The 57,671-nt window shown below is 33.5% G+C and carries 57 protein-coding genes and 4 tRNA genes; 39 read left to right on the top strand and 22 right to left on the bottom strand.

Features of this window, described 5'->3' with window-relative positions:
* Positions 1 to 69 precede the first annotated feature (69 nt).
* The gene (locus tag FI695_01940; GenBank protein MQG50725.1) at positions 70 to 1,590 is read left to right on the top strand and encodes an amidohydrolase family protein; all 1,521 of its coding nucleotides are present in this window, start codon (positions 70 to 72) and stop codon (positions 1,588 to 1,590) included.
* Between the two features lie 4 nt (positions 1,591 to 1,594).
* On the opposite strand, the gene FI695_01935 is transcribed toward FI695_01940, so the two are convergent.
* From FI695_01935 to rsmI, 3 genes are all read right to left on the bottom strand, one after another.
* Positions 1,595 to 2,578, bottom strand: coding sequence for a polyprenyl synthetase family protein (locus tag FI695_01935; protein ID MQG50724.1), 984 nt, complete (start codon positions 2,576 to 2,578; stop codon positions 1,595 to 1,597).
* Positions 2,571 to 4,226 carry a methionine--tRNA ligase gene (metG, locus tag FI695_01930; GenBank protein MQG50723.1) on the bottom strand — a complete coding sequence of 552 codons (1,656 nt, stop codon included), beginning with the start codon at positions 4,224 to 4,226 and terminating at the stop codon, positions 2,571 to 2,573. The genes FI695_01935 and metG overlap by 8 nt, the downstream gene beginning before the upstream one ends.
* Before the next feature lie 82 nt (positions 4,227 to 4,308).
* Positions 4,309 to 5,142 carry a 16S rRNA (cytidine(1402)-2'-O)-methyltransferase gene (gene rsmI, locus FI695_01925; GenBank protein ID MQG50722.1) on the bottom strand — a complete coding sequence of 278 codons (834 nt, stop codon included), beginning with the start codon at positions 5,140 to 5,142 and terminating at the stop codon, positions 4,309 to 4,311.
* A gap of 70 nt (positions 5,143 to 5,212) precedes the next feature.
* Between rsmI and FI695_01920 the strand changes: the two genes are divergently transcribed.
* Genes FI695_01920 through FI695_01910 form a run of 3 tightly spaced genes read left to right on the top strand, consistent with a single transcriptional unit; the run spans position 5,213 to position 7,766 of the window.
* Entirely contained in the window at positions 5,213 to 6,085 is an 873-nt protein-coding gene (locus FI695_01920) for a hypothetical protein (GenBank protein MQG50721.1), read from the top strand.
* A 3-nt stretch (positions 6,086 to 6,088) separates the two neighbouring features.
* A complete protein-coding gene (locus FI695_01915; GenBank protein MQG50720.1) occupies positions 6,089 to 6,961 on the top strand; it encodes a haloalkane dehalogenase in 873 nt (290 codons plus the stop codon).
* Positions 6,962 to 6,974: 13 nt separating this feature from the next.
* Positions 6,975 to 7,766 (top strand): enoyl-CoA hydratase, encoded by a 792-nt coding sequence (locus FI695_01910; protein MQG50719.1) that lies wholly within the window; start codon positions 6,975 to 6,977, stop codon positions 7,764 to 7,766.
* A 2-nt stretch (positions 7,767 to 7,768) separates the two neighbouring features.
* Here the strand turns inward: FI695_01910 and FI695_01905 are convergent, their stop codons facing one another.
* From FI695_01905 to FI695_01895, 3 genes are read right to left on the bottom strand one after another with little or no spacing between them, the layout of a single operon-like run.
* On the bottom strand, positions 7,769 to 9,400 hold the full coding sequence (locus tag FI695_01905) for a thiamine pyrophosphate-requiring protein (GenBank protein MQG50718.1): 1,632 nt from the start codon (positions 9,398 to 9,400) through the stop codon (positions 7,769 to 7,771).
* Between the two features lie 18 nt (positions 9,401 to 9,418).
* A complete protein-coding gene (locus FI695_01900) occupies positions 9,419 to 10,138 on the bottom strand; it encodes a hypothetical protein (GenBank protein ID MQG50717.1) in 720 nt (239 codons plus the stop codon).
* Positions 10,135 to 11,991, bottom strand: coding sequence for a protoheme IX farnesyltransferase (locus FI695_01895; GenBank protein ID MQG50716.1), 1,857 nt, complete (start codon positions 11,989 to 11,991; stop codon positions 10,135 to 10,137). Before FI695_01895 ends, FI695_01900 begins: the two co-directional genes overlap by 4 nt.
* Before the next feature lie 188 nt (positions 11,992 to 12,179).
* On the opposite strand from FI695_01895, the gene coxB reads away from it, so the two are divergent.
* From coxB to FI695_01810, 17 genes are all read left to right on the top strand, one after another.
* Complete coding sequence (coxB, locus tag FI695_01890) at positions 12,180 to 13,265, top strand: cytochrome c oxidase subunit II (GenBank protein MQG50715.1); 1,086 nt, start codon at positions 12,180 to 12,182, stop codon at positions 13,263 to 13,265.
* A 39-nt stretch (positions 13,266 to 13,304) separates the two neighbouring features.
* The gene (gene ctaD, locus FI695_01885; protein ID MQG50714.1) at positions 13,305 to 15,203 is read left to right on the top strand and encodes a cytochrome c oxidase subunit I; all 1,899 of its coding nucleotides are present in this window, start codon (positions 13,305 to 13,307) and stop codon (positions 15,201 to 15,203) included.
* A gap of 83 nt (positions 15,204 to 15,286) precedes the next feature.
* The gene (locus tag FI695_01880) at positions 15,287 to 15,829 is read left to right on the top strand and encodes a cytochrome oxidase subunit III (GenBank protein ID MQG50713.1); all 543 of its coding nucleotides are present in this window, start codon (positions 15,287 to 15,289) and stop codon (positions 15,827 to 15,829) included.
* Between the two features lie 19 nt (positions 15,830 to 15,848).
* Positions 15,849 to 16,142, top strand: a complete 294-nt coding sequence (locus FI695_01875; protein MQG50712.1) for a cytochrome C oxidase subunit IV — start codon at positions 15,849 to 15,851, stop codon at positions 16,140 to 16,142.
* Positions 16,143 to 16,172: 30 nt separating this feature from the next.
* Complete coding sequence (locus FI695_01870) at positions 16,173 to 16,598, top strand: hypothetical protein (GenBank protein MQG50711.1); 426 nt, start codon at positions 16,173 to 16,175, stop codon at positions 16,596 to 16,598.
* A 33-nt stretch (positions 16,599 to 16,631) separates the two neighbouring features.
* Positions 16,632 to 17,471: a cytochrome c oxidase assembly protein gene (locus tag FI695_01865; GenBank protein ID MQG50710.1), complete on the top strand. Its 840-nt coding sequence runs from the start codon at positions 16,632 to 16,634 to the stop codon at positions 17,469 to 17,471.
* A gap of 66 nt (positions 17,472 to 17,537) precedes the next feature.
* Positions 17,538 to 17,613 (top strand) — tRNA-Trp (locus tag FI695_01860).
* A gap of 17 nt (positions 17,614 to 17,630) precedes the next feature.
* Positions 17,631 to 17,714, top strand: a tRNA-Leu gene (locus FI695_01855).
* An 18-nt stretch (positions 17,715 to 17,732) separates the two neighbouring features.
* Positions 17,733 to 17,809: transfer RNA gene (locus FI695_01850), tRNA-Cys, on the top strand.
* 34 nt (positions 17,810 to 17,843) lie between these two features.
* On the top strand, positions 17,844 to 18,539 hold the full coding sequence (locus FI695_01845) for a DUF1028 domain-containing protein (protein ID MQG50709.1): 696 nt from the start codon (positions 17,844 to 17,846) through the stop codon (positions 18,537 to 18,539).
* Between the two features lie 11 nt (positions 18,540 to 18,550).
* Positions 18,551 to 19,936 carry an amidohydrolase family protein gene (locus FI695_01840; protein ID MQG50708.1) on the top strand — a complete coding sequence of 462 codons (1,386 nt, stop codon included), beginning with the start codon at positions 18,551 to 18,553 and terminating at the stop codon, positions 19,934 to 19,936.
* Between the two features lie 43 nt (positions 19,937 to 19,979).
* A complete protein-coding gene (locus tag FI695_01835; protein MQG50707.1) occupies positions 19,980 to 20,471 on the top strand; it encodes a methylated-DNA--[protein]-cysteine S-methyltransferase in 492 nt (163 codons plus the stop codon).
* A gap of 156 nt (positions 20,472 to 20,627) precedes the next feature.
* Positions 20,628 to 21,830 carry a hypothetical protein gene (locus tag FI695_01830; GenBank protein MQG50706.1) on the top strand — a complete coding sequence of 401 codons (1,203 nt, stop codon included), beginning with the start codon at positions 20,628 to 20,630 and terminating at the stop codon, positions 21,828 to 21,830.
* Between the two features lie 55 nt (positions 21,831 to 21,885).
* A complete protein-coding gene (locus FI695_01825) occupies positions 21,886 to 23,046 on the top strand; it encodes an acyl-CoA dehydrogenase (protein MQG50705.1) in 1,161 nt (386 codons plus the stop codon).
* Positions 23,047 to 23,119: 73 nt separating this feature from the next.
* Positions 23,120 to 24,454 (top strand): MmgE/PrpD family protein, encoded by a 1,335-nt coding sequence (locus tag FI695_01820; GenBank protein ID MQG50704.1) that lies wholly within the window; start codon positions 23,120 to 23,122, stop codon positions 24,452 to 24,454.
* A 30-nt stretch (positions 24,455 to 24,484) separates the two neighbouring features.
* Positions 24,485 to 24,567: transfer RNA gene (locus tag FI695_01815), tRNA-Leu, on the top strand.
* A 29-nt stretch (positions 24,568 to 24,596) separates the two neighbouring features.
* Complete coding sequence (locus FI695_01810) at positions 24,597 to 26,066, top strand: SDR family oxidoreductase (protein MQG50703.1); 1,470 nt, start codon at positions 24,597 to 24,599, stop codon at positions 26,064 to 26,066.
* A gap of 2 nt (positions 26,067 to 26,068) precedes the next feature.
* Here the strand turns inward: FI695_01810 and FI695_01805 are convergent, their stop codons facing one another.
* The 4 genes from FI695_01805 to FI695_01790 form a co-directional block, all read right to left on the bottom strand.
* The gene (locus tag FI695_01805; GenBank protein ID MQG50702.1) at positions 26,069 to 27,196 is read right to left on the bottom strand and encodes a glycerate kinase; all 1,128 of its coding nucleotides are present in this window, start codon (positions 27,194 to 27,196) and stop codon (positions 26,069 to 26,071) included.
* A gap of 12 nt (positions 27,197 to 27,208) precedes the next feature.
* The gene (locus FI695_01800) at positions 27,209 to 27,883 is read right to left on the bottom strand and encodes a hypothetical protein (protein MQG50701.1); all 675 of its coding nucleotides are present in this window, start codon (positions 27,881 to 27,883) and stop codon (positions 27,209 to 27,211) included.
* 263 nt (positions 27,884 to 28,146) lie between these two features.
* Positions 28,147 to 28,764 carry an NIPSNAP family protein gene (locus FI695_01795; protein ID MQG50700.1) on the bottom strand — a complete coding sequence of 206 codons (618 nt, stop codon included), beginning with the start codon at positions 28,762 to 28,764 and terminating at the stop codon, positions 28,147 to 28,149.
* Positions 28,765 to 28,780: 16 nt separating this feature from the next.
* Positions 28,781 to 29,572 (bottom strand): SDR family oxidoreductase, encoded by a 792-nt coding sequence (locus FI695_01790; GenBank protein MQG50699.1) that lies wholly within the window; start codon positions 29,570 to 29,572, stop codon positions 28,781 to 28,783.
* A gap of 157 nt (positions 29,573 to 29,729) precedes the next feature.
* Between FI695_01790 and FI695_01785 the strand changes: the two genes are divergently transcribed.
* The 5 genes from FI695_01785 to FI695_01765 all read left to right on the top strand — a co-directional run bounded on the left by FI695_01785 (position 29,730) and on the right by FI695_01765 (position 32,333).
* Positions 29,730 to 30,038, top strand: coding sequence for a hypothetical protein (locus tag FI695_01785; GenBank protein ID MQG50698.1), 309 nt, complete (start codon positions 29,730 to 29,732; stop codon positions 30,036 to 30,038).
* Between the two features lie 117 nt (positions 30,039 to 30,155).
* Positions 30,156 to 31,154, top strand: coding sequence for a hypothetical protein (locus tag FI695_01780; protein ID MQG50697.1), 999 nt, complete (start codon positions 30,156 to 30,158; stop codon positions 31,152 to 31,154).
* A 48-nt stretch (positions 31,155 to 31,202) separates the two neighbouring features.
* On the top strand, positions 31,203 to 31,493 hold the full coding sequence (locus tag FI695_01775; GenBank protein MQG50696.1) for a DUF1330 domain-containing protein: 291 nt from the start codon (positions 31,203 to 31,205) through the stop codon (positions 31,491 to 31,493).
* On the top strand, positions 31,486 to 31,959 hold the full coding sequence (locus FI695_01770) for a GNAT family N-acetyltransferase (GenBank protein ID MQG50695.1): 474 nt from the start codon (positions 31,486 to 31,488) through the stop codon (positions 31,957 to 31,959). The genes FI695_01775 and FI695_01770 overlap by 8 nt, the downstream gene beginning before the upstream one ends.
* A gap of 8 nt (positions 31,960 to 31,967) precedes the next feature.
* Positions 31,968 to 32,333, top strand: coding sequence for a hypothetical protein (locus tag FI695_01765; protein MQG50694.1), 366 nt, complete (start codon positions 31,968 to 31,970; stop codon positions 32,331 to 32,333).
* Between the two features lie 28 nt (positions 32,334 to 32,361).
* Here FI695_01765 and FI695_01760 read toward each other — a convergent pair whose 3' ends face one another.
* Together FI695_01760 and FI695_01755 are read right to left on the bottom strand one after the other, a co-directional pair.
* Entirely contained in the window at positions 32,362 to 32,619 is a 258-nt protein-coding gene (locus FI695_01760) for a hypothetical protein (GenBank protein ID MQG50693.1), read from the bottom strand.
* 10 nt (positions 32,620 to 32,629) lie between these two features.
* The gene (locus FI695_01755; GenBank protein MQG50692.1) at positions 32,630 to 33,130 is read right to left on the bottom strand and encodes a tRNA (cytidine(34)-2'-O)-methyltransferase; all 501 of its coding nucleotides are present in this window, start codon (positions 33,128 to 33,130) and stop codon (positions 32,630 to 32,632) included.
* A gap of 109 nt (positions 33,131 to 33,239) precedes the next feature.
* Here FI695_01755 and FI695_01750 point away from each other — a divergent pair, with 109 nt between their 5' ends.
* Together FI695_01750 and FI695_01745 are read left to right on the top strand one after the other, a co-directional pair.
* A complete protein-coding gene (locus tag FI695_01750) occupies positions 33,240 to 34,076 on the top strand; it encodes an isocitrate lyase/PEP mutase family protein (protein ID MQG50691.1) in 837 nt (278 codons plus the stop codon).
* 37 nt (positions 34,077 to 34,113) lie between these two features.
* Positions 34,114 to 35,076: a zinc-binding dehydrogenase gene (locus tag FI695_01745; GenBank protein ID MQG50690.1), complete on the top strand. Its 963-nt coding sequence runs from the start codon at positions 34,114 to 34,116 to the stop codon at positions 35,074 to 35,076.
* On the opposite strand, the gene prmC is transcribed toward FI695_01745, so the two are convergent.
* Both prmC and prfA read right to left on the bottom strand, forming a co-directional pair.
* On the bottom strand, positions 35,071 to 35,943 hold the full coding sequence (gene prmC, locus FI695_01740) for a peptide chain release factor N(5)-glutamine methyltransferase (protein ID MQG50689.1): 873 nt from the start codon (positions 35,941 to 35,943) through the stop codon (positions 35,071 to 35,073). The two genes, FI695_01745 and prmC, sit on opposite strands and share 6 nt — an antisense overlap.
* Positions 35,922 to 36,992: a peptide chain release factor 1 gene (gene prfA, locus FI695_01735; protein ID MQG50688.1), complete on the bottom strand. Its 1,071-nt coding sequence runs from the start codon at positions 36,990 to 36,992 to the stop codon at positions 35,922 to 35,924. Before prfA ends, prmC begins: the two co-directional genes overlap by 22 nt.
* A gap of 130 nt (positions 36,993 to 37,122) precedes the next feature.
* On the opposite strand from prfA, the gene FI695_01730 reads away from it, so the two are divergent.
* Positions 37,123 to 38,553 (top strand): hypothetical protein, encoded by a 1,431-nt coding sequence (locus tag FI695_01730; protein ID MQG50687.1) that lies wholly within the window; start codon positions 37,123 to 37,125, stop codon positions 38,551 to 38,553.
* Here the strand turns inward: FI695_01730 and FI695_01725 are convergent.
* Positions 38,542 to 39,798 (bottom strand): histidine--tRNA ligase, encoded by a 1,257-nt coding sequence (locus FI695_01725; GenBank protein MQG50686.1) that lies wholly within the window; start codon positions 39,796 to 39,798, stop codon positions 38,542 to 38,544. The two genes, FI695_01730 and FI695_01725, sit on opposite strands and share 12 nt — an antisense overlap.
* A gap of 137 nt (positions 39,799 to 39,935) precedes the next feature.
* On the opposite strand from FI695_01725, the gene FI695_01720 reads away from it, so the two are divergent.
* Together FI695_01720 and FI695_01715 are read left to right on the top strand one after the other, a co-directional pair.
* Positions 39,936 to 42,077, top strand: coding sequence for a bifunctional (p)ppGpp synthetase/guanosine-3',5'-bis(diphosphate) 3'-pyrophosphohydrolase (locus FI695_01720; GenBank protein MQG50685.1), 2,142 nt, complete (start codon positions 39,936 to 39,938; stop codon positions 42,075 to 42,077).
* Positions 42,078 to 42,120: 43 nt separating this feature from the next.
* Positions 42,121 to 42,375, top strand: coding sequence for a 30S ribosomal protein S20 (locus FI695_01715; GenBank protein ID MQG50684.1), 255 nt, complete (start codon positions 42,121 to 42,123; stop codon positions 42,373 to 42,375).
* Here FI695_01715 and FI695_01710 read toward each other — a convergent pair whose 3' ends face one another.
* Positions 42,376 to 42,669, bottom strand: a complete 294-nt coding sequence (locus FI695_01710; GenBank protein ID MQG50683.1) for a hypothetical protein — start codon at positions 42,667 to 42,669, stop codon at positions 42,376 to 42,378.
* 135 nt (positions 42,670 to 42,804) lie between these two features.
* Between FI695_01710 and queG the strand changes: the two genes are divergently transcribed.
* From queG to FI695_01695, 3 genes are all read left to right on the top strand, one after another.
* A complete protein-coding gene (gene queG / locus FI695_01705) occupies positions 42,805 to 43,932 on the top strand; it encodes a tRNA epoxyqueuosine(34) reductase QueG (protein MQG50682.1) in 1,128 nt (375 codons plus the stop codon).
* Between the two features lie 79 nt (positions 43,933 to 44,011).
* A complete protein-coding gene (locus FI695_01700) occupies positions 44,012 to 44,491 on the top strand; it encodes an EVE domain-containing protein (protein ID MQG50681.1) in 480 nt (159 codons plus the stop codon).
* A gap of 8 nt (positions 44,492 to 44,499) precedes the next feature.
* On the top strand, positions 44,500 to 45,021 hold the full coding sequence (locus FI695_01695; protein ID MQG50680.1) for a hypothetical protein: 522 nt from the start codon (positions 44,500 to 44,502) through the stop codon (positions 45,019 to 45,021).
* On the opposite strand, the gene FI695_01690 is transcribed toward FI695_01695, so the two are convergent.
* Positions 45,018 to 45,818 carry a TatD family deoxyribonuclease gene (locus FI695_01690; protein ID MQG50679.1) on the bottom strand — a complete coding sequence of 267 codons (801 nt, stop codon included), beginning with the start codon at positions 45,816 to 45,818 and terminating at the stop codon, positions 45,018 to 45,020. The genes FI695_01695 and FI695_01690 overlap by 4 nt on opposite strands.
* A 93-nt stretch (positions 45,819 to 45,911) precedes the next feature.
* On the opposite strand from FI695_01690, the gene FI695_01685 reads away from it, so the two are divergent.
* The gene (locus FI695_01685; GenBank protein MQG50678.1) at positions 45,912 to 47,642 is read left to right on the top strand and encodes a hypothetical protein; all 1,731 of its coding nucleotides are present in this window, start codon (positions 45,912 to 45,914) and stop codon (positions 47,640 to 47,642) included.
* Here the strand turns inward: FI695_01685 and FI695_01680 are convergent.
* Together FI695_01680 and FI695_01675 are read right to left on the bottom strand one after the other, a co-directional pair.
* Positions 47,639 to 48,820: a DUF418 domain-containing protein gene (locus FI695_01680; GenBank protein MQG50677.1), complete on the bottom strand. Its 1,182-nt coding sequence runs from the start codon at positions 48,818 to 48,820 to the stop codon at positions 47,639 to 47,641. The two genes, FI695_01685 and FI695_01680, sit on opposite strands and share 4 nt — an antisense overlap.
* Positions 48,820 to 50,664, bottom strand: a complete 1,845-nt coding sequence (locus tag FI695_01675) for a dihydroxy-acid dehydratase (GenBank protein MQG50676.1) — start codon at positions 50,662 to 50,664, stop codon at positions 48,820 to 48,822. The genes FI695_01680 and FI695_01675 overlap by 1 nt, the downstream gene beginning before the upstream one ends.
* Before the next feature lie 189 nt (positions 50,665 to 50,853).
* Here FI695_01675 and aspS point away from each other — a divergent pair, with 189 nt between their 5' ends.
* From aspS to clpX, 4 genes are all read left to right on the top strand, one after another.
* Positions 50,854 to 52,656: an aspartate--tRNA ligase gene (gene aspS, locus FI695_01670; GenBank protein MQG50675.1), complete on the top strand. Its 1,803-nt coding sequence runs from the start codon at positions 50,854 to 50,856 to the stop codon at positions 52,654 to 52,656.
* 75 nt (positions 52,657 to 52,731) lie between these two features.
* A complete protein-coding gene (gene tig / locus FI695_01665; GenBank protein ID MQG50674.1) occupies positions 52,732 to 54,132 on the top strand; it encodes a trigger factor in 1,401 nt (466 codons plus the stop codon).
* Positions 54,133 to 54,142: 10 nt separating this feature from the next.
* Positions 54,143 to 54,778: an ATP-dependent Clp endopeptidase proteolytic subunit ClpP gene (gene clpP / locus FI695_01660; GenBank protein ID MQG50673.1), complete on the top strand. Its 636-nt coding sequence runs from the start codon at positions 54,143 to 54,145 to the stop codon at positions 54,776 to 54,778.
* Between the two features lie 14 nt (positions 54,779 to 54,792).
* Positions 54,793 to 56,049: an ATP-dependent Clp protease ATP-binding subunit ClpX gene (gene clpX / locus FI695_01655; GenBank protein ID MQG50672.1), complete on the top strand. Its 1,257-nt coding sequence runs from the start codon at positions 54,793 to 54,795 to the stop codon at positions 56,047 to 56,049.
* Here clpX and FI695_01650 read toward each other — a convergent pair.
* From FI695_01650 to FI695_01640, 3 genes are all read right to left on the bottom strand, one after another.
* Positions 56,046 to 56,807, bottom strand: coding sequence for a hypothetical protein (locus FI695_01650; GenBank protein ID MQG50671.1), 762 nt, complete (start codon positions 56,805 to 56,807; stop codon positions 56,046 to 56,048). The genes clpX and FI695_01650 overlap by 4 nt on opposite strands.
* A 5-nt stretch (positions 56,808 to 56,812) precedes the next feature.
* Positions 56,813 to 57,379, bottom strand: a complete 567-nt coding sequence (gene efp, locus FI695_01645) for an elongation factor P (GenBank protein ID MQG50670.1) — start codon at positions 57,377 to 57,379, stop codon at positions 56,813 to 56,815.
* 2 nt (positions 57,380 to 57,381) lie between these two features.
* Positions 57,382 to 57,671, bottom strand: a 290-nt coding sequence (locus FI695_01640) for a M24 family metallopeptidase (protein MQG50669.1), incomplete at its 5' end; no start/stop codon positions are given.

Here is a 57,671-nt window from a genome sequence, read left to right as displayed (position 1 = left end):
CCATACCGTATTTAAATACCTAGTTTAAATAAAGCATAATTTTTACTTCTTTTAGGTTTATTGGAGAAAATGGACGATTTATTTTTATTTAATGCAACTATTTTAAAAAATAGATTTGATCTTTCACAAACAAATATTCATATTAAAAATGGAATAATACATTCTGTAGACTTCGATAATATTGACGTGATTAATGCACAAAATACACAGATTGTAGATTGTGAAGGTAAAACACTTCTTACTGGTTTTGCTGATGCTCATTTACATTTATTTTCGTATTCTTCAAGTTTAAATCAATTAGATGTTTCATATCCAAAAGTAAAAAACATTAATCAAATTCTAAAGGTCATTTCAAATAGTATAGAAAATTCTCCTGAAGGTACTTGGATATTATGTGATGGTTTTGATGAGATGGATTTAGATAACCAATTATCATTAGATATCTTAGATAATATTTTCAAAAATAATCCAATAAAAATTAATCACAGATCTGGGCATGCGTGTTTTATGAATAGTTTGGCAATGAAAAGATTAAGTATTAGTACTTCTTCAGAAGATTATAAAAGGGGATTAATTGACCGCGACGATAATGGGAATCTTACAGGATGGTTTTTTGATATGAATGAACAAATTTCATTTTTGTTGAGAGAGAAGAATCAAGCAAAACGGACAGAAATTAATATTTCAAATACCTTAGAACAACTTATCCATATGGGAATATTTTATATTCATGATGCTTCTATAAATAATGATCTAGAAAAATGGAATATTTGTCTCGAACATAGTAGCAGTCTGCAATTTTCTCCTTCTATTACTTTATTACCTGGTATCGATCATTTAGATGAATTTATTAATAGAGGTTTATATTTTGGTTATAAGGAAAAAGATATGATGTTAGGACATACAAAGATAATTGTTAGTTCCATTTCTGGGAGTATATATCCAAACTTAAATCAACTTTCAAATCAAATTAGCGAATCACACAAATATGGATTTCCTGTAGCTATTCATGCAGTTACCCAAGACGAAATTAACAATACATTGGATGCTTTAGAAATAGTTTATTCAAATAGCAATCACCCAAATAAAGATAGAATAGAACATTTTACTGAAGCAACTCCAGAGATTATCACAAAAGCAAAAAAACTGGGTGTTAACTTAGTAGTTAATCCTTCATTTATTTATCAAAACGGGTTTAGGTATTCTCAAAGAATACCTAAAATGCTTCAACCTTATACTTTCAACTATCGAACCTTATTAGATAGTGGATTTAATTTAGCTATAGGTTCTGATGCTCCCTATGGAAATTTGGATCCTCTGATAAATATCCAATCTATGGTTAATAGAAAAGATCAATTAGGTAACATATACAACGGTAATCAGGCGATTAGCATTACGGAATCGATGTGGTTGATCAGTCAAGGAGTAAATCAAGTTAGTGCTAACGATATCATATCCAAAAAACCTTCTGTAGGAGATAAAGCAAATATTGTTATATTAAACCAGAATTTACAAAATATTGATCACACAAATGTTCATAAATTAGCAGTCGATGTAGTTATTAAAGATGGCTTTAGAATACTTAGTTAGGCTATTATTGTCTTCTTTCGATTACATAATCAAGTAATAAACTAAGCGATGCTTTTTCCTCAGAATTTGGCAACTTTTCTAACATCTCTTTACTAGTATTACAGTAATTTTGAGCTTTGATATAACATTCTTCGATAATTTCAGAATTCATAATCTTTTCAACCACTTGGAATTTATATTTTTGAGAATCACCGTCTGAAAATAATGCAGGAATACTTGTTTCATCAGGGAATTTTTCTAAATAAAGTAGTGATGGTAACGTAAGTAACCCTTGTTCTAAATCTTGACCTACAGGTTTACCAAATTCATTTGGGTCACCTTCAAAGTCTAAAATATCATCGATGATTTGAAACGCCATTCCCAAATTATACCCATACGATTTTAACAGAGCAGTTTTTTCTTCTGATGCGCCAGAAATTATTCCACCTGTTTCAGCTGAAGTTTCAAAAACTGAAGCGGTCTTTTTATATATTCTTTCTAAGTATCCTTCAATATTTTGTTGAGTATTAAACTTTTGTGAAGTTTCTAAAATTTGCCCTGTAGAAACTTCCATAGTTGTTTCAGAAAATCTTTGTATAGCGAGGATATTCCCTGTATCACAGACAGTCGAGGCAGAATTTGCGAATACCAGGTCACCTATTAATATTGCCATATCTGTACCATAAAGATTACTTATTGTTTCTTCTCCTCTTCGTACAGCTGATTTATCAATTGCATCGTCATGAATTAAAGAAGCTAGGTGAAATAATTCTATAGCTACAGCCATAGATATAGATTCAATTGTTACCGGTTTCTCTGTTTGAGCCGTAAGTAATGTAATTGCAGCCCTCATTCTCTTGCCACTTGAATTTGAAATATGTTGTAAAGGCTTTGCAAGAGTAGGGTGTTGGTTTACTGGTAAGTTAAGCAGATTTTCATCTACGGTATTTAACGATTTTTGTATTGGTTTATAAATATTTATAAGATCGATTTTTTCTATATTATTCATCTGCTAATGGGTTTTCTATATCAATTTCGAGTTTTTTAAATAAAGGAAAAGGTGTTTCGAGAGTAGTCCCTGATTTAGGTTTTTCGACTTCCCAAGTAGGTTGATTTACATCAGTACTGATTCCTAGATAGCTTCCTAATTGAAGAGATGCATTTGGCATAAATGGGTATAGAAATGTTTTTATAGCACTAATTGCATATAATGAAACCCACATGGTTGTTCCAGCTCGTTCTTTATCTGTTTTAATAGAATGCCATGGAGCTTCTGAATCTAAATATCTATTGGTATTTTGAGCAAGATTCATTATATTTCTCATCGATTCTCTAAATTTGCAAATATCCAAATTGGATTCAACTTTTTCTTTAGTGATAAAAATCTCTGACATCAATTTTTCATCACTAGTTTCTATTTTTTTTGGTTCAGGAATTTTACTGTCAAAATTTCTAAAAGTGAAGGTAAGTATTCTGTGGATTAGATTTCCTAAAGTAGCTACCAACTCATCATTGTTTCTTCTCAAAAACTCTTCCCATGTAAAATCAGAATCACTATTTTCAGGCATATTAGAAACGATGTAATATCGTAGGGCATCAGCAGAGAATTTTTCTAAAAATTCATGTGTCCATACCGCTCGATTTTCACTTTTTGAAAATTTACCTCCAGAGAGATTCATATATTCATTAGCAGGTACATCATACGGTAAGTTATGGTTTTCATATCCAAGTAATATTCCAGGCCAAATTATAGTATGAAATGGTATATTATCTTTTCCTAAAAAGTAATAACTTCGTGCATTTTTATCAAACCAAAACTTTTGCCATTCATCAGGTTTGTTTTGAATTTGTGCCCACTCTTTTGAGGCAGATAGATATCCAATTACAGCTTCAAACCATACATAAATCCTTTTAGTTTCATATCCTTCTAATGGAATTGGTATACCCCATTCAATATCACGTGTTATTGCTCTATCTTTTAATCCTTCTGTGAGATATTTTAAACTGAAATTTTTCACATTTGGTTTCCAATAATCGTTCTTTTTTATCCAATCTAACAAAGGTTGTTCTAGAGCGCTCAATTTTAAGAAGAAATGTTCAGATTCTTTAGGTATTGGAGTATCACCACTTAATTTACTAATAGGATTGATTAGTTCAAGGGCGTCCATTGGTTTCCCACATTGATCACATTGATCTCCCCGAGCTCTTTCAAAATTACAATCTGGGCAAGTTCCTTCTACATACCGGTCAGCGAGAAATCTATTATCAATCTCAGAATATAATAAAGTCATATTTTTCTTGTAAATTAATCCTTTATTATATAGTTTTGTAAATATGTCCTGAACCGTAGCAATGTGGTTATCAGTTCCAGTAGTAGTGAATAGGTCATAGGATATCCCAAGCCTTTCCCAAACTTCCAAATGGTTTTTTCTATACTTATTAACAATATCTATTGGTTGAACACCTTCTGATTCAGCTGCAATTGTTACTGGAGTACCATGTTGGTCACTTCCAGACACCATTATCACTTTGTTTCCGCGAGCCCTTTGATAACGAGCGAAAATATCTGCAGGCAAATAACAACCTGCTATATGGCCTAAATGGAGATAATTATTTGTATATGGCCAGGCAGTTGCGACCAAGATATTTTCTGACAAATGTATCCTCTTTAATGCTTGTGGATTAGATAACTATTTTAAACTAATTTTTTGATACAAATCAAATATTTTTTTGTAATTATCAAATTGTAATCCAAATATCATAAATTTCTTTTTTACTAATATGGGGATAATGCTTCATAATCCACTGAATACCTTCTTTGGGACCCGACCCAGCTTTTTTTAGTATTTTAAGATCTTCATAAATTTCACTAAATATTTTTTCCTCTGATAATTTATTTTCTGAAAAATCGGATTTTCCTTCAATTACGATTGTAAATTCCCCTTTTGGATTTAGGAATTTTGATTTTACTTCTGAAATTGTAGTTTTTACAATTTCCTCATATATTTTTGTGAGTTCTCTACAGACAACAATTTTCCTCTGCGGATTTAATAATTGTTGAAGTAAATCTAAAGTAGACTTTAATCTATGAGGGGTTTCAAAAAAAACTGAAGTGTTTTCAATGGAAGATATCATAGAAATTATTTTTTCTCGTTTTCTTTTTTGATGAGGTAAAAAACCCCAAAATGTAAAATGTTCAGAATCCAATCCTGAAACTGAAAGAGCAGTTGTTATTGAAGATGGACCTGGTATAGGCACAATACTATGATCAGTTTCTAAGATTTCGTTTGCAAGGAGAGTTCCAGGATCATGTATACTAGGTGTTCCGGCATCTGAAACAAGAGCTATATCTCCAGTATCCAATGCTTCTAATATTTCAGAGAGACGTTTTGTTTTATTATGTTCATGATAGCTTAATAGCTTTGTGTTAATTTCATATTTATTCAATAATTTTTTAGTTGTTCTGGTATCTTCTGCTAATATCAAGTCTACGTTAGTTAAAACTTCGATTGCTCGTAGGGTAATGTCACTCAAATTACCTATAGGTGTGCCAACAAAATATATTGTACTCATTTTTATTATCCAGTTATTATAATTACAAAAAATAATTTAAACGATTAAATTTTTTTATTGGTCATATGATATGGGATTTATTCAAGAAATAGAAGAAACAGAAACAAAATTTGGTAATGTATTTATAACAGATATTTCCCCCCCAAAAGGTGTAAATAACGTAGGGTATGAATCAATTATAAATATCAATTCAGATTTTTTGTTAATTATAGATAGTCCTGGGGGCTCTGTTAGATCAGCACCTATACCTTTTGCATATAAGTTAAGCTATCAAGAAAACCAAAATGTGATTTTTACTCTGAACTGTCGTGATATGAATAAACTAGCTATCCAAAGTAATTTACTGGGTGCACAAATGCTAAATTTAAATAATGTGTTTGTTGTTAATGGAGATAAGTCTACCAAACAAAAAAAATCAGCAAAAACTGTTAATGATTATACAACTACAACTTTAATTTCTGATATTGTTAATTTGAACCATGGAATGGATTTCCAACAGAGTAAATTAGATTCTATAGCAACTTTTACCGTTGGTAGTGCTATAGATTTTTCAAAAGTACCACAAATTAATGAAATAAAATTAGTTAGAAAAAAAATTACTAACGGTACAGATTTTTTCATCTCGCAACCTTGTTATGACACAAGTTTAATTTTAGATTTTCATAAAGCATATTATTCACAATATGGTTATAGAATAGATAAGCCAATTTTTTATGGAGTACAAATGCTTTCTAAGACTGGAAGAAATTGGGGATTTATACCAGAAGATGTAGAAAATGAAATGAAATCTAATGTTTCTTCGTTGGAAATTGCTTTGAAGTTTGTTCAGGAATTATTAAGCTTAGGTTTTAATAATATATACCTAGTACCACCAATAGAAAATGGAGGTGTTAGAGATTATTACATGGCCCAATTATTAATCAAAAAAATTCGGAGTATGTAAGCTATGGAAATTAGTTCAATAGACAATTATGAAAGAAAAAAAGTAGACATAAATAGTTCATTTATGTCTTATATTGATAGCGGAAACGGTGATGTTATTATGTTTATACATGGAAATCCAACATCATCATTTTTGTGGCGAAATATAATTCCACAAATAGAGAAAACTTCACGTTGTATAGCACCGGATTTAATCGGAATGGGTAATTCTGGCAAACCGGATAATTGCAGATATACTTTTTTAGAGCATTATAATTATTTGTCAGAATTTATTGACAATGTGGTGCCCGATGGGAAAATTACCTTGGTAATTCATGATTGGGGCTCTGCTCTAGGTTTTTATTGGGCATATAATAATCCTGAAAGAATAAAAGGTATTGTTTATATGGAGGCTTTAGTTAGACCAATAACTTGGGACGAGTGGCCAGAGAATGCTAGAAATATATTTAATCTTCTTCGATCTGATGCTGGTGAAGAATTGATATTTGAAAAAAATATTTTTGTTGAGAGAATACTACCAAATAGTGCTATAAACGGTGTTTCTGATGCTGCAATGGAAATTTACAGATCTCCATATTCGATTATGGAAACTAGACTACCAACTTTAGTATGGCCTAGAGAAATTCCAATTTCTGGGGAACCCCAACATATGGTTGAAATAATTAGTAATTATGCTGAATTTATGAATAAAAGTAAATTTCCAAAATTATTTATCAATGCTAATCCTGGTTCTATTCTCACAGGTGCACAGAGGGAATTTTGTAGACAATGGACAAATCAAAAAGAAGTTACAGTTAAAGGTTTGCATTTTATTCAAGAAGACTCACCAATAGAAATTGGATATGAAATAAGTCAATGGTTATCAGAAATACAATAAAAAAGAGGTATATATGAGTTCTTATAAAACTTTAAATTTTGATATAAAAGATCAAATCGCATATATGGAATTTGCTACTCCAGATAGTGCAAATGCCATGACATCAGAGATGGCAGAAGAAATGGCTCAAGTTTCTGAAATATGTCTAACTAATTTTAAATTAAGAGCAATCAAAATAACTGGACAGGGAAAAATATTTTGTGGCGGTGGGAATGTTAAAGCATTCAGTCAAGAAGGCAGTAATCTTGAAAAATACCTAGAAAGTATGGCTACAAATTTACATGCAGCAATAGCTAATTTTTCAAGATGCAAGGCTCCAGTAATTTCTATAGTGCAAGGATTTGCAGCAGGGGCAGGTCTAAGTTTGGTTGGGGCATCGGACTTTGTTGTATCCTCTGATTCTGCGAAGTTTACGTTAGCATATTCTAGAATTGGATTTTCTCCTGATGGTTCTTCCAGTTATTTTCTTCCTAGAATCATAGGGATAAGAAAAATGATGGACCTTATGATTACAAATCGTATTTTGAGCGCTGAAGAAGCTATGGACTGGGGGCTAGTAAGCCGAGTTGTACCTGAAGATTCATTGATTGAAGATGGCCAAAAGTTCGTTGAATCTATAGCTAAAGGTGCCACTTCAGCTATAGGTATGGCAAAGAAATTATTAGTTTCAACTTTTGAACAATCTTTAGAATCTCAGATGGCTTTAGAGCATTTAGGTATAGCAACCATGTCAAGAACTGCTGATTGTAAAGAAGGATTTAAAGCATTTATTGATAAACGAGACCCTATATTTAATGGTTCTTAATTTTAATTAGATCTTTGATCTGCAAATTTAGTATGTGCGTCTATAAGAACAGTTTTTCCTTCGCTATTAAGCTTTTGTGCCTGTAATAATGCTGGCTTAATTTCTGATGGCTTGGTTATTTTGATACCAGTAGCGCCCATTCCTTCAGCTATTTTCCAATATTCTCCAAACATATGTGAAACACCATAAACTTCTCGCGCAGTAGGAAAGCCTCCAGGATAGGTTGCCATTCCACCGTTATTTAATAGAATAGTCGTAATTGGTAAATTTGACCTAACCGACGTTTCAATATCTAAACCAGACATTCCAAAGGCACCATCACCCATAAAATTGACACAAAATTTTTCTGGGAATGCTTTTTTAACCCCAATCATTAATGGAATACCAAACCCAAGATGAGTAGTTTTCCCCCAACCTACATAACCATGGGGAGTTGTTGCATTATAAAACGGCACCATCATATCTCTTGGTGCTCCGGCATCATGAGTTACTACGCTTTGGGTTTTATCAACTGTTTGGTCTAATTCCCATATTAACCTGTAAGGATTAATCGGTCCTTCATCATCTGTTAATATTGGCAACCATTGTTCTAGCCATTTTGATTTAACACTTTGTATTTCTTTAATAACTTCAGGTCTTTGTTTACCTTTGTCACCCACTTGTGATTTTATTTCATCAATCAATAATTTTATCGTTTCCTTTGTATCCCCAGGAAGTGAAATTTCTACGTTATAATCTTTATTAATATCTTCTACACTGACAACATTATGAATTATAGTTTTTCCGTCAGGTATAGTTCTTGCATATGGTGTTCGAGTTAGACTTGTACCTAACGCAAGGATTAAATCTGATTCATCTAACCATTTAACAGCAGCTGCAGTTGTTGCTCCAGAACCTGCTCCTAATGATAATGGATGAGTTTCATCAAATCCTGATTTGCCAGGCATACTGGTATATACTGGTAGACTTAGTAATTCTGCCAATTCCTTGAGTTCTTCAGTAGATTGAGAAAATAAAACACCCATACCTGACCAAATTATGGGATTTTTTGCTTTTAGTAACGCTGAAACTGTATCTTTAATACTAGATATTGAAGGTAATTGAGTACTTTTTGTAGGTGAATGATACGAATCTATATCGATATTTATTTCACTTGCACCTACATCACTAGGAAGTTCAATCATGACAGGGCCAGGTCGTCCGTTTCTAAGTTGATGGAATGCTCTTCTCATGACATCAGGTATTTGATCTGCTTTATTAACTAACTCACCGTATTTTAAAACATTTCTAAATGTATCTACTGCAGAGAATTCTGGTCTTATATTAATTCTGTGCAAAGCAGGGGCACCTGGTAATACTAAAACAGGAATATTGTCCGCAAAAGCCTGGCTAATTCCACCCATAGAGTTTTCAGCACCAGCTTGGTTTTGCATAGCAAAAACTCCAAATTGATTTCTATCATTCATGCGACTGAATCCATCTGCTGCCATCATGCCCCCACGTTCATGTCTAAAAGCTATGGGTCGAATACCTTCTTTAGCAGCTGCTTCAATAACAGGATTTGAGGGAAAACAGGATATCCATTCAATTCCTTCTTTTTTTAATATTCTTGCTATCGCTTCAGTACCATTCATAATTGCCCCCTGTAATTTTTAATTCGCAATGAGAAGTATATCATGGATTATATCTTCAGTATCTATTTTTAAATCATTATAAACAGATCGTGTAACGCCTGACTTATCTATAATATAAATTGGTAAAGAATGATCTATTTTATAAGAAGGAAAGTTGTCATTATTATATAAATCTCGCATAGTTTTTTGCGAAATTACTTCAATAACATTGCCTTGATCCATAATTGCTGCATCTGTTGCTATACCATAATGACTCCAAATACCTTCAAGTTTTTCGAGTTCTCCACTTAGAAAAACCCAGTTAGCTTGAACTTCTTTCGATTGCCAGTAAGGATTTTCGTTATTTAATCTCATGTATTTATATGTATTTTCTGGGATATCATTGTTTGGATCCACAGAAATGGAAAGGAATGTTATATCTTTGGCAATGTCTGGATGTTGGTTCAAAATTTCAGATTGCAATTTAGAGATTATTGGGACAATGATTTTGCATTCTTCTTTACATTCTGAATATAAAAAAGTTAAAACAATAATTTGGCCATCAAAGTCATCAGTGATTACAGAATTATTGTATTGGTCTGTAAGTTTAAATGAGGGGATTTCTTGACCATTAGTAATAGTTGTCCCTTTAAATTCATTAGGTGTGCAGTTAGTTAGCAAAATAGTCCAAAGTAAAAATACTACTAATAAGGTAATACTGTAGGAAAAAGGTTTGTATATTTTTTGTATACTTATCAAATACCGAAACCACTACTAATCATAACTGCTATTAATAAAAGCATAAGATATAACAGGGAATATAAATATAATTTTCTCGCAGATAAATGGTCTTGGCTCTGCCAGAGTTTTATACCAAGATACAAAAAATATACATCTAAGATTAATGCAGAAACAAGGTAAAATAAACCTAGTTGAGGAACAGTATAGAAAAGTATAGTTAAAGCAACTAAAATTATTGAATGCATCATTATAAATTTACGCGTTTCTTCTATACCCATAACTACATTTAGCATTGGAATATTTGCATTAGCATAATCTTTTTCCAAAAGGATGGAGAGTGCCCAAAAATGTGGAGGTGTCCAAAAGAAAATTATTGCAAAAAGGTATAGTGATGGTAGTCCAATACTGCCTTGTACAGCAGCCCATCCAATGATAGGAGGAAGTGCTCCTGCAGCTCCACCAATAACAATATTTTGAGTAGAAGTTCTTTTTAACCACAGCGTGTAAATAAAAACATAAAATAAAGTGGCACCTAATGTTAATAAAGCACTAAGTAAATTAACTATTGTCCAAAAGGCTACGAAAGATATTACGTTTAATACGATGCCAAAAATCAATGCATTTGTAGGGCTAACTCTACTTCCAGCAACAGGTCTGGATTTGGTTCGAGACATGACGGTATCTATGTCTCTATCCATAAAATTATTTATTGCATTAGCCCCGGCAGAAGCCAAAGCACCTGCAACTAATACAGTAGCTATAAGATGTATTTGTGGCAAACCTTGCTCAGCAATAATCATTCCAGTTAGAGCAGAAAGTAGTAATAATAAAATGATCAAAGGTTTGGATAATTCAAAATAGTCAGATAGTAGTTGTATTAAATTGAATTCAGATTTTAAGTTTGTTTGTTTTTGATACATCCAGGTAATAGTTAAAAGGTACATAGATGCAAGCCATAATGCAGACGCTAATGACAAATGAAGGACTCTGAATACAGGATGAAATCCTGAAGCTGGATTTAACGCTCCAATAAAAATTTGGGCGAGTAAAAATGTTCCTACAAGTAATCCTGGAAAAGTAATTTTGGGAATATTTATTTTGTATGCGTAGATTACAGGAATTGCTATTGTGATAGTGCCCACTACTACTACGACTCTATGAAACATATGTAGCCATTGAATATTTAGTTGCGGCAATAGAGTGTTATCACAAAGAGGCCAATTGGGGCAACTGGTGCCTGCACCTGCGCCAACAACATATGATCCCGATATAAGTATTATAAATGAACTTGCAGCACCAATTATGGACCATCGTAAAAGGTTTGGAATTTTATCAATTATTAATTTGTCTTTCAAAGGTTGAATTTTGTTAGTCAAAATAACATACATAAAGAGCAGGGTGGCAAATATAAATTGTGCAGTGCTTAGATGAGTTGTAACTATTTCTGGTGGTAATTCTCTTAGAACTGTAATCGCTCCTAGTACAACTTGAAAGATTAAAAGTATTAGAGCGACTGTAGCAGGTACCGTTATTAGTGAAAATTTACGATATTTCCACCAAGCAAGTATTGTCACTAATAAAATAGGGAATCCAGTTATAGCTGCTAATGTCCTATGAGACCACTCAATCCATATTTTATGTACCTCAATAAGTTCACCCGCGTAATTTACGTCCTCAAGAGGCGGAATGAATTGCCCGTAACAAAGCGGCCAATCAGGACACCCTAAACCAGAATCAGTAACTCTAACTATTCCACCTAAAGTTATAAGTGCAAAAAGCAAACATAAGGTGATTAGCAGAATTGTTTTAAATCCTGAACCTACCCCAGAAAGATCAAATAAGTTTGTATAGTTATTTTTTTCAGTAGTCATTAATTTTATTGTAAAACAGGTCTTAAGTAACTACAATGTCTTTTTTAAGAATGATGTTTTATGCCTTCTTATAAATGATTACAGTTTGTATTGACTGAACCTAATGTCTTTGATATATTTCGCTGTGAAATTTATCACAGATTGTGATAGAATGTATTGATATATAATAAAGCTTGAATGGTGATAACTTGAAACACACTAGGATTTTAAAGATTGTTTTTGCAACTATGTTGTTAGGGCTTTCTTTAGCTTGTACACCTGAACATTTGCAATCTACATTTGATCCAAAAGGTCCTATTGCCCGGGATCAGGGATATTTGTTTGAGATCCTTTTTTGGGCAATGGCTGCAGTTTTTATTGTAGTTCAAACAGGTTTAGTTTATACAATCATAAAATATCGCAGAAAGTCTGAAAATGAACTTCCAAAACAAGTCCATGGTCATGATAAACTCGAAATTGCTTGGACAATAGCACCTATTTTCGTTTTGGCAGCTGTTGCTATTCCAACAGTAAGTATGATTTTCGAACATGACGAGATACCTACAAATATGCCTAAAATCGAAGTAACAGCTGAGGGGTATCAATGGTGGTGGGGATTTGAATATACTGATGAGAATATAAATATTGTAACAGCTAATGAAATGCATATTCCTACTAACACTGTTATTAATGTTTCCTTAAAATCTGAAAACGTTATCCATAGTTTTTGGATTCCAAAATTAGCAGGTAAAATGGATTTGGTTCCTAATAATAATAATTCTATGTGGTTTATTGCAGATGAACCTGGCGAATATTATGCCCAATGTGCTGAATATTGTGGAACATCTCATGCAAACATGAAATTCAAAGTATATGTTCATGATCAAGCTGGATTTGATGAATGGGTAGAAAATGAACAGAAATCTGCTAATGCTAGCCTTATTGAATGTGCCTCTGCTGATGCAAATTGTTCTGGCCTTGCAGCAAAAGGTGCGAATATATTTGCTAATAAAAAATTCAGCGGAGTTATAAGAGGTCAACAGGTTGAGAATCAAATGTGCGCAGCTTGTCATACAGTAGCAGGTATGAAAATAAGAGGTAATGCAGGTCCTGTATTGACTCATGTTGCTAGTAGGACCACGCTGGCTTCAGGAATGTTTGATAATACCGAAGAAAACTTAACTTCTTGGATTACTGATCCCAAAAATATGAAACCTGGGGTTTATATGCCAACACTAAACTTTGAAGATGGAGATGTTGAGGCTCTGGTTGCATATTTGCAAACATTAAGATAATAAATAACACTAATAAATAAAAATAACGGAGGTAAATTGATGGCAGCTAATTCAGGATCTCTGCCAAAGTTTTTGCAGAGACCCACTTCTTACACAACAGGTGTTTGGGGTTGGATTACTACGGTTGACCACAAAAAAATAGGAATAATGTATGGCTTTACGGCTATATTCTTTTTTCTTTTAGGTGGACTTGAAGCAGTAATTATTAGAAGTCAGCTTGCATTTGCAGATAATGAGATAGTTTCACCTGATATTTATAATCAGCTGTTTACTATGCATGCACTGACTATGATATTTTTAGCGATTATGCCTTTAGCTGTTACTTTTTTCAATCTAATAGTACCCTTGCAAATTGGAGCTCGAGACGTTGCTTTCCCACGTTTAAATGCATTAAGTTACTGGATTTATCTTTCGGGAGGATTGTTACTAAATGCAGGTTGGATACTAGGCGGAGCAGCAGACTCAGGGTGGTTTGCTTATGCTCCATTAACTCTAGACCAATATGGTAGTGGCGGTAGAGGAATGGATTTCTATTCACTTGGATTGTTAGTACTTGGAGTTTCTTCGGTTGCAGGTGGTTTGAATTTTCTTGTAACTATCATTAATATGAGGGCTCCCGGTATGACTCTGATGAGGATGCCTGTATTTACCTGGATGGCATTTATTACATCAATTTTGTTAGTTACTGCTATGCCTGTTATTACTATAGCTTTAATTGAGCTAGCTTTAGATAGAATATTAGGTACGCAATTTTTCGCCCCTGGAGCCGGTGGAGATCCTCTCTTATGGCAACATTTATTTTGGGTTTTTGGTCACCCTGAGGTTTATATTTTAATTTTACCTGCAATGGGTATAGTATCAGAGGTATTACCAACATTTTCTAAGAAACCATTGTTTGGATATCCATTTATTATATTTTCAGGTATATTCATTGGATTTATGGGATGGGCTGTTTGGAGTCATCACATGTTTACTGTTGGAATGGGACCTGTAGCAAATGCTACATTTGCTATTACTACAATGCTTATTGCAGTTCCTACAGGAGTAAAAATATTCAATTGGATTGGTACAATGTGGGGTGGTTCAATAGACTTTAAAACCCCTATGTTGTTCTCTATAGGGTTTGTATTCTTATTTATTATCGGTGGTCTTAGTGGTGTTAGCCATGCTGCTCCTCCATCAGACTATCAACAACAGGATACATACTATATTGTTGCCCATCTTCATTACGTACTGTTTGGCGGTGCAATATTTGGTATCTTCTCAGGAATTTACTATTGGTGGCCTAAATTTAGTGGAAAGCTATTAAATGAAAACTTGGGTGTTATTCATTTCGTTTTATTATTTATTGGTATGAATATGAGTTTTGGTCCTATGCACTGGCTTGGTATGGACGGTATGCCACGAAGAATTTATACCTACGGTGCTGAATATGGCTGGGAGTTTTGGAATACTGTTTCCACTTTAGGTTCATATATCATTGCATTAGGCACTATCGTATTCATAGTCAATGTTTTTTACACTATGAGACAAGAACGACGTACTGATCTTGCAGATCCATGGGACGGCAGGACACTAGAATGGTCTATTCCTTCACCAGTTCCTGAATACAACTTTAAAGAAATCCCAATTGTTAATGGTTTAGACTCTTTTTGGGATACAAAATATAGTACAGATGAGCAAGGTTATATGACGCCTATTCCGCAAGGTGCTTCAGATGATAATCAAGGGGATGAAGAAGTAGATATACATATGCCAGGTTTGTCCTATTTCCCATTTATAACTGGTATTGGGTTATCAGTTTCGGGTTTTGGTTTCGCAATTTACAGTCAATATAATGTGGTTGGTTTAACTATAGCAATAGTTGGTATACTTGCTACATTTTTCGGGGCATACGGTTGGTGTTTTGAACCAGCCGACCCTGAGGATCATCATTAAAGAATGGGAGTATTTTAAATATGACTACACATGAGACAGCAGGTCATACTACGACAACAGGATTAGATAATCGTAAGGTTATGATGTGGGCTTTTATAGGTTCAGATTGTTTGTTTTTTGCCTCACTTGTTTCCACCTATTTACTATACAGGGGTAAAAGTGTTGTAGGTCCATATCCTTATGAAGTATTTAATATTCCATATACTTCAGTGAGTGCTTTTGTACTTTTGATGAGTAGTTTAACAATGGTTTTGGCACTAAGTGCAATACAAAGAGGTGACCACGCCAGATTGAGAATTTGGTTGCTTGCAACATCTATTCTGGGATGTATATTTCTTGGTGGTCAGTACTTCGAATTCACAGTCTTTGTTGAACAAGGAGTTACTTTACAAGGTAATTTATTTGGATCAAGCTTTTTCACACTTACAAGTTTTCATGGTTTACACGTTACATTTGGAGTAGTAATCTTGATGTCTTTTTATATCATGTCACTTAGAGGTAGATTATCACAGGATCAAAGTTTGAATATTGAATTAGCCGGTTTGTATTGGCATTTTGTTGATATTGTATGGATTGTAATATTTACCGTTGTTTATCTAATCGAAGCTCCAAACATTGTTCATTAATTTAGTATAGGGAGAAAATATGGCTACTGAACATCACAATACAGAACATCCTAGTTCCATGAAGTATGTTGTTATTGCTCTAATATTAAGCGTTGTAACAGCAATAGAGGTAGCTGTTGTGTATGTAGAGGCTCTTTCTGCTGTATTAATACCTATACTGTTAATTCTTTCCATAGGCAAATTTGTTGTTGTTGTTGGGTATTACATGCATCTTAAATTTGATAACAAATTATTTACTATTCTATTTGGTAGTGGTTTGATACTTGCAATTTATGTATTGTGTGCCCTTATGTTATTGTTTGGTGTTTTTTAATTAAATGTTGATAAATGAAAGGTTAGTTTGATGGACAGATTGTTATCTGCTTTTTGGGTTCCATTCATAGTTGTATTTTTTACACTAGGATTGATATTTGGTATTGGAGAAGCATTTACATACCTCGCTCACCTAGAGCATAAGCGATTTGGGATTTTAGAGCCCTATGCTGTAATTGGCGCAACAATTTTAACTCTAATAGCTATTGGCGCTGCAGGTGTTGCAGCTTCTGAGAATATATTGTTTAGAAAGATAATTGGTGCTGCTACTGCATTATTTATTATTATTTTAGCTATATATTTATTTATACAAATAATCACTGCTACTGGTACAGAGTCAGGTTGGAATCAAATGGCTGATTTTATGGCCATAATTACTGCAGTTTTACTAAGTGGAAGTATGATTCTTGGAACAATACTTACTTTCAGACGCTTGCAAGTCATTGATAACGAATAAGACAAAAAATATCTACTAACTTATAATAGTTATATGACTGATCAATTTTCTTGGACTGAGTGGCACTTACATTTTGAAATAATTATTGGAGTTTTATTACTTCAAGCATTATATATTTATGCGATTATTCCACTTAGAGAGAAATATAGTTTAGCATCAGAGATAGATAATAGAAGACTATTTTATTTTACATTAGCTAATATAATTGTATATATAGCCTTAACTTCTTTTATTCATGAACTAGCAGATAGATTTTTATTTAGTGCTCATATGACACAACATCTATTACTGATATTAGTTTCTATTCCGTTATATATAAAAGGAGTTCCTCCATGGCTGTGGACTTGGATTTTTCAATTAAAAATACTAAGAGTTATTTTTCGAATTTTTGCTAATCCGATAATTGCTTTTTTCTTATCAAATATTGTAATTTTTGGATTCCATGTTCCATGGGTATATGACCTTTCATTATCAAATCATTGGCTTCATATTGTCGAACATCTAGTTTTTATGTTTGGAGCATTAGTATTATGGTGGCCATTATTAGGTGCTTCTGCACAAGTGCAAAGATTAGGATATCCAATAAGAATAATATATTTATTTTTCCAAACTTTGCCTATGGGATTTGTTGGGGCAGCTATTACATTTTCTCGAGGAGAAATTTATCATTGGTATAGTGATCTACCTGTTCTGTGGGGTTTAAGCCGAATTGAAGATCAACAAATTGGTGGTCTTATTATGAAGATTCCTGGGGCTTTTGTTTTCTTTCTATTTATGGGGATAATTTTTTTTCAGTGGTATACAGAATCTGAACGTAATAATAGTTCTGATTCATTAGAAGAATTAGTTGGACAAAAGGAAAAATTGACGTAATTGATTTTCGATGCTAAATTTCTGTATACTGTAGCTTCTGGTGAGCATAAACGATGTTTTAACCTTAGGGGTGTAGCTCAGCTGGAAGAGCGGCGGTCTCCAAAACCGTAGGTCCGGGGTTCGAGCCCTCGCACCCCTGCCAGAGTTTAAAATCCATGGGCCGAGGTGGTGGAATCGGTAGACACGCGGTCTTGAGGGGGCCGTGAGCGAAAGCTCGTAGGAGTTCAAGTCTCCTCCTCGGCATTATAAAGAATATATTAAGGCGACGTAGCCAAGTGGTCTAAGGCCGGGGTCTGCAAAACCTCTATTCGCGGGTTCGAATCCCGCCGTCGCCTCCATTATATTTTCTTAAATTCGAACAGTAGGTGTTTTATGATAGGTATAGAAAGTAGTACTTTTTCAATTGTGGGAAGATGTAACAGAACAGGTATGTTTGGAGTTGCTGTAACTACATCAGATTTATCAGTTGGTTCAAGATGCCCTCATGTACAACCTCATGTGGGTGCGATAACAACCCAAGCATCTACTGATCCTCGTTTGGGTAAATTTGCTTTAAATCTTTTATCTACTGGCTATTCCGCAAAAGCAACTATGGATGAATTATCTAAATCTGATCAATATATAGAGCGTAGACAAATTGGTATCATTGATGTTGATGGTCGTACTGCTGCTCGAACGGGTAAATTAAATGGTCCATGGGCTGGTCATCAAGAGGGAAACAATTTTATTGCATTAGGAAATGGATTAGTAGGTGAAGAGGTCATTAAAGCTATGTCGCAAACCTTTGAAAATAATTCATCTGAGGATTTAGAACAAAGATTAATGTTGAGTTTAGAATCTGGATTGGATGCAGGCGGTGAAATTGAAGACATGACACCCTATCATTCTGCTGCAATTTTAGTTTATGGAAGTGATACCTTTGCTCGTGTAGATTTACGAGTTGATGAACATAGTACTGCTGTTAAAGAGTTACGTAGGATTTTAGATCTCTATAGAAGAAGGTTGGATTATTTTTTAATGAGACCCATAGATCCTGATGCAGCAGTAGAATTAAAAGACTTAACATAGAGGGTGTGGAAATGGGTATATTACTTACACATGCAACAATACTTACCGGTGAACAAAATGATAAAGTTATAACAAATGGTGCTGTTGCAATAGATAAGGATAAGATTATTGATGTTGGTGACGCCGAGGTATTAGAAGCCAACTATCAGAATTTTGATAAATATGTTCTGAAAAATCGATTAATTATACCTGGATTGATAAATAATCATACACACACGGTATTAAATGTATTAAGAGGAGCTATTGAAAATGCAGGTTCGGCCGACCGAGTTTATGGTTATATGGTACCAATATCCTTTGTTATGACCGATGAAGATAGAAAAGCTTTAGCAGCAGTTGGATGCTTGGAAGCTATAAAGTCAGGAACAACCACACTTGTTGATCCATTAAGATTTGTTAATTCTTATGCCGAAACTATGGCTAATACCGGCCTTAGGTTATATTTGGCAGAATCAGCAGCAGATGCAGTTACAACAGAAATTCGAACCTCAGGTTATAGATATGATAAGTCATGGGGAGATGCCTTTTTAGAGAGAACACTTCAGTTAATTGATAATCATCATGCAACAAAAAATAATAGAGTTCAATGTATGGTTGCTGCTCATGCGACTGATATTTGTTCTCCATGGTTATTGAGAGAACTTAATGATATAGCTCACTCAAAAGGTTTAAGACGCACTATACATTTAGCTCAATCATCACAAGAAGTTACCCAAGTTAAGTCTATGGCAGAAGGTAAAACTCCTGTTGAATACTTACTTGAAAACGACTGGCTAGGAAGAGATGTTTTAGCAGCGCATTGTTCATACTGTACAACTTCTGATATTGGGCTTTTGTCTGAAACAGCTACTTCAATGGCGCATTGCCCAGCTTCAAGTTCTAGACGAGGATATCATGGGTTAGCAAATATGCCTGGTTTGGTTGATTTGGGTGTAAATGTAACTCTTGGTACAGATAATATGTCAGAAGATATGTTTGAAGCAATGAGGGTTGGTTTAATTTTAAATAGAGGTATGCGTGAAGACACAGGGGTTCCTACACCCAAAGATATCTTCAATTGGGCAACTTTAAACCCAGCTTATTCGTTAGAACGTGACGATTTGGGTAATATTGGTAAAAATATGAAGGCTGATATATCTATACTCCGATTAGATAGGCCTCACTTATCTCCAATTATTGATACATTATCCTCATTAGTTCATTATGGCCAAGCATCTGACGTTGAGTCAGTCATTGTGGATGGAGAATGGGTTATGAAAGACGGTAAAGTTTTAACTATGGATGAAGATGAAGTAATAACTCAGGCTCAAAATGCTACAATTCGGGCTTGGAGTGCATTAAAAAAACAATGGGGAGACATTGTAATACCTGAAGAATTTGATCAGTTTCTTTCCTGAGATATTAAACTTATATTGTTTTAACTGCATTTAGAAACAATCAATGAATGAATACTTCTACAAAAAGATTATCTCACCTTTAGGTTATCTATATCTGATAACTGACGATACCCATTTAAGGGCAGTCATTTATGAAACGAAACGAAATTATTTTGAACGATTAATTTCTATAGCATCACCTCGAGATAATAGTTTAATTAATCTTACTGAATTACAACTTAGCCAATATTTCTCTGGAGAAAGAAAAAAATTTGATTTACCTTTATTTTACGAAGGTACACCCTTTCAAATGAACGCTTGGAATTCATTATTACAGATACCATACGGAACAACAATTAGTTATGCTCAACAAGCTGAAAATATAGAAAATAGCAAAGCGGTTAGAGCTATAGGACATGCTAATAGCCTTAACCCAATAAGCATAATTATTCCGTGCCATAGAGTAATTGGAAAGTCAGGGAAACTTGTTGGTTATGGCGGGGGTTTAGATTCTAAGAAATATTTAATTAGTTTAGAAAAAGGGCATATTTTATAGCTTTAAGATTAATTAAATTCGTAGTACAATATCACTAGCGTATTGTGAATACCTCTTTTCTATTGACATACTATAATCTGGGGTGCAAAATATGCTGACAACAAAGTTCTAAAGAAAATTTATTTTATTGTACTTTAATACTTTTGGAGGTTCGATATGGATTTTGGGTATGCTAGTTCCCAACAAGCTTTGCGTCAAGAGGTTCGAGATTTCATCGCAGAAAACATGACTCAAGACGTAATCGAAGAGGTTCATGGCCGTGGTGAAGACGGTAGAGGCCCTTTGATGAATGAATTATTTAAGAAAATAGGTGAGCGAGGTTGGTTAGGTATATCTTGGCCAAAAGAATATGGTGGTCAAGGTGGAGATCGCCTAACTCAGTATCTCGTTGAAGAAGAATTTGCAAGAGTTGGATTATCTGTTGGTGGTGGAGGAAGTGGAGCTCCAGCTATTATGGCAGCAGGCACGCAAGAACAAAAAGACTATTATATTCCTCGAATTATCAAGGGTGAAATTAGTTTTGCTCAAGGTTTTACAGAGCCAAGTGGAGGTGCAGACCTTGCATCTTTGCAGTGCCGCGCAGTTGAAGACGGCGATGAATTTGTAATTAATGGGCAAAAGATATATACATCCTCAGCTCATGTATCAACTCATTTATATTTAATGGCAAGAACCGACCCAGAAGCTCCTAAGCATAGAGGAATATCAATTTTCTTGCTTCCAATGGATACCCCTGGTATTACTGTTCGACCTTTATGGACAATACAAAACGATCCTCCTGCTCCAGAAGGAACCACTTATGGAACTCCTAGAACTAACGAAACTTTTTATGAAAATGTTCGAATCCCAAAGAGTAGTTTGCTAGGTGAACTCAACATGGGTTGGTATGTTGGTGCAATGGGTTTGAATTTAGATAGAGTCGGAGCATCTAGGTATCTGATTTCTGTAAGAAGAGATGAAGATATTGTAAATCTGGCTAAAAGTGATTCAAGCCAATATCTCAATATTCGAAATAACCCAACTGTGCGTGATAAAGTTGCAGAGATGTGGATAGAGGCCCAAGTATGTCGATTGATGACTTGGAGAAGTATGTCTATTGTGGAATCTGGAGGAAACTTCACATATGAAGGTTCAGCTGAAAAAGTATGGGCTCCAGAACATGGATTACGAGCTACAGAGGCTTATGCACAAATGCTTGGACCATATGGCCAACTTTTAAATACTTCAGCAAATAATGTTGAAAGTGGTTTGTTTGCTCATAACCTACTTGGAGCATTCCAATCTGGAATTAACCATGGAAGTGTCCAAATAATGAGAGATCAAGTTGCAAGACGTGGATTAGGTCTACCTAGAGGATAATGAATCTATAAGCAACAAATATTACAAATAAAAAATACATCAAGAAGGTGATCTAATGGATGTCTTGTTATCTGAAAATGAAGAAATGATACGTAATCTTGCTAGAGAATTCTTGGAGGGCGAATGTCCTACAAGTCTAGTCAGAGATATGGAAAAAGATGAATTGGGCTATTCTCAAGATATGTGGAAAAAAGTAGCCGCAGAATTGGGGTGGACAGCTTTGTCTTTGCCTGAACAATACGGTGGACTAGGTGAGCCACTACAGTTTTTAGGTTTGATTTTTGAAGAAGTTGGTCGTCATATGGCTCCAGTTCCTTTACTAAGCACTATGGTTTCAGCTTTAACTATTGCTAGAGATGGTTCAGAGGCGATGAAAAGTGACATACTTCCTCAAGTTGCATCTGGTGACCTAATATTAACTTATTCCTTCCAGGAAACTGATCCTCGACTAATAGAAGAAGCAGTTAAAACAACTGCAACTGCTGATGGTAGTGATTATGTTATTAATGGCAAGAAATTGTTTGTCGATAATTTTAATCAAGCTGATAAGTTAATTGTTACTGCCAATACTGGCAAAGGATTAACCCTATTTTTAGTTGACACTGGCTCTGCAGGAATTACTACAGAAAAAGAGGTCCCAACAGCAAAAGATAAACAGTTTGCGGTAATCTTTGATAATGTAAAAGTTTCCTCAGATAGTGTTATTGGGGAAATAGATAAAGGATGGACTACTGCAGAATATATGTTAGATTTGGGAGCTGTTTTTTATGCTAGCCAAATGTGTGGTGCTGCAAGGAAAGATTTTGAAATGGGACTTGAGTACTCAAAAAATCGTGTAGCTTTTGGCCGACCAATTGGCGCATTTCAATCTGTTGCTCATATGTTGGCTGATGCAGTTATGTATATCGATGGTGGAGAATTACTCACACGAGAGGCTATATGGAAGATGGACCAAGGACAGCCTTATCAGGTTGAAGTTTCACAAGCTAAAGCATTCTGTAATGATAAATTACAACATGTGACAGTTTATTCACAAATGATTCATGGTGGTATGGGCTTTATGATGGAATTTGATATACATTTGTGGTATCGACGTGTTGCTTCTTGGTCAATGAGAATGGGATCAACATTTGAACATCGAGCAAGGGTAGCACAAGGAATACTTGATACACCAGAAAAGGTTGAATTAGGTATGATACAAACACTTCCTGCTTAATTGAACTAAATTAAGAAAAGTTTTTATATAGGCCTAAGAATTCCTTAGGCCTATATGTTTTTAGGAGTAAGTTATGAGTAATCCTACAACTATTTTTTCAGAATTTGTTTCAGAAATCCAATTTTCTGACCTATCTTCAGATCTTGTTGATATAGCTAAAATTCCTATCATAGATGGTTTTGCTAATATGATGGCTGGATCAACCCAAGAAGTTTCAGGTTTAGTATCACAGTATGTCACAACTTTGGGTGGTAATAATCAATCTACAGTTATAGGTCATAATTATAAAACAAGTACTTTATTAGCAGCATTTATAAATGGTGTATCGGGACATTGTCTTGATTATGAAATTCAAGGTCATCCTGCAACTCATGGAACTTCTTCATGTCTTCCATCTGCTTTGGCATTAGGTGAAAATCGTAGTATTAATGGTAAACAATTAATACTTTCATACATTCTTGGATGGGAAATACAAGCCAGAATGAGATTAGCGACTGAAGGAGTTACTAATGGTGCATATCATCCTCCAGGATTGTTTGGACCATTAGGAGCAGGAGTTGCATCAGCTAAGGCGCTTAGTTTTAATAGTGATCAAACAGAATTATGTTTAGGGATTGCAGCTTCTAGAACTGGTGGCCTTACTGCAAATACGGGAACTATGGTTAAATCCACACATCCTGCAAATGCAGCTCGAATGGGAGTAGAGTCTGCATTACTTGTTGAATCTGGATTTACTAGTACAAAAAATATTTTTGAAACAGAAAATGGCTATAATGATGCCATATTTAACGGAAAAGTTAATTGGGATATTTTTTTAAATGATTTAGGTAGTAGATTTTCATTAATCGATCCAGGATTTGACATAAAAAGATTTCCTGCTCAAATAAATATGCAACGTCCAATTGAAGCAGCATTAAACCTTAGAAAAAATAATGATTTTGACCCATCTAAAGTTGTGAAAATTCATATTGAAACAAGTAACCCAGGCCATTCAGGTCCAATCCCGCGTTCAGGATTAGATGGAAAATTTAGTGCATGGTATTGTGCAACAGTAGCAATATTAGATGGTATAATTAATATTGAAAGTTTTAGTGATAAAAGAAGGTTTTCCAAAGATGTAGAAAATCTTTTATCTAATGTTACATATACTAACAATGGTAAATCAACACGAACTACTGCCGTGGTTACAGCAACATTAGAAGATGGGACTGAACTATCTGATAGTTGTTTGGACTTCCAAGGTTCAACTGAAAATCCTATGTCTAAAGAACAACGAAAAGAAAAATTCTGTTATTGTGCTACTAGAATAATGGGTGAGCAAAATGCAGAGGAATTGTGGGAAAGTTTAAATAATTTAGAAAATGTTGATAATATTTCTAAAATAATTGCACTTTCTAATTCAAATTGATACTATTCATTACATTGTAATGTAGTACGAGCCGAGGTGGCGGAATGGTAGACGCGGTGGACTTAAAATCCATTGTCCTAAAAGACGTGCGAGTTCGAGTCTCGCCCTCGGCATACTTCTTGTTTTGAGTTATAATAGATATATGAAGATACTTGTTACAGGTGCTACTGGATACGTTGGCGGTAGATTAATTCCAAAACTTTTAGAACTCGGATTTGAAGTTCGAATTTTAGCTAGAAACCCTGATCGAATTAAGAATAGACCTTGGTATTCTAAAGTAGAAATATTTACTGGAAATGTGTTGAATAAAGATTCACTGCATGGTTTGTTCAAAAATATCGATATTGCTTTTTATTTGATTCATAGCTTGTCTCAGGGTAAAAACTTTGATGAAGCTGATGTGAATGCTGCTCATAACTTTGTAGAAATTGCTGAATTGGAAAAACTCAATAAGATCATTTATCTTGGTGGCTTGGGAGAAGTATCTGATAATCTTTCAAAACATTTATTATCTCGACAACAAACAGGTGAAATATTACGTAGTTCAGAAATTGATGTCACTGAATTTAGATCAGGTGTGATTGTTGGATCAGGAAGTTTATCATTTGAAATTATTAGAAATTTAACTGAACGATTACCTATTATGATCTGCCCGAAATGGGTATATACCAAAACACAACCCATCTCAATAGAGAATGTGTTGGAATACCTGATTCATAGTATTTCCACTAAAATTCCCAAAAATCATGTGTTTGAAATCGGTGGTGAAGATGTATTAAGTTATGGCGATATGATAAAGAGATACGCATTAATAAGAAGACTACGTCGTTTATTAATTCCGGTTCCCGTTTTAACACCGAAACTTTCATCCTATTGGATACATTGGACGACCCCAGTTTCTGCTAAAATCACAAGACCTTTAGTAGAAGGTTTGAAAAATGAGAGTATCGTTTATGATACAAAAGCACAAGAATATTTTCCTCAGATTTCTTTAATAAATTATGATGATGCAGTAAAACTAGCCTTATCAAATATAGATGATCAAGATGTCGAAACGTCGTGGTCAGATTCTTTGAGTTCTAGTAATGGTCAAGATGTTCCAATTGAATCTATTTCAATGATAAATGATAAGCAGATTGACTATAACGAGATATCTGGCATGGTTCATGATAAAAAACTAATTAATATAGATAAATCTTCTTCAGATATATTTAAATTTTTATCTACTCTTGGAGGGGAAAATGGTTGGTTATATGGAAATATTTTATGGAAAATAAGAGGTTATATAGATCTACTTTTTGGTGGAGTAGGGCTTCGGCGGGGTAGAAGAGATTCATTAGTACTTTATCAGGGTGATGCTTTGGATTTTTGGAGAATAGAAAAAGTTATAGATAATAAATTAATTCGATTAAAAGCAGAAATGAAAGTACCCGGAAAAGCTTGGTTACAATATGATATTGTAGAAAATGAGCACAATTGCACATTGACACAAACAGCCTTTTTTGCACCCAAAGGTTTATTAGGATTAATTTATTGGTATAGTTTATTTCCTATACATATTATAATTTTCAATGGTCTAATTAAATCTATAAAAAATAAAATAGAAGAGTAATATTAATTCATTGTATTGTTAATAAACTTTTTTGTGGCACTTCTAAGGTAAAAGGCTGTATTTGAAAAGCTATCTTCAGTAGATTTCGCCAGTTCTTCTAAAGTAATTATTTCACTTATGCCGTTTTCTAAAATTTTCTCATAACCTTTACCTACTGACCCTGAAATACATACAACAGGTATATTAAATTCCTTCGCTTTATTTGCAATAGCAATTGGAGTTTTATTAAATAAAGTAGATAAATCTGTTTTGCCTTCGCCGGTAATAATTAAATCTGCATCTTTGATTATTTCATTGAAATTTAACATTTCACAAATTAGTTCAAATCCAGATTTAATTTTCGCGTTAGTAAATGACATTAGGCCATAAGCCAATCCTCCTGCAGCACCTGCACCAGAGTGATTTGTATAATTTTTACCAATTTGTTTTGCTATAACAGAACTATAATGTAGCAGTGAATTTTCTAATTCATCCAACATGATTACTGTTCCGCCCTTTTGGGGCCCAAAAATGTATGTAGCGCCTGATGGCCCACATAAAGGGTTAGTTACATCACTTGCTATTGTAATATCACATTCCCTAACGTAGGGGTTTATATTGTCGGTATTTATGCTAGATAGTTTGATTAAATTACCACCGCCATATGGAAGTTGTTTATCATTTATATCTAAAAAGATACCACCTAAAGCCTGAATAGCACCAACTCCTCCATCATTAGTGGCGCTACCCCCTAGACCAATTAAAATGTTTTTGTATCCATTATCTATAGCCTCTAGTATTAATTGTCCTGTCCCATAGGTAGTAGTGTCTTTAAGATCAAAATTCTCCTGGTTACAAATGGCTAAGCCAGATGCTAAAGCCATTTCTATGACCGCAGTTCTATTATCTTCCATAACTCCCCATTCTGCTCGAACAGGATAACCAAGTGGGCCGATAACTTCTTTAGTAAATATTTTTCCATTTCTAAATTTCACTAATACATCTAGCGTTCCGTCACCACCGTCCGCTAGAGGAAAGCAAACAGTTTCTAATTTAGGGTTCGCTTCTCTAATACCCATTTCAATGTTTAAAGCTACTGATTTCGAGTTTAGACAGCCTTTGTATGCTTGAGGCGCTATTACTATTTTCATATATCACCTATATTAAAAAACTATTATTTCACGATCATTTTTCGTTTTATCATCAGTAATTTTATATTTTTTGGGGAATTCAGTTTTTTTTGTTGGTAAGTTCCATGGCTGATTTCTTTTTGGTTGCCACGACATTTCGAATATTAAATCTAATATAAGCATATGTTTGAATGTTAATGCTTCAGTTGAATTAGATAACCAACGAGGTACTTTCTGTTGAAATTCTTCTAGAGGGTTTTTTAATGGCTTTACGATATTTTGTTTTATCATATTTAAATACTGATTTTCCCAATATTTAGTTTGCCAAGGTTGGTAGGTTATTAAATCTTGTAAATCTGAGTTATCTATAGAAATACCAGAAAGGTTGCTTTGTCGATCTCTTTCTACAAACAAACCTCCAATTGCAAACATGTCTACAGCGCTGACTATTGTGGGTGCGTTTGTGCGTAGGTATGAATACCAATTAGCCTCTCTATATGTAATATTTATTGTAAATTCATTACTAAACGTGGATTGGGTCCATGCAGACATTTGTCTAAGCATAGGAAGATGTTCTGTTTTAATAAAGGGGAATTTCATCAATGAAGAAGAGTCATTCCAATTAATAAATAAGTCAGGCCAAGGCAGGCCTGAAAGATTATGGGACTCATCTATCTTGGCTTTGTGAGATTTATACGAAGCCCACAAATTACTAACTTGGCGTGTTTGAAGAGGTTTTCCATACTGTAGAAGTTTGTTTTGTACGTAAGAGATTTTGTCTTTAACGCGTCTAATCGTTTCGGCTTCAGAGAACCAAGGAAAAATATAAAGGTGTAATTCTTTTGCAGAGAGATTTGTTTTATTATCTATACTAGTGTCCCTTAAACTTTTGCATATAAATTGTCTATATATTGCATTATTTTAACAGAAAATGCTTTATTTTGGAAATAAATATGCATTTTAATAGATTTTTAATGCATTGGTGAAAATGATGCAGGTACCAAGATTTTGTTTTCTTGTTTCACAATAAACTCCCTTGTTGGTGGCGGCCAATTTGGATCTTGCATTGATTTAGCCCTAGTTTCATTTCGGTCTTGTAGATCTTCATAGGGCCATATATGCATCCATTTATTCAACCCCCCAATATCCGTATACATCCCAAATGCTAATTTTGAATATTTCTCTCTATGTTCTATAGCTTCACCCCATTTTTTTAATGCTTCTCCAATGCTCCCAGGTTTATATGTGTAAATTCTCATTTCATATATATTCCCTAATTTCACATCCCCTTTAAATGGTGTCATGAAATCAGCTGGAAACCAAATTTCTGATTCCATATTCACAATTAAGTCATTATGTTTTGGTGGCCACTTTCCACTTTTTACTGATTCCGCTCTTATTTTATTTCTTTCTGCTAGGTCTTCATAAGGCCATACATGTACTACTTGGTTTAATGGTCCAATTTCTGTATGCCAAAATGCTGCTAGCGGTGAGAATTTTACTCTCTCCGGCAATGCCTCTGCGAAACTTTCTTCATAAGCCTGCACACTGCCTGGTTTAAGCGTGTAAGTTCGTACTTCATATATCATATCTATACTCCTTTTATTATTGGAAAACAGCTCCTATAGCTCCACCACCGCCTGCTATTGATTCCCCTGTAATGCATTCTGCTTTTGGAGAAGATAATACTGCGGTGACAAATGCTAACTCTTCTGGTTTGATAGTTCGTTTAATTGCTACATTCCTTGCAGATTCTGCTTCAATCTCTTCTAATGTCTTACCTTGTTGTTTTGCAGTTTCAGCCATTCTATTCCTAATTGCAGGTGTTTGTGTTAAACCTGGATGCAAAACATTTAATGTGATGCCATCGGCTCCAAGTTGATCAGATAAAGTTTTGGTCATATGTACAACTGCAGCATTTCTTAATCCATATATAGTAGATTGCCTTGCAGACACTCCTCCAATACTAATTATTCGTCCCCATTTTTGTTGTTGCATATATGGAACAACAGCTTTTATACATCTAAAGTATCCAACAACTTTTGTATCTAAATCTTCTATTAGATCCTTTTCATCAGCTTCAGAGATTGATCCTCTAACTTGTCCTCCAACCATTGCTGCACTATTTACGAGAATATCTATTCCCCCAAATTCATCAACTACCTTTTTTACCATACTATCAACACTAGATTTTTGAGTGGTATCTACAACTATTGTAGCTACTCTTTTTCCTGTTAATTTTTCGATTTCTTGTGCTGCTTGGTCTAAAGTTTCTTTAGTCCTTGCAGCGATTGCTACATTTACACCTTCTTGACATAACTGAATTGCTATGGACTTTCCTATTCCCTTACTTCCACCAGTTATCAAAGCTCGTTTGCCATCTAATTCTAAATCCATAATTTTCTCCATTCGATCTATTGTATTTGTTTATGTAGGTTTGATTATTATGAAAAGATCATCGACAAATGTAAATCAGTATGATTTTAAAAAACCATTGCGTGTTTAATAAATCAGGTTTATATTTTTATTTTGGTATTAATTTAAGGTTTACAAGATGTTAGAACACAAAGGAATGAGATGGGGATATGTTTTTTTAAAATCTCCAACTCATCTGGATAAAGAAGATATTTTCGATGTTATGAGAGATGCGGTTGAGATGTATCTTGATGGTGATAGAGAAAGAGAACTCAAAGAATCGTTTTACGAAGGCAAATTATATACTCAGAATAAATATGAACTTATTGGTGCTTTAGGTGGCCAAAGATTTGATGCCGAAATTGAAACTAACAAAGGTAAGGACGTGTTAACTTTCTTAGTGAGCGAACAAACTTCAGGTATGGGATCTTATATCTCTCAAAATTAGGCTTAACAAAAATTGGTTTTATAAGGCGCTGCTTTCATCTACGCGTTGACATTATTTTGATCTTTGGTTATATATTGTCGATATATATAAATATGAAGACTCTAATTCAGGAAGTTTATGAGTCAACCCAAAAAACAAGTTCATATCATAGCAGAACGCTTATCAGAAGGACCTATAATTCACCCAGGACTGAGTACAACAATAGGTGTAAACATACAAGGGCCTTCAGCTATAAGAGTCCCTGATTGGGTTTGCAATAGGCTGGGAAATTTTTATCTCTATTTTGCAGATCATAAAGGAACATATATTAGATTAGCTTATGCTGATCAGATCGAGGGCCCTTGGACAGTGCATGCAGCAGGCAGCCTTCGAGTAGAACAATCGCGTTTTCTTGTGGAGAAACCTAAAGTTACCGAAGAACAGATAAATTATTTTATTGCAGAAAGAACCAAAAGAATCGGTGGTAACAAAATGCATCACGATGTGGTAACAGAAATGACAACTCCACATATAGCATCTCCTGATGTCCATATTGATAATGACCGCAAGAGAATTATTATGTACTTCCATGGTCTTGAGTCTGTAGGAACTCAACTTTCCAGGGTTGCCATATCCGAAGATGGTTTATCATTTGAAACTGAACCACAAATATTAGGCAGAAGTTATATGCGGATATTCAAATATCGAGGATATACTTATGCCCTTACAATGCCAGGCGAGATATCAAGATCTACTGATGGTTTTAACGAATTTGAAGTAGGGCCCGTTTTATTTAATCCGGATATGAGACATTCCGCAGTTCTTTTGCGTGGAGATACCTTGTGGGTGTTTTGGACTCAGGTAGGGGAAGTACCAGAGAAGATACTTTTTAGTACTATAGACCTAACTGGGGATTGGCATCAATGGAAAGAGAGTGAGCCTGTAGAGTTAATAAGACCAAGCTTTCCTTGGGAGGGTTCAGATGCTCCTCTTATAGAGTCTGTTAGAAGCACTGCGTACGGTTATGTCAATCAACTAAGAGATCCCGCTATTTTAGAAGACCAAGGTAGATTGTTTCTTTTTTATGCTGTCGCAGGTGAATCTGGTATAGGCTTAGCCGAGATAAAGATGCAATAATTTAACGTGTGAAATTAAAATATAGTAACTAGTATTTAAGGAGAAAATATGGCTGTTTATTCAATTAGTAGCATAAATGTTAAAGACTGGGATAAGTACCGAGAATATATGGAACTTGTACCGGCTATTATCGAACAATATGGCGGTCGATATCTTGTTCGTGGTGGTGAAATAATTGCGGATAATACTAACTGGGGTTTGAACCGTATTGTGATATTAGAATTTCCAACAATTGAACAAATGGATGCATTTAGAAATTCTTCAGAATATGCTCCCGTAGCTTCTATACGTCATGAAGCGGCAGATACAGTTGGTTTTACTGTCAGTAACAATGAGTAATTCATACGAAATTCCTGTGGTACGATTAGCATCAAAAGATGATCTTTTTCATATCGTAAATTTCAATATATCTATGGCTTTAGAAACTGAAAATATTACTCTGAACCAAAACGAAATTACACAAGGAGTTCAAGCGGTATTTGATAATCCACATTTGGGCAGATATTGTGTTGCAACAATAAGCAACAAAATAGTTGGAGGTCTATTGCTTACAACTGAATGGAGTGATTGGCATAATAAATATTATTGGTGGATACAAAGTGTATACGTAAGTCCTGAATATAGAAGAAATGGTGTTTATAAATCACTATATGAATTTGTTTGTAATTCGGCTAAGGAACACCGAGATGTATACGCAATACGTCTTTATGTAGACGTTAATAATAAAATAGCCCAACAGGTTTATAAAAATTTGGGTATGAATAAATCGAATTACGATATGTTTGAAGAAGTAGTCATTATATAAGTTTCGCTATGCAAGATAATTATAGGGTACAAAGCATAATTGCAAATTACTTTGATCTTTTTGGAGTAAAAGATTCTGAGGAAGTTAAAACATACCTTCTTTCATTGGCAGATAATAATGATCATATTATTTTTCTTATGAATTGGATTAAAGGTACTATGTTTATTCCAACTGATCATGCAAAAAGTATGATAGTGAAATTTAGGCAGACTGATAATAATGAACCTATAGTAAATTTATTAGATAAGTTAGTACTTTGTGTCGTAGATGATTTTTATAATACTTCTGGTGTAATTCCTGAATCATTTAATGTTATGTTAGAAAAAATGGGGTTAGATGCATTTGATCCAAACCAGGAGCAAATTGACCTATAAATTCAAGTAAACATTTTGAAGATATATGCTATTCATTGTCTATTTCTAACTCTCTATATACTAGACCATAGTCATTCATAAGGCTTGCTATTCTAGGATCGTCAATTTGATTAAGAGCTTTGAAAAAACCAGCTAATGTGTGTGATACCATTTCATCAGGCTTTGCAACCCAGTTTTTGGGGGCACCATGAGTTATGTAAATTAAACCATGTTGGTTTGATGAAGAAGCTTCTAGTGAAGTTAAATCTTGCTGGTTTTTGATTGTTAATCCTTTTATTTCACTCATGTGAGCCTTTCTAATTATAATATTCGTTTTGTTTAATTTTAGAGCTTCCAATAAATTCTAATTGTCTCCATGCTTCATATACAACAATAGAAACTGCATTGGATAAATTAATACTTCTATTCTGAGGGATCATTGGTATTTTTAAAATATTTGCACTAGGTATTTGAGTAAGAATTTCAGAGGATAATCCTTTACTTTCTGAGCCAAACACAACTGTATCCCCTAAATTATAGTTAATATCATTATACATATTATTAGATGATGTACTTGTTGCATAAATATTTATAGGATTATTTTTTTCAACATATTCTTCATATGTGTCATAAATGGATATATTGCAATTAAGATCATAATCTAGACGTGCTCTTTTTAAACTTTTATTATCAAAATTAAAACCAATAGGCTTAATTAAATGTAAATTACACCCTGAATTAGAGCATAATCGAATAATATTTCCTGTATTTGGCGGTATTTCTGGAGCAACTACTAATATGTTTAATAATTCATTCATTTTGTATATTTAGCTTAATAACATGTTGTAGAATGTGTAATCAGTAATAAATATAGAATATTATAAATGTCCGAGCAAGTTTTTGAATTATTCTTTTTGAGGTGAATTTATGGGTACGAAAAATCTAAAAGAACTAATTATGGATCAAAAGATATTAAAAGAACCAATAGTTTACGACTGCCTGCAAGCAAAAATTGCAGAAAATTTAGGTTTTCAAGCAATCGCTATAAGTGGGGGTGGCGTTTCAATGTCTAAGGGTTATCCTGATGCTGGATTAATGACAATGAATGAAGTATTAGAGGTTGCTGGTTATGTTGCTCGATCAGTTAATATACCTGTAACTGCTGACGGTGACACTGGTTATGGGAATGCTTTAAATGTTTGGAGAACTGTTAAGGAATTTGAAGCTGCCGGATTAAGCGGAATTAGTTTTGAAGATCAGTATTTTCCTAAAAGATGTGCATACTTTGAAGGTAAGCAGGTTGTGGCTATCGAAGAACATGCAAAAAAAATTGAAGCTGCTGTAAAAGCAAGATCGAGTGATAATTTTTTGATTATAGGGCGATCTGATGCACTCAGTGTATCGGGTTGGGAAGATACGATTAAAAGAGTAAAGACCTATTATGAAGCAGGTGCAGATATGATTAGGATTGAAGGTATTCAAACCTTAGAAGATGCAGAGATATATGCCAAAGAATTATCAGGAATACCAAAATCATATAATGGACAAAGTATAGACGCAGCTACTGCAGAAACCTTAGGCTTTAATGTCATATCTCCAAATAATTACTTACCAAGTGTTATTTACAAAGCAGTAAAGGATAGTATGGAGGAATTTGAGAAAACAGGTACAGTCGATTTTGATGTATCAAACTATCGACAAGAATTAGCTGTCATTATGGGGGTTGATCAATTGTTCGAAATCGAGCAGAATTATGTTTTATAAGTATTAATCATTTGATGTAGTTGAATTTGGAGGATGTATGAAAATTGCTCGTATAACAAGCCCGCAACAATTTGAATTTGTGGACGTACCGGATCCTGAAATTAGTGAAGGGGAAGTTTTAGTTAAAATGGAGCGATTATCGATATGTGGTAGTGACCTACGAATTTTTGATCGCACATTTGAAGAAGAAATGTATCCGATAGAGCATGGTAAACCCTGCCATGAATGTGCTGGTGTTGTAGTGGAGACAAAAAGCTCAGAATATAATGTTGGCGATAAAGTTATAGTTTTCCCTGATGGTGGTAATGGATTAGCAGAATATCTTGCAGAACCAGCAGAGCGTTTAGTTCGTTTACCAGATGGTAAGGATATGTCTACTTTACTAATGTGCCAGCCTGTAGGTACGGTTATGCATTCATGCAAATTGACTGGAAGTGTTATTGGGAAAAAAATTGTTGTTCTAGGTCAAGGACCTATAGGTTTGAGTTTTAGTAATTTTTTAGCCCAAGGTGGAGCAACAAAGGTAATTGGAGTAGATTTGTTAGATTATCGTTTGGATGTGGCAAAAAATAATGGTGCAACCCATGTTATTAATCCTAACAGAGATAACCTTGAAGAAGCTGTTGCAGAACTTACTAATGGTGAAGGTGCTGATATTGTTGTTGAAGCTGTGGGAAGACCTGAAACCCTTAATGGCATATGGAAAATAATAAAGAAACAGGGGAAAGCAATACTTTTTGGATTATCTCATGATGAAGACGTATTTGAATTCAATTTTGATGAAATGACTTCAAAATTGCCAATTATAGAAGTACATAATAGTGCACGAACTTGGGATATGCCTCAAGCCGTTAATGAATGCATCGAATTAGTAGAACAAGATAGATTAGATTTATCATATTTAGTAACTCATAATATGAAATTTGAAGAAGTGCAGAAAGCGTATGAAACATATAGTTCCAAGTTAGATAATAGTTTAAAAATAACTATGGAACTATAAAATTGTAATGGATAAAACTCTTTCTTGACCGCTTAAGTCATGTAAAACTTTAATTTTATGTTTTGGAAATAAGTGCTGTATTTTGTTTTTAAGTATATATTTCTGGTCAGGATCAATTTCTAAAAATATGGCTCCATCAGGTTTGAGTATTTTAGTACTTTGCTCGATTAGTCGTGAAATTATTTCTACACCTTTAGTTCCGCCATCCAAAGCAGTTTTGGGTTCATAAAGAAATATTTCTTTTTGTAATGTAGGAATTCTTTTTGTAGGTATATATGGTAAATTAGCGACTATTAAATCTACCTGCACTTTTATACTTTCTATTAAATCACCTACTAGCACGTGGAAATTATTATTATTAGTAATTTTAAGTATATTTTCATAAGCAATTTGGGCCGCATTAGGAGATATATCGATTGAAATAAGGTCTATATTAGGAAAATATTTTAAAATGCTTGCACCAATAACTCCACTACCACATCCAACATCTAAAACTTTAGGACTTTCAATAGATTTATGGCGTAAGTAATTTATAATAGATTCAACTAAACATTCTGTTTCTTGGCGAGGAATTAATACTGATTCATTAACTCGAAATAAGTTCCCAAAAAATTCTCTAACCCCAAGTATATATGCAAGCGGTTCATGACCTATTCTTCTATTAACTAAATTCTGTATTGTTTTTTGTTCAGATATTGAAATAGGAGAATTAATATTTGCGTGTAATTGCGCTCTAGTTATTTTTAAAGCAAATGCTACAAGAAGATCACTTTCTAAATCGCTATCTATAATAGCGTTTTCGTTTAATACCTTTCTTGTTGATAGTAAGACTTCTTTTATATTGATCAAACTACTGGATTTTCTAATAACATTTCTTTTTCTTTTTCTTGAATTGGATCTATCAAGATATCTAAATTTCCATTTAGGACATTTTCCATATTATGGATGGTCAGGTTAATTCTATGATCTGTAATACGATCTTGAGGAAAATTATAAGTACGTATTTTTTCTGCTCGTTCACCTGTCCCAACTTGTGATTTTCTATCACTACTAATACTTTGCTGTTGTTCTCTAGTGGCCTTGTCTAAAAGCCTGGCCTTGATTACATCCATAGCTTTTTGTTTATTTCTCATTTGGGAACGTTCATCTTGGCAGACTGCTACAATTCCACTAGGAATGTGGGTTATTCTCACTGCAGTAGCCACTTTATTTACATTTTGTCCCCCATGACCACCAGCATGAAAGATATCTATTCGCAAATCATTATCGCTAATATCTACATCAACATCATCAGCCTCAGGTAACACAGCTACAGTTATAGTTGAAGTATGAATTCTACCTGATGACTCAGTTGATGGTACCCTTTGCACTCTGTGTGCACCACTTTCATATTTTAATCTTTTATATACATTTTCACCTTGTACAGAAAAAACTATCTCTTTATAACCACCAATACCGGTTTCATTCATTGACATTATTTCAATATTCCAATTGGCAATTTGGGAATATCGAGAATACATACGATATATATCACCTGCAAATAATGCTGCTTCATCTCCTCCAGCAGCAGCTCGTATTTCTACAAAAACATTTCTTTGATCATTTGGATCCTCTGGTAATAATAATACCTGTATTTCTTCTTCTAGATTCGTTTGCTTGATTAATTCTTCATTTAATTCTTCTTTAGCGAGCTCTATTAATTCTTTATCATCTTCGGAAGAAATTATTTTTTTCAAACCTGAGATAGATTTTAATAGGGAGTCATATTTATGATAAGTTTTCGATTTTGATTCTAGTTGTGAGTATTCTTTGCCTAATTCAGCCAGAAGTTTTGGATTATCTGAATTAGCCGGATCGGCAAGCAATAATTCTACTTCTCGAAATCTTTGTTCAAATTTTGATAATTTTTCTAACATTTCCTCAATAATCTGTTATTTATGAATATTTATACTGAAGTATAGTTTACATCAATATTCATGTTCAACGCATTTCTCTAATTTATTCTGTGATATAATTCAATTGAAATATATGATTTGAGATAAGTATATGAACAAATATAAGAACATAATTTTTGCAGTATCATTTTTATTTATTGTAAATTGTGGAAGTTCAGATGAAGTTACTATGGAGCTTCAAGACATTGATTTTCAAGCAACTGTAGATGCAGGAATTGCGGCACGTTTAGCAGAAACTGCAACTATTGAATCTCCAACCCCAACTCCAATACTACCAACAGCTGAACCTACTTTAGATGTTCAGGCAATGATTGATGCTGCTGTTGCAAAGGCTCTTGAATCTGTACCAAAAGTCTCTCCAACAGACGAACCTAAAAAAAGTCTACCAACTCCAACTCCAACTCCATCATGGATTTGGGATACCGATAAGGATTCTTTTATTGTTGGTAAATCATCTGTTTTGATTGGGCAATTCTCAAACTATTCTGAATCATTAAATTTTTCATCACAAATAGAGAAATTCGATAAATGGCCTTTGATACACACAGAAAGTACCTCAGAAAGTAGACAGAACCAAGAAACTTTTAGAACAGGCTGGTTGTTAAGTGAATATCCTAATCATATTCTTACCACGGCAGCTGGTTTTACATCTAACCCATTTGTTGAACTTTATTTTCCAGGATGGTCTCAAGGAAATAGTGTTAGAGGATGGATTATTGGAAGAGATGAAAATATAGACCTAGCAATAATCAAAATCATTGACTCAAACTCTTTGCCTACTAATATTTTAGATAGTATTTACAATAATAGTAAACCAACTATTCCAAGTGCAAATCTTATTGATACTAAAGTTAATGATATTCATCAAGGTATAGGATTTTGTTTATATTGTGAGGGGAATAACCCCGGTTGGACTATGATGGATTCAGAGATTTTGGTAAATAGATTTCAACGAGATAGTATTACTGGTATAAGGTATGCAGAATTAATTTTAATGGATGATGAGACCATTGAAGGTATAGAAGAAGGTCTAGGGATATTTGATAGTAATTATTCGTTAGTAGGAATAACAATATCAAAAGACACTTTAAAATCCAAAGGAATTAATGTTTCAAGTGAAGATGATATAGTCTATATGCTTGGAACTTCTACTATTGGAAAACACGTACCTGATTTATATAAGGGTAAACTTAATACTGATTTTAAAATACCTGCAAATTTAAATTCAGCAGCAGTTCCTCCGTTGCCATCATTTGTACAAGGCACAATAAAGAAAAATGGCACATTCATTGAGTTAGGTAAGAAATATTATGTTCGAGTTGTTGCGCCTACAGATAATCTTTCTGATATTTGGTTGTATTTTGATGTCGGATTGAATGGATTGTATACAGTAACGTTAGGTTTAAATGACTCTCAATATATTGGCGCTACTGTTGAATTCTATTTCGAAGGTCAAAAAACAGCAATTGATGCTAAATTTGAAGGTGATATGAGCATTACTCAAATTAATTTAAATTTCTAATAGTAAATTAATTAGATCACTTTCATTTAGGTCATATTCAGTCGACTTATTCATATCTTTTACTCGATATGTTTTTTGTTTTATTTCTTCTTCTCCAATAATCACAACATAATCCGAATCGTTTGATGATGCGTATCTCATTTGACTTCGTAAACTTCTACCGTAAGGAGCAATTATGGTATGAATATTATTATTTCTCATTTTTTTTGATAATGGTACTGCAATATCTAAAGCATTTTCTCCCATATGGCAGATAACAACGGGTTTTTCATAAATTTCTGGTGGTTCAATATTATTTGACTTCAAATTTAGTATAAGCCTTTCAATACCGCAGCCAAAACCAATACCTGGAGTTGATTGTCCACCTATTTGTTCTATTAATCCGTCATATCTTCCACCACCAATGATTGTGTTTTGACTACCTTCTCTTTCTGGTTGAATTTCAAACACTGTTTTATTGTAATAATCTAAGCCTCTTACTAGTTTACTGTTGATTATGTATGGTAAATCTAATGAATCTAGATAACCAAGAAGTTTTTCATGATGTTCTCTACATTCTTGACATAGAGAATCAATTGAATGAGGAGCATCTTGTAGAAACGGTTGGCATTGTTTTTGTTTACAATCTAATAACCTTAATGGATTATTTTCTATTCTGTTATTGCAATCATCGCATAATAATTCGAGATGGTTACTATAATATGTTTTAAGACCTAAGAGATAATCTTTCCTACAGCAAGAAGCTCCTCCAATAGAATTAATATACAGTGAAGTATTCGGTATGCCCAATTCTTGTATGACATCAGTTGCAATTTGTATAACTTCACAATCAATTAATGGGCTACTGTCACCGATAGCTTCAATTCCAAATTGGTGGTGTTCTCTGTATCTTCCGGACTGAGGTCTTTCATATCTAAAAATCGATGCATGGTAATAAAGGCGAACTGGTTGTTGTAAATTTTTCATCCCATTCTCTATATATGCTCGACATGCAGGTGCTGTTCCTTCAGCACGTAAAGTTAATTCTTCATTCCCTTTATCTTGGAAGGTATAGGTTTCTTTTTGTACAATGTCAGTTTGAGTTCCTACTCCTCTTATAAATAAATCTTTAGATTCAAATTGAGGGGTATCTAGTCGTTTGTAACCGAATTTTTCGCAGACATTTGCTGTAGATTCATGTATAAATTTCCAATACTTTTGTTCAACCGGTAGAATATCGGCAGTACCTCGTGGCCTTTGTAACATGTATTCCCTTTCATATATTGTATACAAAGATATTATATTTTATATTCGATAAAGTCTATATTTCGAAAAATCGATATATCAAGTATACTTATCTCCATTTAATTATTTCAAATGATATAATTAATTAAGGTGATTTTGTGAATTCTTTATTGGAAATAGCTAATACGTATTTACCTAAAGAAGATATAGGAAAAATTTCTAAAGCTTTAGGTTTTGCTGAAAACGCCCATAAAGGGCAGTTACGCAAATCTGGCGACCCATTTATTGTCCATCCAGTTGAGACTGCTAGGTATTTAGCTGATTTAAGTTGTGATACTACTACACTTGTTGCGGCTTTGCTTCATGATGTTATAGAAGATTGTGATGTTTCTTTTTCTCAATTAGAAAAAGAATTTGGTACGCATGTCGCAGAATTAGTTGATGGTGTGACAAAATTAAATAGACTCGATATAAATATTGGTTTCTCGGATGATAATTCCACAAATGAACTTAGATCTAATAATGCTGCTAGTTTAAGAAAAATGCTTATTGCTATGTCTAAAGATTTACGAGTAATTCTTATTAAACTTTCAGACAGATTACATAATATGTCCACACTCGCTTCACTCACAGAAGATAGACAAATCATTATCTCTCAAGAAACATTAGATATATACGCTCCATTAGCCCATAGATTAGGGATGTGGGATGTAAAATGGAGATTAGAAGATTTAGCATTTAGATATATTCAACCAGATAGTTATAAAGAAATTGCTTCTTTGATTTCTCGTAAACGTCTTGAGAGAGAAAAATATATTAATTTAGTTCAGGATATGTTAGGAACCTCTCTAAAACAAGCAAAAATTGAAGCTACAGTTATGGGAAGAGCAAAACATTTATATAGTATTTTTAAAAAGATTGAGGCGTATGAAGAACAAGGAAAAGATTTTGATGATATCCATGATTTATTTGCGCTAAGGGTATTGGTTAATACAAAAGTTGATTGTTATACAACATTGTCAATAGTTCACGAATTATGGCATCCATTATCAGGGCAGTTCGATGATTATATAGCAAATCCAAAAGAGAATATGTATCAGTCTTTACATACTACAGTACTGGGATTAAATGGGATGCCTCTTGAAGTACAAATACGTACTCATGAAATGCATAGATTAGCTGAATTTGGTATTGCTTCACATTGGACGTATAAAGAAGGAAAACAATCAAATGAAAAATATGAAACCAAAATAAATTGGTTACGTCAATTAATTGATGTACAAAAAGGGTCAAGCGGTCCAGAAGAATTTCTTGAAAATATTAAAACAGATATATTTCAAGATCAGGTGTATGTTTATACACCAAAAGGCGATATTTTTGAGTTACCTGTAGGATCCACTCCTATTGATCTTGCTTATAGAATTCATACAGAAGTAGGTCATAGGTGTATTGGGGCAAAAGTTAATGGTAAATTAGTTTCTTTAGATTATAAATTGACAAGTGGTGATTCTGCTGAAATTCTCACCAGTAAGGTGACTCGTGGTCCAAGTTTAGACTGGTTAAATGTTCATGCAGGTTATATACAGACAGCAACAGCAAAAGAAAGAATTAAATCATGGTTTAGAAGACAAGAACGAAGCACTAGCCTTAATAAGGGTAGAGAAATGTTTCAAAGAGATTTAAAGAAATTTAATATTGAAGAGACTGAGCAAGAAGTAGCAAAAACGTTAAAATTCTCAAGTGTTGAAGACTTTTTTACAGCTCTGGGATCAGGTTCAATTACAATTCAGCAAGTATTGTCTAAGTTAAACGACCCGCTTCCTTTAAAAATTAATACAACATCTAGCTCAATTGTCAGAGACTTAACTTCATCAGTAGAGGTTTTAGGAGTGGGTGATTTATTAACAAATTTGGCAAAATGTTGTTCTCCATTGCCTGGAGATGATATAGTAGGGTACATTACTCGAGGAAAAGGGATTACTGTACATCAGATCGGATGTGAAAACATTCAAAAAGAGCAGGATCGTGAAAGGGTTGTGGAGGTAAATTGGGGTAAATCTAAGAGCTATTATCCTGTGAGAATATCAATACATTCCTGGGATAGAGTAGGGTTACTGAGAGATTTAACTTCTGCTGTTGCCTCTGAGAAAATTAATGTGAATGATGTTGTGAGTAAAAATCAAAACGACGGAACAGCATTTGTGAATTTGGATATATTTATATCCACTATAGAGCAATTAGGTAAAATATTTGCTAAGATAGAAGAAGTACAAGGAATTATAAGCGTAGAAAGAATTTAGTACGTAAACATGATATAATCATGTTCTATTCGAAAGGGACAAAATGCCAAGTGAAAAAACTTTAAGAAGTTCTATAAGAAAACAAGGATACAATCGATTAGCAAAAGTATCTGCAAGAACTGCAGTGACAGCTGCTAGAAAAGCCATAGTTGCACAAGACGAAAACGCGGACGTTTTAGTGTCAAAGGCAATATCTGTATTAGATCGTGCAGCAAAAAAAGGTGCTATTCATAAGAATAATGCGTCCAGAAGAAAATCACGATTAGTTCAACAGTTAAATTCTACTCGTAGTGAGTAATTAATCAGAGGAAGGTAACTTTCTAGGTTGTTGGATTTCCATTGGTTCTCCATCATATTGCAAGTCACATACACCAGCTTTTGTGACTAAGACAGTTACAGAACCATCTTTTGACTGAAATCTTTTACCAAGGCTTAAGGCTTCTGTTCCATTAGAGGTAGCACCGTCATAGCCATCTCCAGCATCTTTTATTTGAAGTGGTATTTGGCCATCAGATAAGGTACCTGTTCCACCCTTAGTAACAATTAATTCTGCGCCGCTTGGTGTTATATATCTTTTACCTGCTTCAGCCATAAGTTCAAAACCTGCCTTTACATAATTATTTTAGAAAATTATTCGGAATTGTATTAATATAAATTGGGTTTTATATTCAGTCAAGAGAGCTGTTGGTATAATTAGATATCTTTAATTATTATTTTATGTAACTTTATGAAAACACGTGAACAAATAGTCATAGAAATTGCAAAATCAGTAGGCTTTGATTTAGTTGGTATATCAGAAGCAAATATTTTAAAAGATCATATAAAGAATTCATTGGCAGCTTATGAATTAAATTATCTTGATGGTATGCCATGGCTAAATAAAGAACGTTTAATAAAAGCAGGTTCTCCAGATCAATTACTTCTTAACCCTAAATCAGTAATTGTAGTTGGTGTTAATTATAAACAAAACGAAAATCAAACTTCCCCAATTAATAGTACTAAAGGTAGAATTGCTATGTATGCACAATGGGAAGATTACCATTTAGTAATTAAAAAAATGTTAAAAGAATACAAAGCTATTCTCCAAGATAAATTATCCATAAATATGGATGGAAGAATATTTGTAGATGATGGTTCTTTATTAGAAAAAGGATTTGCTGAGAAAGCTGGTTTAGGTTGGTTTGGTAAACATACAAATATAATTAATCCCATTTATGGATCATGGATCTTTCTTGGAGCTCTAATTACAGATTTAGAATTAACCCCTAATGAACCGGTTAAAAAAAATTGTGGGAAATGTGAATTATGTATTATTGAATGTCCAACAAAAGCAATAGTATCCCCTTATCAATTAGATGCGAATAAGTGTATTTCTTTTTTGACTATAGAAAATAAAGGAGCTATTCCATATGAATTGAGATCATTAATAGATGACTGGATATTTGGATGTGATATATGTCAGGATATTTGCCCTGTAAATGATAAATCTGATGTTTCACAGAACATAACTTTTACAAAAAAAACTAATAATTATTTAGATTTAGTAGAAATTTTATATATGTCAAAAGAACAATTTTCTAGTCGTTTTAGTAAATCACCTATAAAACGAACTAAACTAAGTGGTTTACAACGAAATGCTTGTGTTGCTATAGGCAATATTAAAATCTTAGAAGCAATACCAGCATTAATTGATACGCTTAATAATAACGAATCAGAATTAGTGCGAGGTCACTCAGCTTGGGCTTTGGGTGAAATTAATACAAAAGCATGCCAAAAGGCTTTAAAAATAAGTCTAGAATATGAAAATGATCAATTTGTGATAGATGAAATCAATAGAGCATTAATGAGTAAATAATACCATTTGCTTATACAATAGATATTAATTATTATATTTGATAGTAATTAATCCGATATCTATATAAATTAAGGAAAGAATGATGCCAAGAAATTATTGGATGCTTTCTCTAACAGAAGAAAATTTTTTAGTGACGAAAAACCTTGGTTACTCTGTTCAAGGTTTTCGTGTTCCACACCATAAAAAGATAAAGAGAATGTTGGTAGGTGATAGATTGCTAATTTATGTTCAACAGCTATCTTCATTCACTACAAGTTTAAATATTACATCCGAATATTTTGAAGACCATTCGAAACAATGGACATATATTCATGAGAAAGAGGATTTTTCTCTTAGAGTTCATATGGAACCTGAATGTGTCTTAAACAAAGAAGAATTTATTGATGCAAAAATCCTTGCTCCTAGAATGCAATTTATAAAAAATTGGCGTCCTGAAGATTGGCATTTAGCATTTTTGGGAGATTTACACTTAATACCTAAAAATGACTTTAAGCTTATAGAAGATGAAATGCAAAGAACGATCGATAAGCGTTCTAAAAAATCATACAAGAATAATTGAGGTTATAATTGATAGAAGGTATATTGGGTCGAATATTTAGAGTAATACAGTTACGTCCAATGACTTTTCGCGAAATAATTGACGAACCAAATTCAATTAAACAATCTTTATTAATTATTATATTAATTTCGTTAGCAGAATCATTTGGCAGGATTATTGGAGATATGCATTCATTTTCTGTAATTATTCCTGTAACCGTATCAATATTTATTCAATGGTTTTTAATAACTATTGGATATTATATTATTGGGAATTTTTTATATAGGAATCAGATAAAATTTATATCTTCATTATCAATAATTGGTTTTTGTCACGCTCCTTGGTTACTTACATTAATGTTTGCTTTGGTTGGGCTTTCATTTTCAGTATATCTCATCTTGGTGATGTCATTAATTTGGGTATTATTGACCCTTATGATGTGTTGTAAAGTTTTAATTGGTGCATCTTTTATGTCATCATTTGGTGTCGCGTCAATATTAATTGTTTTTGGCTATGTGGTTAGATATTATGTTATCGCGCCAATATATTAATTAGCTTTTTTGAATTTGTTGTCGAATAGTTGGTTTATATTATCACTGGTTGTGTTCATTACTGTTTCAAAAGAAATATTTTTGATTTGGGCAATTTTTTGAGCAACAAGTAAAATATCCTTTGGTTCAGTCCAAAGAGAACGATTTTTTTTCCATGGTTGCGGCGAGGAATCTGTTTCTAAAACAATATGTTCTAGAGGTATCTTTTCAACAATTTCTTTTTGATGTTTTTGCCTTAATAATGGTTTGGCAAAAGATATTAAAAATCCATTTTCAATAGCTTTTTTAGCTGTTGGATAATCTGCTTGAAAGTAATGCATGATTCCTCCAACTGTATATGCATGTTCATTATTGAGGATATCTAAAGTATTTTTATGATTACCAAAAGAATTAATTTCAGGAATTTGTGAGTGCCAAATGATAGGTAATTTTAATTTTTTTGCTATAGTGATTTGGACCACAAATACTTCTTCTTGTTTTTTTCTTTCAGGAGCATTAGGCATATAGTCCATACCTGTTTCGCTCATTGTAATAACCTTATCACTTGATTGAGCTAATTGTTCCAATTTGTAGAAGTCATTATCTTTTAGATCATCTGTTACTCTATTGGGGTGAATTCCTACTCCACAATAGATTTCATCATTACTATTAGCTAAATGGATAGTTTTTTCAGAGTTCTTTATGTCAGTTCCTGCTGAAAATATATAAGATATGCCTGATTTTTTGGCTCTTGAAATTATTTCAGAGATTTCATTTTCATTATAATTTGCGAGATGTGAATGGCAATCAATAAGCATAAATAAACTCCAATAATCACACTATATTAATATCGATAATCATTTAAGACAATTTTTGGTATCATTAAGAAAGTATATAAAAGAAATATAATTATGTTTTATGTAAAGTTATTAATTAAATTATCCATTATTTTAACTACAATTGGATTAGTTGCCTGCAATACTGAAAATGATGAATTGTCAGTTACTACTCCTACTTCTACACCGCTGGTCACAATTCCAGTGATTATACCTACACCAACATTGGCTTTAGAAAAAGAACTTGAAAGAGTTCAAACTAAAAATGTAATTGCTCATATACCTCAAGGAACTCTTAGTTTAGCTTCACCTAAAAATCCAGAACATTTTGATGTACATGAGGATAGTTCAGATTCATTACTATCTATGGGCCCTGGTATTTCTTATAGTAGATTATTACGATTTAATGAATTTAAAATTACTTGTGATATTTGTATTGAATGGATTCAAGTCAGTGATATTGAATATCATATTACATTACGTCAAGATGTATTTTGGCATGACAAAATACCAACTTCAGGTCGAAAATTGATAGCTAAGGATGTTGTTGAAAGCCTTAATAGAATAAAAAATAACGATTGGTCTAGTTCGAGTATATTAAATTCATTAGATATGGTTGAAGAAATAGAAGAATCAAAAGTTCGAATATTACTCAAGTATCCTGATGCGGATTTATTGATGCGATTAGCTCATGGGAATATTAAAATTATTCCATATGAACTACAAAACCTTAAAGAAGGTCTGCGTTTTGGCCCTACGATAGGAACTGGCCCTTGGGTATATAATGAGAATTCAGTCGATAGGTTTGAATTTACAGCAAATCCAAATTATTTTGAAGAAGGTTTCCCTAAAGCTCAAGAATTTTTTATCTCACCAGTTAGTAATGAGAATACTAGAATTGCTTTAGTACTTTCTGAAAAAGTAAATGTATCAATAGTTGATTATTGGTCAATGAAACGATTGCTAGGTATAAAAGACCTCGAAATAAATGCATCTATGATTGATGATAAAACTGGTAATCATTTTTCTCATTGTTCTTTAAATATTTTGCCTTGTATAGATATAAATCCAAATTATAGTAAAGGCGTTTTGTTTGCATTGAATGCTTCAGTTTATCCAATTGATGACGTTCATTTTAGAAGATATATATTTTCGCATTTAGATTTAAATTCCTATGATTCATTAAGTATTGGATTGCCTATAGCTTCTAGTGGTTGGGAACTTTCTACTAAATCAGAAACAACCTATACTAACCTTCCAGAACTGACTCAATCTTTGAATTATGATCAAACAAATTCTGCAAATCTTGAGAGGCTAGATGATACTATTGATTTTTATGTTGGAGACTATGGTGATCAGTATATAAATTTGGGTGATAAATATCTCAGAATTCTCACCGAAGCTGGTTTCCAAGTTCGATACCAAGTATTAAATCCCAAAGAATATTATCAGAAAGTTTGGATTGAAAAAAATTATGATATATCCCTCGGACCTAAGATACCGATTGATATTCCAAATACCTTTTTATATGGAATGTTACACAGTAACGGTGAATATTCTATTAGTAATCATCAAATTGATTATTTGGATCAACTTATTGAGTTACAAAATACATCAAATATTGAAAGAGAAAAACATATAATCGATATTCAAAAATATGTTCTCGAGCAAGCTTTGCTTTTCGAACCAATAACAGATCATGTAGGAATATTAATTAGTAATAAAACACAAAATTATAACTCTGGTGTAATTAATATACGTAATTCAGAGTCCTGGCATTGGTCAGAATTAGTAGTCAGTAATTAAGTATTTTTTTCCTTAGCATTTATGTATGTTAATTTTCTCCAAATCCATTCAAATGGACCATATTGAAAATGGTCTAACCAGTATTTTGACCAGTAAATTTGAAGTGTCCAAATTACTATTACATAAAGTATTAACTCTGATCGACTAAGAATCAAATTAGAAAATATGATTGTAAAAATTACTGTACTTATTAAGGTTTGGGTTAAATAATTTGTAAGTGCCATTTTCCCAACTGACCTAATTCTCGTAAGGTATTGAAGAGGTAATTTTGTATTTAATATTGTGAGAAGTCCCACGTACCCAAGTACTAAAGGTAAATTGGCAATTCTATGAGGATTAGCGTGAATAAGAGCAATACTTGGGCTATAATCTTTTGTAATTCCCCAGATCAGTGAATATGTTGCTAATGGAATACCAATTGTAAATCCAGCAATTGCCATTTTTTTATAAAAAGAGTTGCTATAGCTTCCTTGAAGAATATTTGAACGATATAGAAAAACTCCTATTAACATCATTCCTAAAGCTCTTCCAAAAGCGTCGATCACAATATAACTACCAAATAATTCCCCAGTCATTGTCTTATCGGCAAACCATAATTCACCTAATCCAATTTTGGAAGCTTCAGATTGAGATGATAAGACAAAATCTTTTACCCAGCCAGTTATAATTAAGTTACCTTGGGCATCAAAAATTGGTTGAAATATAATTGCAAATATTATTGAAAGGTTAATAAACAACACCCCAAGTATTAAATTGAAATATCTATTCATTCGATATAATAGAAGTACAACAGGTGCACATAATGCATAAATTATCAAAACATCACCGAACCAGATAGATGCATGTATTGAACCAATTATTAATAAAATGACATTTCTCCAAATACTGAGTATATGAGGATGCCTACGATCACGACGTTTTTGTGACTCTATAAATAATACGATACTTGCACCAAATAGCAGAGAAAATAACCCCATCATTTTTTCAGCAACAAATATTTGACTTAGAGCAACAAAAATCCAATCAAGAATGTTATCTGTTCCTGCAGAGGAAGGGTTATAATAGGCAGATTTAGGCAAGACAAATGATATTGCATTCATAATAAGAATACCTAATACAGCAATTCCTCGTATAAAATCGAGATTTGTTATTCGGTCAATGTTTTGGTTTTGTTCCATTAACGATATTTGTTACGAGGTGTAAATGTAGACTTTTCAGGAGATCTAGGTTCACTGACCCAAAGTTCTCTATTAGGATGCATACCAGCCCCGTATTTTGCTGAAACAGATGAAAACCTCATACGGTTTAGTAGTCTAGTATTAGCATCTCCAATAGATGGATGAGTTCCACCATTAGATTCTACTATTTTTTCCCAAGCACTCTTCCTCTGTTGCATAATTTTTGGATCAGATAATTCCAAACAATTGATTTGATTATTATTAAGATCAACAACTATACTATCTCCATCTTTTATGAGTGCTATTGGTCCTCCTAGCGCTGCTTCTGGTCCAACATGACCTATAACGAGACCAACAGACCCACCAGAAAATCTTGCATCAGTCATTAAGGCAACAACTATGTCTTTTTGCCTACATAAAGTCGTAATTCGTGAGGTTGAATCTAACATTTCAGGCATGCCTGGAGCACCACTAGGACCTTCATATCTGACGATTACCATATCACGATCTTCAAATATTTCTGGCCGATTTTCTAAAGCATCTAATAATTGTCTTTCGCCATCAAATACTCTTGCTTTACCATTAAATATATTGTTTTCTAGCCCGCCTTCAACACCTGCAAGTTTCAAAATTGCAGTAAAATCAGTTGAAACGTTTCCACCAAGAATTCTTAAACCTCCAGTTTCTTTATATGGAGTTTCTACCGGATATATAACCTTCCCGTCTGGAGCAGGGGGATTTAATCTTGCAACTTGTTCTGCAAGTGTTTCACCTGTACAGGTTAAAGTATCTCCATTTAGTAGCCCAACATCGAGTAATTCTTTTACAATTACTTGCACACCACCCATTTCGTCTATGTCCACCATCGAGTATTGTCCAAAAGGTCTCGCATCAATAAGAACAGGAACAACATATTGCGAAAGTGTATTAAATTCTTCTTCAGACATGATTTGTTCAAAAAAGTTAGTATATCCTGCTGCTCTCGCAATTTCTGGTGCATGTAATAAAACATTTGTTGATCCACCTACAGACATAGCCACAATCATAGCATTTCTAATTGAGTCTCTAGTGACAATGTCACGTGGTGTAATTTGATTGGCAATTAAATTGCGTAAATAACCAACAAGTTCGTCTGGGAATTCTTTCATTCTTCTTGGATCTTGGGAAGCAGGAGAAACCATATGTAAAGGTTCCATACCGACTACCCCAAGAAAAGTTTGCATAGTATTATAGGTAAACATTCCACCACAACTTCCGTATCCTGGACAAGCTTCAGATGCAATTCGTTTTTTGAATTCTTCGTTCTCGTCTCCTGCTACTTGGAATCCAGAAATAATATCGATTTTTTCATTAGTTTTTGAATCTATTCCAGGACGTATGGTTCCATCAGACATCATTATAGATGGTCTGTTATGTTCTAAAATTCCTGACAGGGTCCCGACAGGTGGTTTGTCACAAGCAACTACGGCAATAATTCCTTCTAATCCTGTAGCACTCAAGTGTTCACATATAGAATCATGAGTAACTTCTCTACCAATGAGTGAATATCTCATTTCTCTAGTCCCGTTCCTCATACCGTCAGAAGTTGCAATAGTATATTCAGGTTGAACTAATCGCATTTTAATTTTATTGTCACCAAGCCCAATATTTTTCAAAAGTGTAGAATGAATTTTTTCAACTTTTTGTTGCACTCCCAGATAACACTGAGAGTCTCCTTTGTTTCCTATAACTCCTACAGAAGGCTCGTGGATTAACTCCATTTCTGTGCCAAGTTCTCTTGCTATACCATAAGTTTGTGCATTTCTTCCTGGGTTATTGTCAATTAGTACTCTTTTATTCGCCATCAAACACCTTCTTGTTCTACATTTCTAGTTCGGTAATTATATCCATTTTTTATTGTCAATCGCAATATATTGCCTGTTGTATGTTTTTGAACATAGATTAAAATTTAAAATAATTGGAACTACGTAGTAATTTCAATTATAATTTCATCTACTGTTTAATTTAAAATATATAGATTAATGGAGAGTATCGTGATTAAAGATACTAATTGTAGCGATGTTACATTAGACAAAGAAGGGCAAACAATTAATCTTGCTGGATGGGTGCATAAAAGACGCGATCACGGAGGATTAGTATTTATAGATTTACGAGATAATTCAGGAATAGTTCAAGTAGTTTTTGATCAAGGAATATCAGAGAAAAGTTATTTAGACGCCCAAACTTTACGACCGGAATGGGTTGTATCTATAAAAGGTAAAGTTATGCCTAGGCCTGCTGGTACAGAGAATACTAGAATTCCTAGTGGTATGTGTGAAGTTCATTGTTCCGAGTTGGAAGTTTTAAATGAGTCAAAGACACCTCCTTTTGAAATCTCTGACGATAGTGATAATACAGATGAACAGATTCGTCTTCGCTATCGATATTTAGATCTGAGAAAATCTGCGATGCATCAGAATATAATACTTCGTCATAACGTAGTGAAGCACATAAGAGAATTTTTAAGCCAAAAAGGGTTTATGGAAATTGAAACTCCTATTTTAATCAAGAGTACACCAGAAGGAGCTAGAGATTTTGTCGTTCCTAGTCGGATGAACCCAGGTACTTTTTATGCACTTCCTCAATCTCCTCAACAACTAAAACAATTACTTATGGTTTCCGGTTTTGAAAAATATTTTCAAATAGCACGATGTTTTAGAGATGAAGATTTACGAGGAGATCGACAATTAGAACATACTCAATTAGATATTGAAATGAGTTTTGTAAACGAAGATGATGTTATGACTCTGATTAAAGATCTTTATACGGAAATTATCGAAAATGTGGTTGATAATAGAACTATTGTTGGTTCATTCCCAAAATTGAGCTACGACGATGTCATGGATAAATATGGAACAGATAAACCCGATTTAAGATTTGGACTAGAGTTGATTAATCTTACTGAAATTGCAAAAACTTCATCTGCCCATGTGCTTACTAATCCCATAAATGAAGGCGGTATAGCAAAAGCATTGATGATACCTGATTTAAATAAATACTCTCGCAGGCAACTAGATGATCTTGTTGCGTTTGTCAAAACACGTGGCGGTAAAGGTTTGATGTATATAGGTGTTTCAGAGGAACTAAGTTCTATCGACGATTTAACTATAGAAGATATACGATCATCAGTTTCAAAAATATTAACTATAGATGAAATTAAATCAATAATTGATTTTACTAAAGCTAGTCCAGGTAGCCTTATATTGATAATGGCGGATTCTAGCAAAGTAGTTAATACATGTATGTCTCAATTAAGAAATGAAATTGCAGAAAGAGAAGAACTATTTAATAAGACTGATATGGCCTTTGCATTTATTACGAACTTTCCTGTTTTTGAATGGGATGATGAAACAAACAATTGGCAGCCATCTCATCATTTATTTACTTCTCCATTAGAAAAAGACTGGGATTTGCTAGATACTTCACCGGGAGAAATGAGAGCACGTCATTATGATTTAGTATGTAATGGAATGGAATTAGCTAGTGGCAGTATTCGAATCCATTCGCGAGCTAAACTTGAAAAAATACTAGACTTTTTAGGATATGATAATGAAAGTAAAATTGAAAGATTTGGTCAACTTTTAGAAGCTCTTGAATATGGGGCTCCTCCACACGGTGGAATTGCTCCTGGAATAGATCGTTTGATTACTTTATTAACCGACAATGCTGAATCAATTAGGGATGTAATAGCATTTCCAAAAACACAAAGTGGTAGTGATCCATTATTTGGCACACCTTCACTGATCCCACAAGAGCAATTGGAAGAATTACATTTAATTATATCCAAGGAAGATTAACTATTAAAAACTTTTAATTAAAATGGTATACTTATGTTTCGGTGATATATCATAGACTGTTTATAGTAATAACTTATTTATGTGGGGAGTATTTTGAAAGTAACCAGAAATGAATTACCTGAAAGGGAAATTGAATTAACAGTTGAACTAATAGATGATGACTTAGATCCATTTATGGATAGAGCTTATCAAAAAATAGGACAGCAAGCAAAAATCGACGGTTTTAGAAAAGGCAAAGTACCTAAATCAATTCTGAATTCATATTTTGGTGTTGAATACATTAAAAATGAAGCCTTTAACATAGGTATGCCTTCAATAGTACAGGATGCAATTGTAGATAATGCTGATGAAAGTGTTGGCAGACCCTTGGTAAATATAGTATCGGAAGACCCACTAACATTAAAAATTAATATTGGCTTAGAGCCAAAAGTAACTTTAGATGCTTATAGAGAAATTCGCGTTCCAAAAGAACCTGTTGCAATTCCAGAAGAGCAAATTGAAGCAGTAATAACGGATTTACGTTGGGCAAATTCTAATTGGGTGCCAATGGAACGACCCGTGGCAAACGATGATCAAATTACTATAGATCTCATAGCAAAAGTTGAAGATAAAGAAGTTGCTAATCAAACAGATGTAGTGTATTTGGTTACAGAACATAACAATCGTCCAGTAGAAGGTTTTCATGCATACCTTTTAGATATGGCATTGAATGAAACCAAAACTTTTACAATACCTTTTCCAGAAGAATATGAAGACAAAGAAGTTGCTGGAAAAGACTGTGAATTTACTGTTACTTTAAAAGATGTAAAGGCTAAAGATTTAGCAGAACTGGATGATGATTTTGCTAAAGGTGTCGGTGATGGATTTGAAAGTGTTGCAGCATTACGAGAACAAATAAAAAATAATTTGTTTGAAAATGCAAATACGACTGCACAAAGAGAATATGAGAATAAAATATTAGAAGAGCTTAAAAATCGAGCAACATTAGAAGTTTCTCCTATTTTGGTTGATCAAGAAACCCAGGCAATAATTGATAATCAAGCCGAAACACTAAAGCAAAATAAGGTTAATATAGAACAATATTTAACCATAATTGGTAAAAAACCTGAAGAATTTCAAGAGGAAGCTAAGCAATCAGCAACTGATCGCCTTACTACTACATATGCATTAGAAACCCTCGCGGAATTGGAAGGAATTACTGTCACAGAAGAAGACTTAGATAAAGAAATAAGCGATGCGATAGAAGCTTCCGAGGAAAGAAAAGAAGAAATAGAAAAAACATTTTCTACAGAAGAATCCAGAAATAATTTAAGAAACATGCTTTCAAGAAGAAAAACTTTGGAACGCTTAATTGCGATTGCTGAAGGTGAAAACGATTCTCCCAAAAAGGAGAAAAAGGGTGTGAAGCCTAAGGTTACTAAACCCAAAACTACAAAAACTAAAGCAAAGGTTACAAAGCCAAAATCATCAAAATAAGGAGAACTATATGTTATATGACATTAATGGTATAAATGAAAATATAGATAACAAAAATGTAATTCCCATGGTAATTGAAACTTCTGCTAGAGGTGAAAGAGCATTTGATATTTATTCATTATTACTACGTGAACGAATTATTTTTTTAGGTACACAGATAAATGATCAAGTTGCTAATTTAATTGTTGCTCAATTACTTTATCTTGAAAGAGAAGATCCAGATAAAGATATTAATCTATATATTAATAGTCCTGGAGGTGTTATTAGTTCTGGTTTGGCAATTTACGATACTATGAATTTGATTAAACCGGATGTTTCTACGATTTGTGTAGGAATGGCAGCTAGTATGGGCACAGTATTATTATGTTCAGGAGCAGCAGGGAAAAGATTTGCACTTCCAAATTCAACAATTCATATGCATCAAGCCCTTGGTGGTGCACAAGGACAAGCGTCAGATATAGAAATAGCAGCTCGCGAAATACTTAGAGTACAAGAAATCATTCGTGGAATTATTCACGAAAGAACAGGCCAAGATTACGAAAAAATCAAGCAAGATACTGATCGTGATTATTATCTAAATGCCGAACAAGCTAAGGAATATGGATTAGTTGATGAAGTATTGGCTAATCTTTCTGACAAAGAATAATTTAGAGGTAATTTATGGAATGTTCTTTTTGTGGCCGAAAACCTGAAGACACAAAGAATTTAGTTAAAGGTTTGGATAATTCATTGATATGTGATGAATGTGTTTTGCTTTCACACGAAATGTTATTTCCCCAAGATCAAGATTCTATAGAAATCACTAATACTACAAACAGTTTTAATATCATACCTCCTAAAGAAATGCATAATCTATTAGATGAGTATGTGATAGGTCAGGATAGGGCTAAAAAGATTATCAGTGTCGCTGTTTATAACCATTATAAACGGATAAGAGAGAATCAAGAGGGCAATAATTTAAAAATCCAGAAGAATAATATTCTTTTGTTTGGGCCAACCGGATCAGGTAAAACATTAATAGCACAAACTCTAGCAAATTTAGTCGACGTGCCTTTTTCTATCTGTGATGCGACATCACTCACAGAAGCAGGATATGTTGGTGAAGATGTTGAAAACATTTTATTACGACTATTACAAAATGCAAATTTTGACATAGGAAAAGCAGAATCTGGAATTATTTATATTGATGAGATTGATAAAATTACTAGAAAAGATTCTAATCCTTCAATTACTAGAGATGTCTCTGGCGAAGGAGTTCAACAAGCACTACTAAAAATCATGGAAGGTACTATTGCTAATGTCCCCCCACAAGGAGGAAGAAAACATCCTCAGCAAGAGTTTATACAAATGAATACAGAAGGTATATTGTTCATATGTGGGGGTAGTTTTGAAGGGTTAACAGATATAGTAAATGCTAGGCAACAAAATCGAAGAAACTCTTTAGGTTTTCGAAGGGAACGATCTATAGACGAAGAATTACAAAATGTTACATCTGATGATTTAGTCTCATATGGATTCATCCCAGAATTTGTTGGAAGGCTACCTGTAGCAGTAGGTTTAAATGTTTTATCTGAAAAAGATCTGGTTCGAATCTTAACCGAACCTAAAAACTCCCTTATTGAACAATATAAATATCTTTTTGCATTAGAGGATATATCATTGGAATTTCGAGGAAAGTTTTTTGATACAGTTGCTGCTGAAGCAATCAAATCAAAATTAGGAGCTCGTGCTCTAAAATCGATTTTAGAAGATACACTTTTAGATTTAATGTATCATATTCCTTCCTTGAAGAATGTAAAAAAGTGTTTAGTTTACACAGGTGCAGTTACCGGTAAATCTAATGGTATTGTGTTGCTTGATGAAAATGATTTGGTGATTAAAACTGAGATACCAATTGTGGGACGGAATGTTGCTTAATTAAAGTTTATGTGTTTTTCGATTTTTTCGTTTAAACACAAATAATTACGATTTTGATTTCTATTTAGTGCGATTTTTTTATCAACCAATGACTTTAGTGTCTCGATGAGTAAAAGAGGTTCTCTTTTTAATATATCAGTTCTAATTTGTTGGAATAATTCAGATAAATGTATATTGCTATGTTTATCTAAATTAGCCCATAATTGATCGTAAACTTCATTGTTTTTAATAGGGAAAGTGCAATAACTAATAATAGGTCCTTGATCTCTTTTTATTGTAGCTAATTGAATTTGAGCTCCGGCTAATGAATATTTATTATTAATAAGATCTTCAATAATTTTTTGCCAAGTACCTTGGGGTCCATTTGGTGGAGCAGGATGTAAATTCAGCATAAAAAATTCATCACATAATTTTTTATCTGTAAATAACATATAGCCTGCCATTACAATCAGATCAATATTGTATTGATTTATACTGGATAAAATTTCCTCATCATAAAGACTACGAATGTCATCGAAAGTTTTTGCACAGTTTTTTGATTTAAATTTGTTAGAAGAAATATTAATAAGTGGTATCTCTAGAGACTGAACAAATTTACAAAAGTTTTCTATACCTTTACCTTCATCTGGATCCTTGTTGGTAAACACGAATTCTATTGATGCCTCAAGATTGTTATCTGATATTTCTTGATTAACTTTAGATAGAAGTTGCATAGACCCTATCCCATTTCCTGAAGAAAACCATCCAATTCTTAGCATGTTTTTTAGGTTTTTCTTTCTAGATATTCTCCAGTTCGGGTATCAACTCGGATGGTATCTCCTATATTGATAAAGAAGGGCAGATTAACAACTAAACCAGTTTCTAATGTTGCTGGTTTTGTACCGCCTTGTGCCGTGTTTCCTTTCACGCTAGGAGGTGTGTCTGTTACTTCTAATTCAGAAAACGTGGGAAGCTGAACTGATATAGGTGCATCATTATAGAAGATTATATCTACTTCCATTTGTTCCTTTAAATATAATGAATCATTACCTAATTGTTCGGTAGGAATTGGGAACTGATCAAAGGTTTGTGAATCCATAAAGTAGTAATCTTTGTCTTCTCTGTATATAAATTGGGCAGGTTTAGTTTCTACTGCAGCAAGGTTTAATTTAACGTCGAATCCGTTGTATGTTTTTTCTATAGATCTGCCAGTTTTTAATTCTTTTAGTTTTAATTTTACTGTAGGTGCTCTTTGTTGCATTTTTTGGCTTGAGTAATCGACAACTTGATAAGGTTGACCATCTAATTCAATTGTTATTCCTTTTTTTAAATCTCCAACACCTATGACCATTATTATCCTCCAATAATTTCATCTCTAGTAGCAGAACTCAATACTTCTGCTTTATTATTCTGCAGAGTGATTATATCTTCTATTCTGACTCCACCCCAACCGGGGATATATATACCAGGTTCTATTGTAAATACCATATTGTTTATCAGTACGTCAGGACTATTTGGGCTTACTCGTGGGTATTCGTGTACATCAAGCCCTACACCATGTCCTAAACTATGTCCAAACTTATCTCCGAAACCTGCCTCTTCTATTACTTTTCTAGCAATATCATCACAATCAGTACCTGTCA

It is taken from the genome of SAR202 cluster bacterium, from assembly GCA_009392515.1.
GTDB lineage: Bacteria > Chloroflexota > Dehalococcoidia > Lucifugimonadales > UBA6952 > UBA6952.
This window is presented reverse-complemented; position numbering and strand designations above follow the sequence as displayed.

Excerpts from the sequence above, each read along its gene's own strand:
- FI695_01895 (MQG50716.1), bottom strand. The coding sequence starts at position 11,991 with ATGACTACTGAAAAAAATAACTATACAAACTTATTTGATCTTTCTGGG.
- FI695_01730 (MQG50687.1), top strand. The coding sequence starts at position 37,123 with ATGAACAAATATAAGAACATAATTTTTGCAGTATCATTTTTATTTATT.
- FI695_01780 (MQG50697.1), top strand. The coding sequence starts at position 30,156 with ATGAGTCAACCCAAAAAACAAGTTCATATCATAGCAGAACGCTTATCA.
- FI695_01910 (MQG50719.1), top strand. The coding sequence starts at position 6,975 with ATGAGTTCTTATAAAACTTTAAATTTTGATATAAAAGATCAAATCGCA.
- ctaD (MQG50714.1), top strand. The coding sequence starts at position 13,305 with ATGGCAGCTAATTCAGGATCTCTGCCAAAGTTTTTGCAGAGACCCACT.
- FI695_01700 (MQG50681.1), top strand. The coding sequence starts at position 44,012 with ATGATGCCAAGAAATTATTGGATGCTTTCTCTAACAGAAGAAAATTTT.
- FI695_01715 (MQG50684.1), top strand. The coding sequence starts at position 42,121 with ATGCCAAGTGAAAAAACTTTAAGAAGTTCTATAAGAAAACAAGGATAC.
- FI695_01690 (MQG50679.1), bottom strand. The coding sequence starts at position 45,818 with ATGCTTATTGATTGCCATTCACATCTCGCAAATTATAATGAAAATGAA.
- prfA (MQG50688.1), bottom strand. The coding sequence starts at position 36,992 with ATGTTAGAAAAATTATCAAAATTTGAACAAAGATTTCGAGAAGTAGAA.
- efp (MQG50670.1), bottom strand. The coding sequence starts at position 57,379 with ATGGTCATAGGTGTTGGAGATTTAAAAAAAGGAATAACAATTGAATTA.
- FI695_01750 (MQG50691.1), top strand. The coding sequence starts at position 33,240 with ATGGGTACGAAAAATCTAAAAGAACTAATTATGGATCAAAAGATATTA.
- FI695_01795 (MQG50700.1), bottom strand. The coding sequence starts at position 28,764 with ATGATATATGAAGTACGAACTTACACGCTTAAACCAGGCAGTGTGCAG.
- FI695_01920 (MQG50721.1), top strand. The coding sequence starts at position 5,213 with ATGGGATTTATTCAAGAAATAGAAGAAACAGAAACAAAATTTGGTAAT.
- FI695_01765 (MQG50694.1), top strand. The coding sequence starts at position 31,968 with ATGCAAGATAATTATAGGGTACAAAGCATAATTGCAAATTACTTTGAT.
- FI695_01845 (MQG50709.1), top strand. The coding sequence starts at position 17,844 with ATGATAGGTATAGAAAGTAGTACTTTTTCAATTGTGGGAAGATGTAAC.
- FI695_01940 (MQG50725.1), top strand. The coding sequence starts at position 70 with ATGGACGATTTATTTTTATTTAATGCAACTATTTTAAAAAATAGATTT.
- FI695_01880 (MQG50713.1), top strand. The coding sequence starts at position 15,287 with ATGTGGGCTTTTATAGGTTCAGATTGTTTGTTTTTTGCCTCACTTGTT.
- FI695_01830 (MQG50706.1), top strand. The coding sequence starts at position 20,628 with ATGGATTTTGGGTATGCTAGTTCCCAACAAGCTTTGCGTCAAGAGGTT.
- FI695_01835 (MQG50707.1), top strand. The coding sequence starts at position 19,980 with ATGAATGAATACTTCTACAAAAAGATTATCTCACCTTTAGGTTATCTA.
- FI695_01710 (MQG50683.1), bottom strand. The coding sequence starts at position 42,669 with ATGGCTGAAGCAGGTAAAAGATATATAACACCAAGCGGCGCAGAATTA.
- FI695_01805 (MQG50702.1), bottom strand. The coding sequence starts at position 27,196 with ATGAAAATAGTAATAGCGCCTCAAGCATACAAAGGCTGTCTAAACTCG.
- FI695_01685 (MQG50678.1), top strand. The coding sequence starts at position 45,912 with ATGTTTTATGTAAAGTTATTAATTAAATTATCCATTATTTTAACTACA.
- FI695_01865 (MQG50710.1), top strand. The coding sequence starts at position 16,632 with ATGACTGATCAATTTTCTTGGACTGAGTGGCACTTACATTTTGAAATA.
- FI695_01915 (MQG50720.1), top strand. The coding sequence starts at position 6,089 with ATGGAAATTAGTTCAATAGACAATTATGAAAGAAAAAAAGTAGACATA.
- FI695_01770 (MQG50695.1), top strand. The coding sequence starts at position 31,486 with ATGAGTAATTCATACGAAATTCCTGTGGTACGATTAGCATCAAAAGAT.
- FI695_01760 (MQG50693.1), bottom strand. The coding sequence starts at position 32,619 with ATGAGTGAAATAAAAGGATTAACAATCAAAAACCAGCAAGATTTAACT.
- FI695_01725 (MQG50686.1), bottom strand. The coding sequence starts at position 39,798 with ATGTTACAAAGGCCACGAGGTACTGCCGATATTCTACCGGTTGAACAA.
- FI695_01935 (MQG50724.1), bottom strand. The coding sequence starts at position 2,578 with ATGAATAATATAGAAAAAATCGATCTTATAAATATTTATAAACCAATA.
- FI695_01675 (MQG50676.1), bottom strand. The coding sequence starts at position 50,664 with ATGGCGAATAAAAGAGTACTAATTGACAATAACCCAGGAAGAAATGCA.
- FI695_01650 (MQG50671.1), bottom strand. The coding sequence starts at position 56,807 with ATGCTAAGAATTGGATGGTTTTCTTCAGGAAATGGGATAGGGTCTATG.
- queG (MQG50682.1), top strand. The coding sequence starts at position 42,805 with ATGAAAACACGTGAACAAATAGTCATAGAAATTGCAAAATCAGTAGGC.
- FI695_01840 (MQG50708.1), top strand. The coding sequence starts at position 18,551 with ATGGGTATATTACTTACACATGCAACAATACTTACCGGTGAACAAAAT.
- clpX (MQG50672.1), top strand. The coding sequence starts at position 54,793 with ATGGAATGTTCTTTTTGTGGCCGAAAACCTGAAGACACAAAGAATTTA.
- FI695_01745 (MQG50690.1), top strand. The coding sequence starts at position 34,114 with ATGAAAATTGCTCGTATAACAAGCCCGCAACAATTTGAATTTGTGGAC.
- FI695_01825 (MQG50705.1), top strand. The coding sequence starts at position 21,886 with ATGGATGTCTTGTTATCTGAAAATGAAGAAATGATACGTAATCTTGCT.
- FI695_01820 (MQG50704.1), top strand. The coding sequence starts at position 23,120 with ATGAGTAATCCTACAACTATTTTTTCAGAATTTGTTTCAGAAATCCAA.
- FI695_01810 (MQG50703.1), top strand. The coding sequence starts at position 24,597 with ATGAAGATACTTGTTACAGGTGCTACTGGATACGTTGGCGGTAGATTA.
- FI695_01680 (MQG50677.1), bottom strand. The coding sequence starts at position 48,820 with ATGGAACAAAACCAAAACATTGACCGAATAACAAATCTCGATTTTATA.
- FI695_01875 (MQG50712.1), top strand. The coding sequence starts at position 15,849 with ATGGCTACTGAACATCACAATACAGAACATCCTAGTTCCATGAAGTAT.
- FI695_01790 (MQG50699.1), bottom strand. The coding sequence starts at position 29,572 with ATGGATTTAGAATTAGATGGCAAACGAGCTTTGATAACTGGTGGAAGT.
- FI695_01755 (MQG50692.1), bottom strand. The coding sequence starts at position 33,130 with ATGAATGAATTATTAAACATATTAGTAGTTGCTCCAGAAATACCGCCA.
- FI695_01785 (MQG50698.1), top strand. The coding sequence starts at position 29,730 with ATGTTAGAACACAAAGGAATGAGATGGGGATATGTTTTTTTAAAATCT.
- rsmI (MQG50722.1), bottom strand. The coding sequence starts at position 5,142 with ATGAGTACAATATATTTTGTTGGCACACCTATAGGTAATTTGAGTGAC.
- FI695_01775 (MQG50696.1), top strand. The coding sequence starts at position 31,203 with ATGGCTGTTTATTCAATTAGTAGCATAAATGTTAAAGACTGGGATAAG.
- FI695_01905 (MQG50718.1), bottom strand. The coding sequence starts at position 9,400 with ATGAATGGTACTGAAGCGATAGCAAGAATATTAAAAAAAGAAGGAATT.
- FI695_01870 (MQG50711.1), top strand. The coding sequence starts at position 16,173 with ATGGACAGATTGTTATCTGCTTTTTGGGTTCCATTCATAGTTGTATTT.
- clpP (MQG50673.1), top strand. The coding sequence starts at position 54,143 with ATGTTATATGACATTAATGGTATAAATGAAAATATAGATAACAAAAAT.